Raw genomic sequence first — 57,671 nt, forward strand, 5'->3', positions numbered from 1 at the left:
GCAGCTTCAGACCGAAGCGGGCCACCACATTGCCCTGTTTCTCATGAAGTCCCTTCACCGCACCGGCAATGATACCGATGGAGGAGAAGTTGGCGAACGATACGAGGAAGACCGACACGATGCCTGTCGTTCGGGCAGACAGTGCGGTTTGTTTGGTCAGATCCAGCATGGCGACGAATTCGTTCGACACCATTTTGGTTGCCATAATACTTCCCGCCTGAATCGCTTCTTTCCAGGGAACGCCCATAATAAACGCAAAGGGTGCAAACACATAACCAAGCAGTTCCTGGAACGAAATGCCGAGAACAGCACTAAATATGCCGTTAATGAGCGCAATCAGGGCAACGAAACCGATGAGCATTGCTGCAACAACGATCGCCACTTTGAAACCGTCCAGAATGTACTCACCCAGCATCTCGAAGAACGATTGTTTTTCCTCTTCCTGCACTTCCAATATATCTTCTTCCTCGGTTACCTTATACGGATTCACGATGGAAGCGATGATAAAACCGCCAAACAGGTTCAGCACAAGCGCTGTAACCACATATTTCGGATCAATCATGGACATATAGGCACCGACAATGGACATCGATACCGTGGACATGGCTGAGGCACATAGTGTGTACAGCCGATGCTTCGGCAGCAAACCGATTTGTTTTTTTACGGAGATGAACACTTCAGATTGCCCCAGAATGGCGGAAGCAACCGCGTTATATGATTCCAGTTTGCCCATTCCGTTGATTTTGCTTAATACCAGACCAATATATTTTATAACAAAAGGTAAGATTCGGATATACTGCAATATACCAATCAGGGCAGAGATGACGACAATCGGCATCAACACCGTCAGGAAAAACGGGCCACTCCCGCCTTCTGCTCCAACGTTTACTAAACCGCCGAAGACAAAGGTAATTCCTTCGTTTGCATAGTCCAAAAGGTTTTTAAATATCGTGGAAAATCCGCCAATCAGCCATGTTCCCACATTGGTGTTCAGCAAAGCATAAGCGAGGATGATCTGTAAAACAATCATGACGACCAGCGGCCGGTAGCGAATTTGCTTCTTGCCGTTACTTGCAATGTAAGCCAGTCCAAAAACAACAAGTAAACCAAGAATGGCAATCAGAAATTTCATTTGATCTCTCCTTTGAAGGTAGTTAAGCCAGATGTTGAATTCAGCTCAAAGGGCATATAGTAAAATCAAGCTTTCAGAAAAATTATGAAGCGCTTACAAACTGTTCATTTGATAGAGGTTGAGAACCTGTTCCCCATCATCGGTGTACATACCGGTTTCTGGAGAACAGATCAACGACCTGGTTATTAGTAAGAGGATGTAGATTGTCCGCCTTGCATGATTTTCACGCCGGAGCTTGCACCGATACGAGTTGCTCCTGCTTCAATCATTTTTTGCATATCTTCCAGGCTGCGTACACCGCCGGATGCTTTTACACCCATATCTGGTCCAACTGTGCGACGCATCAGGGCGATGTCTTCTGGCGTTGCCCCACCTGTAGAGAAACCTGTGGATGTTTTGACAAAATCGGCGCCTGCTCTAACTGCTGCTTGGCATGCACGTACTTTCTCTTCGTCTGTAAGCAGACACGTTTCAATGATGACTTTTACCAATGCTTTACCCGCAGCTGCTTCAACAACTGCACGAATATCCTGCTCCACATATTCATCTTTTCCATCTTTTAGAGCACTGATGTTGATAACCATGTCTACTTCTGTTGCACCTTTAGCGATTGCATCAGTCGTTTCGAACGCTTTGGTCTCGGAAGTGGAAGCTCCCAGAGGGAATCCGATTACTGTACAGATATCCACGCCACTGCCTTGAAGCTGCTCTGCAGCATAAGAAACCCATCCCGGATTCACGCATACGGAAGCAAATTGGTACTGTTTCGCTTCTTCCGTCAATTGGTTGATTTCGCTTTGCGTTGCGTCCGCACGAAGCAAGGTATGATCGATCATTTTGGCTAATTGAGCTGTAGTCAATTGAATCTCTCCCTTATCTGAACTGTTTATTTATAGCCTTACACTAACATGAACATATGTAAAAATCAATATGAACCTTTGTTCACTCTCGTTCACCCGCTATTGTGAGCGAAACAATGCTTATAGCTTCTGCCCTAAAAAAGCAAAACATCCACCATTCTTCCGTGGCAGATGTTGTCATCCTCAGATTTAGAATCGAAGCAGAGCCTGCGCCGTGTACTGGTCTGTTACCAGAATGTTAGCATAGTGCCCTTTGAGCGCAGCGTGGATGGCTTCAATTTTGCGTTGACCACCGGCAACAAGGATCGATTTCTCTTTGTTCCGTAATTCGGCCAGGTCAATCCCTACAGTTCTGCTGTTGATCTCTTCACTAATCAATTGACCCTCAGCATCAAAGAAACGTGAACAGATATCACCCGCACCCGAATTCATCAGCAATTGCTGTTCCTCTTCGTTGAAATAACCCAACTTGAACAGGAGGGCGTCCTCCTTCACCGTACCCACAGTGAAGATGGCGATGTTGGCCTGCCTGCCGAGCTCTACGATGCGTCCGATGTGTCGGTCAGCTTCCACCATTTTCTTGACTTCAATATTGTCAAAAATAACAGGCAGGGGCAAGTACCGCGGAACGGTATGGAACGCTTCCGCGAACAAATGCACGATCTCCGCTGCATACGTGTTGACGTGGGAATGACTTACGCCTCCCTTTAACTGAACGACTTCAACACCTTTAACCTGTTTGGCCCGAAGCTGTTTGGCCACTGCGTACATCGTTGTTCCCCATGTCACGCCAATAATATCTGCATCCTGTACGGTGTCCTGCAGATAGTCCGCAGCTCTTTTGCTGATATGCCTCTGTATCTCTACATCACTCTTCAATGGTGCAAAACAGACGAGTGCTGTATCCAGATTATATTTGGCTTTGAGTTCTCCGGCAATGATATCAATGTCCTCCAGCGGGTCCATAATTTCAATACGGACATAACCTCGGTCCTTGGCATACTGGAGCAACCTGGATACGGTTGGACGAGACACCCCCAGCCTAACGGCAATATCCTGCTGGCTGTAATCCGACTGATAATACAATTTGGCTGCTTCAATGCTTAATCGTTGTTTCTCCAGATCCATTCCCATTTGCAATCATCTCACTCATCCATGGTATCGTTTGCAATTCTTGTTCCATACTGATTCATATTTTAATTCACTGCTAGTCCAGTTTATTATACATCATGAAGTACCAGGTCACTATTCCTTCTGTAGCTAATGACATATGAGAAGATTTGTGAAATCCAAGCATAAAAAGAACTCTTGGGTGAATACTACAGCGGTCACTTTATCGTTTGAGGAATTATGAATTCACCAAAATACATGACTGAGAGGAAGTATTCTATGCCAACCCTACTGTATATTACTGCCCATCCACATGATCATGAGACCTCCTTCAGTATGGCCACTGGTCAAGCTTTTATAGATGCATACCGGGAAAGCAATCCATCGGATGAGGTTGTCCATCTCGATCTGTATCGCTCCAACATCCCGCATATTGATGCCGATGTGTTCAGTGGTTGGGGTAAACTCCAATCCGGCAGTGAACTCACTGCGGAAGAGCAATCCAAGGTAAGTCGTCTGAATGAGCTATCGGATCAGTTTGCATCAGCTGACAAGTATGTTTTTGTGACTCCGATGTGGAACTTCTCATTTCCTCCAATCATGAAGGCGTACATTGACTCCATATGTGTGGCTGGCAAAACGTTCCGCTATACAGAGCAAGGTCCGATCGGACTTTTGACGAATAAAAAGGCACTGCATATTCAGGCCCGTGGTGGCATTTATTCCGAAGGTCCTGCAGCTCAAACGGAATCCGGGCATCGATATCTGAGCATCATCATGTCATTCCTGGGTGTACCCAAGCTGGATGGGATCTTCATTGAAGGTCACAACCAATTCAGAGAACGGGCGGATCAGATAAAACAGGATGCAATTGAACAGGCTCGAACTGCAGCGAAGCAGTTTTAATCATGAAATAAAAAAAGTAAAGCCCGTTATGCTCCCCTATAAGTATAAGGGTGACATAGCGGGCTTTTATATAATAGAGAATGATATCTGATTATTGTTGACCGGCACTGGCACGGCTTATGGTTTCAAGTTTGCGGGTAATGGCATTACGGTCCACTTTCAACCCCCAGATCATTTCAACGATTTGCTCTTTCTCTTCAGTGGAATCCGCATGTTTGAGCTGCATTAAGAGATCATGCATCTGTTCATTAATCCCTTCAAACTGGGTCCAGAGATCCTGGCGTACTTCTTGAGAATCCAAGTGACGATTAGCGTCCACTTCTTCTTTAAGTGCTTGCAGAATGGAGTTCTTCCACTCATCGTCACCTAACTGTGTCGCTATGTTCAGGAGATCCAGATAATCGTCAACAAGAAGTGAGTTCAATTCAGCATGTGTTTTCATCGTTTATTGCATCCCCTTTTCGTCTATTTACCAAGTATTATACTCGGTTTTTCAGGATTTGCAATAGGTGTCGGAATAAGGTTCAGCTTTTTGCTGTTGATGTCGAATTATGACGAAATAGTTCGAATACACTCTATATGGATACTCTTGGTATTACGACTTGAGCTGTTGCAACAACTGGATACGATACGCTTCACTCTCCAGAGATTGGATCTCCTTATATTGTTCAGCCGTAAGAACCCTTGGTTCTCCAGCTGCCTTGGCAATCATGTACACTTTCGCACTTTCCTCCACCACTTGAGTTCGATAATAGGCTTCTCGCAAATTTTTTCCTGTCGTGACCAGTCCATGATTGACAAGAATGAGGGCCGAATGGGAGTCCACCTTAGCAGCGACTGCATCGGCCAGCAGTTTGGTCGTGGGTAGAACGTAAGGAATGAAACCGACGTCCCCTACAAGTGCAGACTGGTCCGGAAAAAGGTGAGGCAGTTCATCGTACACGAGGCTCAGAGCGATCGTATATGCAGGATGCGTATGAACAATCGCTTGAATATCGGGATTCACGCGATAGCTGTACAGATGCATTAACACTTCTGAGGAAGGACGTGTTGATCCCGCCCGGGTCTCACCTGTCCCGATATCAACCGCAATCCACTCCTCCGGTTCAATATCCTCAAGTGCATAACCACTCGGAGAGAGCAGCATCGTCCCTTCCGAACGGGCACTCAGATTGCCTCCAGGCCCAACCACGAGACCCTGCGCTACCGATCTGCGGGCATATTTGGTCAGTTCTTCTCTTACCAGCTGTTCAGTCATGTGTTTCTCCACTCCCTTAACTTCTTTTTATTTCAATCCCTTCGTTAACCGCCCATTCAGTTTTTGATAGATTTCATAGGCTTCCTGCCATAGCAGGTTATCCTCTGGCTCATAGGTTTCCAGAGTGAAGGAAGCGGCGGCAATCTTCCGGATTTCAGACAAACTGCCTACTTCGCCATGGGCCAGGAATTGCACCATGCAATTCCCGGCGGCAGTTGCCTCCACTGGCCCTGCTACAACAGGAATACCGGTGGAATTCGCTGTAAACTGACACAGTAAACGATTCTGAACACCTCCGCCTACCATGTGAATAACGTTGGGTCGGCTCCCCGTGACAAGTTCAAGTTCATCCAGAGTCTGCCTGAATTCCAGAGCCAGGCTTTCCAAAATGCAGCGTACAATCGCTCCAATTGTTTCCGGAGTAACTTGCATGGTGGCATTGCACTGCTGGCGTATTCGTTCAGGCATGTCACCCGGTGTTAGATAAATCGCATCCCCCGGCAGGATAAAGCTTTGTAGCGCTGGAGCCGATGATGCGAGGTGAACCAGTTCCTGATGACTGAAAATATGATTTTCCCGTTCCCACTGCCTTTTGCACTCCTGCAGAAGCCATAGACCTGACCGATTCTTCAAAATTCTTGTCTTGCCACTGACCGTCCCTTCATTGGTGAATCCCAGTCCTCGGCTGCGTTCATCCAATACTGGTGAGTCGCGTTCCATGCCCATTAATGACCATGTTCCACAGCTAATAAAAGCAAAATTCGGATCTGACGCAGGAATGGCTGCAAGTGCTGAGGCTGTATCATGAGAGCCCACCGATATGACTTGCATGGGTTCGATTCTTAACTCTGCGCACAGATCATCTGTTAATCGTCCCAGCACAGTGCCTGGCCGAACAATGGGTGGGAAAAGTGTTTCAGGTAAACCGAGGCGGCCAAACAAGGATTCATTCCAGCGGTCCTCTCCGGCATGCAAAAGTCCGCTTGTGCTAGCAATGGTATATTCACAGGCATGCTGTCCCGAGAGATAAAAGTGAAACAGATCCGGCATGAATAACATCCGTATATCCGGACGTAATTCAGCATTTTCCCGTAAGCTTCCAACCAATTGGAACACCGTATTAATCTGCTGAGGCAGGACGCCGGACATGGTATACAGATCTTCTTCATTAACCATACGCAGCGTCTCTTTCATCCAATCGGCATTACGTGATTCCCGGTAATGACGTGGGTTCCCGCACAATCTTCCTGCTCCATCCACCAAGCCATAATCAACACCCCATGTGTCCACGGCAATGGAGCGCACCGGGTGAGTTAATCCCTGAGTGCCCTTTACAATGCCCTGTTTCAGTTCATGGAACAGTCTTAAGAAATCCCAGTACAATCCGTCCGCAAGCTGAACGGGATCGTTACTGAATCGATGTACTTCTTGTAACGCAAGCATCTCACCGTCAAAACTTCCCCTGACCACCCGGCCGCTTCCGGCACCATAGTCAGCAGCAAGCACATGGTTTGCCTTATTTCCCATCTCTCTTGCCTCCTCCTTTGGAAGAACGCCATATTCTGATTAGGCAGAATATGGCGTCTGACAGGATCGTCTAACGGTATAAAGGTCCAAACACGCTGCAAGCACGATAATCTGCACTTTCCGGTTCACTTGTTCCAAATAACCCCCATGCCCGTGGACGGAATATCTCGGACTCCGGTACATTATGCATACTCACCGGAATCCGCAAGATTGAAGCCAGGGTTAGGAGATCTGCTCCGATGTGCCCGTATGAGATCGAGCCGTGGTTGGCGCCCCATTGGTTCATGACTTCATAAACGGAGGTAAATGCGCCTGTTCCTGTTAAAATCGGAGCGAACCATGTAGATGGCCAAGTCGGATCCGTCCGCTGGTCCAGCGTATTATGCACTTCATCAGGCAGATCCACGGTGTAACCTTGCGCGAGCTGCAGTACAGGACCAAGACCCTTAACCAGATTGAGACGTGTCATCGTGATGGGCATCCCGCCTTTGGTCAGGAAGTCAGCGGAGTAACCGCCCCCCCTGAAATATTCGACTGAGGCAGGTCTCCATGATGTCGACTGCAGGCAGGTCTGAACTTCTTCATCTGTAATTTCCCAGAAAGGCTTCAGAGCAGGATTACCGTCTCTGGATTGCTGTCCAGTACCGTCAAGTGCCGCGGAACCTGAATTGATCAAGTGGAGAATTCCGTCTTTCGCTTTTCCCTCCAATTGATGTCCTGTTACACGTGCTACCGAGTCCGGACTCCAATACGTACGTACATCTGCAAAAATCTGGGCTGTATGAGTGAGCAGTGAGCCGAACAGCATGGACACACCATTCAGGCTGTCATTTTCTGTGGCCACCAGATAAGGGGAGCGTTTGCCATTCCAGTCAAAGGATGAATTCAGGATCGACTCCAGGAAATCGCCATTAGGCGAATGATCCGTCCACTGCCGCTGACCCTGGAAGCCGGATACAATCGCGTGATGACCCATCGATTCTTCTGTAAAACCGAGTTCTGCCAATCTCGGATTGCCTGCCATCAGATCACGTACAATCTGAGTCATTTTCACAACAGTTTCCCATTCATACTCTTTCCGCATGCGGTCTGTTTGCAGATGGGTCGGGTTGTTATCCGGTCCTTCAATGCAATTTTCTTTCACCCAAGCCAGTGCCAACTTATACTCTTCCGGATCATAGATTTCTTCCTCAATCCGCCGGGTCAACTCGCTCATGTCCACATATTCGTTTCTCATGCCGAGATATTCCTGGAAAAAGGAATCGTTCACGATGGATCCGGCAATCCCCATGGATACCGAGCCAATGGACAGATAGGCCCGCCCTTTCATCGTAGCGGCTGCAAGACCCGCCCGGCTGAAGCGAAGCAATTTCTCACGGACGTCATCTGGAATGGTCGTATCCCCGCCATCTTGAACATCCTCCCCATAGATTCCGAACGCCGGAATCCCCTTCTGAGCATGGGCAGAGAGTACGGCTGCCAGATAGACTGCGCCAGGCCGTTCCGTACCGTTAAAACCCCAGATGGCCGTAGGTATGGATGGAGACATATCCATCGTTTCCGTACCATAACACCAGCATGGAGTAACCGTAATGGTGACACCAACATTCGAACGATTGAACAGCTCTGCCGCCGCAGCTGCTTCGGCTACACCGCCAATACAGGATTCGGCAACGACGCATTCGACCGGGGAGCCGTCCGCATAACGAAGTTCTGCCGTAAGCAGCTCAGCTACAGATGTTGCCATCCGCATCGTTTGTTCCTCCAGGGATTCACGTACTCCCTTGCGTCTGCCGTCAATGGTGGGACGAATACCAATCTTGGGAAAAGCCTGTTTATAACGGTAATCCTGATGTGTCATACTAAAACGTCCTCCTTCAAGTGGTTTCTGGATAGGTACGAATTGATTTCACGTTTGTCTTTCAGGATGCAGTTAAAGCGGTCAGACCATGACGATATAATCCCGATACCCATTGGTGCGCCTGTCCTGGAGAAGAGAGCAACTTATTGAATGAATGCGTTTACAAATTAAAATTGAACAAGAGTTCACTTTATGTATGGATCACCATGATGCAGTCCTGTCTCTCTGCAGGAACGGATGTATAAAGCAAAAAAAGAATGAATACTGTGAAAGGATTTGCTGAAAAATGGTTCGTTTTTCACTTTGGGTTATCGGTAACCCTAACATAGCACGCGCCCATATTGCTGTCAATCGGCATTATCCTATAGAATGGTAAGACTATGTTATGAGAGGTTAGATTCTATTGATCACGATTTATGATATTGCCAAGAAAGCCAATGTTTCTGCCATGACGGTCTCTAAAGTGATTAATCAAACAGGTCGCATCAGCACGGCCACCAGGGAACGCGTACAGCAGGTTATTGATGAACTCGGGTATATCCCCAATTCGAATGCACGCAGCCTTGTACTTCAGCGAACACAGATGTTATCTCTGCTGATTACCGATATCACCAATCCATTTTATACGACACTCGCACGCGGAGCCGAGGATGCAGCTAACGCTCGTGGATATCGTCTGTTGTTCGGGAATAGTGATGAAGATTACAACAAGGAGAAGAACTATGTGGAGACGATTCTGTCAACGCGTGTAGACGGAGTCCTGTTTGCCCCGGCGGGCGACCGCTCCCTGGATCATCTGCAGCAGTTACATGAGAGGAACATCCCGTTTGTGATCTTGGATAGGACAGTACCAGGGATCACATCGGATGTCATTGCGGGGGACAGCCGGCAAGGTGCACTTCTATTGATCCGATATCTGACGGAACTGGGTCACCGCCGCATTGCACTCGTTAACGGCTCTTCCGAGGTTTCTACGGCAAGATTACGTGAAGAGGGCTATGCTGAGGGGTTACGTGAAGCAGGAGTTAAGGTTGATCCGAAGCTTGTTCTTCGGACGGGCTATCGTGATTTCAGTGATGAGGCTGGAATGGAACAGTTACTTATGCAGCCGGATAAGCCAACGGCTATTTTTGCAGCGAATAATATGCTCGCGATTGGGGTCATTCGTCTGCTGCGTAAAAGAGGGCTGCGTGTACCGGAAGATATCTCCGTCGTTTGTTTTGACGATCTGGATCTGGCTTCCGCTTTTGATCCTTTCCTCACTGTAGCAGCGCAGCCTGCCTATGATTTTGGAGCCAAAGGCATGCATATGCTAATCGACAGAATTGAAGGAACCGCACCGACTGATCCGCAAACGGTCATTCTCCCATCCGAACTGCGTATCCGTGCTTCAGCTTCCGTACCATTAGGGCAATCGAAACCATTGGGATCATGATAGGCTTCGTATGTCTGGACTTAAAGTAGTATAAAAAATACAGGACGCCAAGGAGTTACTCACTCCCAGCGTCCTGTTTTACCTTTATGCTTATTTACCAAATTTAACCTTCGGATTGCAGCGCCAGTGCCACTTCACGTACGAGACCCGGAAACCAGTCCATCAGTGCTTCAAAGGTATATCCCGCCTGCTCTGCCTTGGTTGTATCCATCGTCCATGATTCCGAGATACCGAAGGGCGACATATCCTCCTGAACGGTTTCGCGTAACACTTGGGACTGCATGCCTGTGACTGTCTCAATCAGATTCATCATGGCAGACAGCGTAATCGAGCCTTTCGAAGCGGCGTTTACAGGTCCGGTAATCGACGAATGCCCCAACCAAGCGAGAAATCTGGCTGCTTCCGTGGAATTGATAAATCCAATCTCGGCGTCCGGATTCGGCATGCCAATTGGCTTTCCTTTTTGCACATGTTCAATATGAAAATGCAGTCTTCTCGTGTAGTCGTCTATTCCAAGTACAATTGGAATTCTCATCGCTACGACCGGGAAACTCGCTTCCTGAAAAAACACAGCCTCCGCTAGCCGCTTGCCCTCTCCATAGGAGAAGTCCTCGTGGCTACCGTATTGCACGGGATACGTGTACGGATCAAAATCCTCTTCCGTGAATCCCGGTTTGGGATCGCCGTAAACGGATAGCGTTGATGTAAGTACATATCTTTGGGTCCGTCCCGCAAAAGCCTCACACGCCGACTTCGCCGCATTCGGTGAATAACAGATGTTATCATACACCACATCCCACTGGTCAATCTGTGCCACTTCAGCTAGAGATTGCGGATCCTCCCGATCCATCTTGATCCGGTTCACTTCCGGCCCGAAGTCCACGTTCGTTTTGCCGCGCGTCGCAACGGTAATTTGCGATTTTCCTTCCCACAGCAAATGATCGACCAGACGTTTGCCGAAAAAGCGCGTCCCGCCAAGAATGAGTACCTTTTTCATCCGATAGACCTCCTACCCTCTTCTGGTGTTTCATATATTATAGCGAGGTTTGCAGTATTACAACAAATATACCCCGTAACACAACAGTTAACCTGTGTTTCAAGGACGGAAAGACCTCTTATCACATGACTTAGGATTCGGGTTTTGTAATTTTGAGCATCGTATGGGCTCCTTGCTGAAATTCATACGTCGTGCTGACTTCTGTAACACTGAATCCAAGGTTCTTCAGAAAGGACTGGATCTCGTCCATATGTTCATAACGTTTACCAGACAGATCGACTATAGGGAAAATCCGCAGCTCCTGTCTTGTTACACGCAGCAATTCAAGAATGGTTCGCTTATGGAAGCTGAAGTCCAATCGATCTGCATACGTAAACAGAAAATGCGCAGATAACGTCATATCGAATTGTTCGTCAGTGAAAGGCAGCACGGGAAGCTCTGCATAGACATACTGCAAGGGAAAGCTCCTCATATCTGCCGTACAATCCCGAAGTGCACTCATTCTTGCTTGCTTCAAGCCATCTATTGAACCGAAATAGTCCCATTTGTATCTGTCACGCACCTGTTCCAATTGCTCGATGGTATGTTCGACGTCTTGCTGCCCTTTCAGTTCCAATTTGTCGATTTCGTGTTCGTATGCAATATCTGCTGCCATGGAATTTACGCCATGCCTGCGGGCAAGGCTGCTAAATGAACAAGCCCCACCCGGACAATCTAGAATGGATCTGCCACGGAGATCTTCTGCTGTAAGGTTGAACATTGACATATATTCCTCATACGTTCGTCCAATGAAAATAATCTTCTCCAGTTCAAGACCTAGACTCTTGTTCTGTTGCTGCTCTTCTCTACTCATCTCGTCTCAGCTCACTTTCCTGTTATTCCATTAATCGTTCGGGAAAACCAGACCAATCTGCTTGCGGATTTGATCCATGACCTGCATCGTTTCATAGGAACGTTCATAGCTGTTCTGCTCGGATTCCTGTTTCCCCTGCTGAACGAGGTTAACGAATTCCTCCACCTCGTAATACATGGCTGGATAGGTCTGCTCGGCTGTCAACAGTTCAACCGTACCGTCATTGTATCGTATTTCCGCATGTTCGGGGGATCCGATTTTATCAATGATAATGCTGCCGCGCTCTCCCATAATTTCACTTGGCACATGAGAGTTGGAGATCTTGGAGTAAGTCACCACGGCTTCCATCCCATCGTAGCCAAGAAGTACACTGCCCTGTCCGTCGACACCTGAATCCAGCATGATGGCCTGAGCTTGAACCTGATTTGGTGCACCAAACAAGGTGATTAGCGGGTACAGACAGTACACCCCAAGATCCATTAATGCTCCGTTTGCAAATTCTGGCTTGAATGCATTGAGCACAACTCCCTCTTTGTACTTGTCGTAACGGGATGAATACTGACAGTACCCCGCGATATATTTGCGCACAGGTCCAATTTTGTGCAGGTGGGCCTGTACCATTTTGAAGGTGGGAGCCAGCGTTGACTTCATCGCTTCCATTAGCAAAACGTTGTTATCGCGAGCTGTGTTAATCACATGAGAAACCTCTGCAGCATTGGCTGCAAGTGGCTTCTCGCATAATACATGCTTGCCATTTCTCAGAAACAGCGCCGTCTGATCAGCATGATATGTATTGGGTGTAGCAATGTAGACCGCATCAATCGTGTCACTCGCTGCCATGTCCTCCAGGTCAGTGAATCGATGCTTGGCATTATATTGATCTGCAAATGCATTCGCCTTGTCCTCTGTCCGTGAGTAGACAGCTGTCAATTCAAATCCCTTCACATGTGATGCAGCTTCAAGAAGCCGTTCTGTAATCCAGTTAGTACCTACAACTCCGAAACGAACCATTATTACCTACCTCTTTCGTGAATGAATTTCGCATGTACATCATCCTGCTCATTGTAGCATATTTCATTCCCTTGAACGGAAAGGATAGTTGTCTGCTTGCCATTGAGATCTTGCTATTTCATGCGAGAATTGGTTGAACATCTTTTATACAAGGGTATAATGTGTCGTGAGGTGATCCCTATGAAGCTTCCGGATAAACAAGAGTTCCCTTCTTTTTCATTAGATGAAACGCAATGGACTGCCATTATCAGCAATGATGCCTCCTATGACGGGAAATTTTATTATGGTGTCAGGACGACAGGTATTTTTTGCCGACCTTCATGCAAATCCAAAGATCCGAAATACGAAAATGTACTGGGTTTCCATCATCCTGAAGATGCACTGGTACAAGGATTCAGACCATGCAAACGCTGCAAACCTACAGGACAGCGTGTTCCTGATCAGGAATGGGTTTCCGTTGTAACGAACTACATTAACCATCATTATTCAGAATCTCTTACTCTGGATATTCTTGCCCAGATCAGCCATGGTAGCCCGTATCATCTGCATCGTGTGTTCAAGCGGATTACGGGCATAACTCCGGTGCAATATATTCAGAACACACGGATGACCGAAGCGAAAAAATTGCTTGTGAGCACTACACTCTCGATTTCGGATATCGGTCGCCAAGTAGGCATCACTAATCCGGCCTATTTCAGTGCCGTGTTTCGCAAGCTTACAGGGCAGAGACCTGCTCATTACCGGGAACAGGAGCAACACCAATGAAGAAGACCCAATATTTATATAAAACACCAAAGACTCTGTTGAACAAAGGGACCGGTTTCCTTAACGGATATACTCACACGCTAAATCCCTATACAGGCTGTGCCTTTGGATGCTCTTACTGTTACGTCAGGCAAATGCCCGTTTCTTTATTCCGCAAGCAGGATTGGGGAAGCTGGGTTGATGTGAAGCAGGAAGCCGCCAGCGTACTTGCCAAAGAGTTGAAACGTGCACGCTCCAAAGGTAAAGTGACGATATTTATGTCATCCAGTACCGATCCATATCAGCCTGTCGAATATAAGGAGCAAATTACCCGTTCACTGCTCGAAGTGATGATACAGTATCCTCCGGATTTCATTCTGGTTCAAACCCGCAGTCCTCTCGTTACACGGGATATGGACCTGCTGCAGCAATTAGGTGACCGTGTGCGTGTCAGCATGACGATTGAGACGGATCGGGATGATATTCGCAAACACTTTAGTCCGGCTGCACCACCCATTCCCGGTAGATTACATGCATTGGAAAAACTAAGGGATGCAGGTATAGCTACTCAGGTTGCGATTGCCCCTGTACTTCCGAGCAGCGATAACTTTCCTTCCCTCCTTCGGCCTCTGGTTCAACGTATATGTATCGATGATTACTTCATGGGCGATGGCAGTCAAGGGAAACGCACGCGCAGATTGGGCATGGAGTCGCTCTATCAGGAGTTAGGCGTAGAAGACTGGTATCAACCTGAGGCCTATCAGATCGTCGAGGAACGGATGAGAGAGCATTTTGCGGAACATGAGATCTGGATCAGTCAGACGGGATTTGAGCCTTAAATGTGGTTTATACGATCAATTTGTAAGATCAAAACAAACGAAGAGCCCTGCTTCCTTGAGCGGAAGACAGGGCTGCTTGTATTTGTATTAGCATGCTGCATATAAAAATTATTGATCAAGGCTATATAGTGCCAAACCTTCTGGCAGAGCGGAAGGACGCTGACAGGTGCTTCTCATTTTATAGAAAGTCTGCTCATCGGAAGAGTCATGGAATGCCCACATCGCTTCAAGAACATGGTAGGCAAGCTCTCCGCTCGCTCGGTGAGCGCGGCCGCTGTTAGCAGCATACGCCATATCAGCTACACCAATCCCGCGTGTATTTTCCTGATAGCCCGGAAGAAGAGGAACCTCCGTCCACTCCTGTTCACCCAGCAAACGGTAACGTACAGGGCCGCCAAATGTGTTAGGATCGGGTACCTGCAGCGTGCCGTGCGTGCCATAGATCTCAATCGGTGGCAGTGCGCTTCCCCCAAAAACATCAAAGCTCGTAATCAGCGTGCCAATGGCACCCTGCTCGAACTGCAATAATCCTGCCACATGCGTTGGAATATCAACGGGGATGGTTTGACCTCTCTTTTTCTCACTTGTGATTGTACGCTCTTCCATCGCTTTGCCTGTCATGCCAGCAATGGAGCTGATCGGACCCAGCAGCTGCACTAATGCTGTCAGATAGTAAGGACCCATATCGAACATCGGTCCGCCGCCTGAAGCGTAGTAGAATTCCGGATCAGGATGCCAATGTTCATGTCCTCGGCTCATCATGAAAGCCGTAGCAGCTACAGGTTTGCCAATAACGCCATCTTCAACCAGTTTGAGTGAGGTCTGAATGCCTGATCCGAAGAAAGTTTCAGGTGCGCAGCCTACCAGCAATCCTTTGCGCTTGGCTGTTTCCAGAACAGCCTGCCCTTCCTCGCGTGTAACGGCGAGTGGTTTTTCGACGTAGACGTGTTTCCCCGCTTCAAGAGAGCGTAAACATACATCTGCGTGGACAGCAGGAATCGTTAAATTGATGATCAGTTCAATCTCCGGATTGGCCAACATCTCATCAACCGTGTATACATTCGGAACGTTATAGGCTGCTGCCTGCTCTTCAGCCCTCTTGCGGTCAATATCCGCCACGGCAACCAGATCTAAGATTTCGAATCGGTGACAGTTTTCCATATAAATACTGCTGATTTTACCACAGCCAATAATGCCTACTTTCATTGTTTTCATGCAGGTGGGCTCCCTTCAAACGGATCGGAATTGTAGAATGCTGGTCAAAATGTGCTCATGTACGTATGTCCCTTGGTTTATCACAAAAAGTAACGGAAATTAAGTTTGGTTATCGGCCATGCCTGTGTACACTTCAGCTTTTTGGCCTGTTGTATTATTGGCAACCGCTTTGCCTGCTGCAGCCCATTTGAAGCCACTGCGCATCATTTCGGTGACTTGCTGCATCTCTACAATATCCGCATGATGACCAAGCGAGTTGTAGTACACACGGCCAGCACCCCAACGCTTCGTCCATACAACCGGCATATCCACTGGCCCATTCGCTGAATGGGGACCTTCCACGACCGGGAAACGAGTTGTTGCCAGTACTTCAACCGCAGGGTCAACGTGCAGGTAGTATTGCTCGCTTTTCACCTGAAAATCTTCAATGTGGTCCAGCAGCGGACTTGAACCGCGTTTGATGTTTACCGTATACTCGACGCCATCATTGCCCGGGTGTGCAACCCATTGACCGCCAGTCATGAACTGCCAATCGACATTGTTCCGGAACGCATCACACATCCCGCCGTGAATACCCGCGAGCCCAACGCCGCTCTGAACGGCAGCCGATACATTGTTGACCAGTTCCTGTTCAATCTGTCCCATCGTCCACAGAGGGACGATCAGATCGAGTCCCAGCAGTTTGTCGGCATCTGCATAGGCTTCCAATGTGTTCGAGACCTCGACCTCAAACTGTTCTTCCTTCAAAATGCGCTCAAAAATCGCTGCTACCTGCTCCGGTTCATGTCCATCCCAGCCGCCCCATACAATAAGTGCCTTACTCATCGCTTTATCACTCGCTTTCGGATAGTTTTTATAGATCCTGCCTGTGTATCGCTATCACGCTGATCATTTGACTTCTCTCATTTCAAATTCTCTAGCATGTATAAACAGCTAAACTTTGCTTACATCTCATCAAGGGAAACCCAGCGCCGTTCTGTTACAGAACGTTCTACGGCTTCGAGCACAGCCTGGCAGGCAACACCATCATGGAAACTTGGTGAAGGCTGACGCCCTTCCGAGATGGCTGTAACCAGCTCCAGCATCTCGTGTGTAAAGGTATGCTCAAATCCGATGGTATGTCCTGCTGGCCACCAGGCCTCGGCATACTTATGCGCCGGATCTGTAGCCAGAACACGCCGGAATCCCTGAACGTCATCTTCATCTTTCGTAAAATACACTTCCAGTTCATTCATTCGTTCAAAGTCAAACCGGACACTGCCCAGGCTGCCGTTGATCTCGAATGAATTTGTGCTGCGGTGACCTGCTGCAAAGCGTGTAGCCTCGAAGCTGCCAAGCGCTCCGCCAGCAAACCTGGCCAGGAACAATGTCGCATCATCCACTGTCACTTCGCCCTTCGGTGCGTCCGCATTCGAGCTGCCTTTGGCACTAAGTCCAGTCATTTCGGAAGCAAGCGGCCGTTCCTTAATGAACGTCTCACTCATTCCGATGACTTCTTGGAACTCCCCAACAAGAAAGCGTGCGAGATCAATTAAGTGTGCACCCAGATCGCCGTGCGATCCCGAGCCAGCCACTTCCTTTTGCAAGCGCCAGACAAGCGGGAATGATGGATCCATGATCCAGTCCTGCAGGAAAAATGCGCGGAAGTGATAGATCTTACCCAGGCGTCCGCTCTGAACCAATTCCTTGGCAAGCTGCACAGCCGGGGAGAAGCGATAGTTGAATCCAACCATGTGGGCAACACCAGCATCTTCTGCTGCTTGAAGCATCTCTCTCGAATCGGCAAGCGACAAGGCCAGCGGTTTCTCACAGAACAAGTGTTTACCCTGACGGGCTGCTTCCAGTGCAATCTCCTTATGTGCATCACTCGGAGCGTTAATATCAATCAGATCAATATCATCGCGCTGTACCAATTCACGCCAGTCGGTTACACTTTCGGACCAGCCGAACTGGTTCGCTGCTTCCTGGACACCTTTTTCATTCCGGCCGCAGATAACCGCCATTTCAGGCTGTAGCGGTGCTGACGGGAAAAACATGGGCAAACTGCGATAAGCATTGCTATGGGCCTTCCCCATAAACTTGTATCCTACCATTCCGACACGTAGACGTTGTGACATGTTCTTTTCCTCCTTTGGAATCTAAAATCATGCTCTATGCTACTTACGAATCGATGAAGCCCTGACGATTAACTCTGCAGGCAATAACTCTCTGTGCCACTCCGATGAAAAATCTGAATCCTTAGTTGAAGCGCTTCCATCCAGAGAACCATGTATGAGTTTGGATGCGGCCAGTTCACCCATTTCATAAAAAGGTACCCTGACGCTGGTTAGCGGAGGCACGGCCATCTCTGCAGCATCGGAGTCGTCATACCCGACAAAAGCCGGGAAATCCTCCACCCTAATCCCGCGCTCACGCAAACCGTGCATAACACCAATAGCCATACGGTCGTTGGCAGCAAATACGGCGTCGATCTCGTCAAGCCTTGCCGCAATCGTGGCTGCAGCCTCCACACCGCTTCTTCTGCTGTAATTCCCTTCAAGCAGCAGGCTGGGATCCAGCTCCATTCCGGCTTCCTGCAAACCAACGCGAACACCTTGCAGCCGCTCCTGACTGTTGGAATAACTGTCCGGACCGTTGAGAAATGCAATATTTCGGTAACCCTGATCGGTAAGGTGACGAATGGCGAGCCGACTGCCTTCCACATGATCAGCATCCACTTCCAGAAAGGCCTCTCCTGCAAAGTGTTGATTCATGACGCAAAAAGGATGACCTTCCTCTTGCAGCTGCTGCATCGCTGCCAGTTCCCCAAGGTCGTCTCTGGCCCCAAGAATAATGCAGGCGTCCACTTTTTGACGTCGGAACAGGTCGGCATAATTCATGACTTCACCTGGTGATCTGAACATGACCAGCAGATCCATACCGCTGTCTCTGGCCTTATTACCAATACCACTTAGCATTTCCGAGAAAAAATAAGCAGAAAACAAATGCGCCTTCGGAACATAAGGCAAAACAACCCCGAGGTTGCCGCTTTTGCTTCTGGCGAAGCTGCGTGCAAGGGCACTCGGCACATACCCCAGCTTCTGGGAAGCTTCCAACACTTTGCGCCTTGTCTCCTCTTTGATCGGACCAACCCCGTTAAGAACCCGAGAGACCGTAGCTTCGGAGACTCCTGCCAAGTCAGCGACCTCTTTGCGGGATGCCACGAATTTCACCCCCTTACGTCCTTTAAATACGATACTATTTGTAGAAGATTATTTTTATGTACGCGCGTACATTTTCTCATGTGTTGTAACCGTTGTCAATGCTTTTAACATAAAACAGGAAGAGGATCTCTATTAGCAGATTCCCTTCCTGTTTGATAAATCTACGAGCACAAATCTTGTCCTAGGAATGATGGATGATTCTAATAGATAACCTATGGTTTGGCAGTGACTTTTAGACCTTTAAAGCGCCGTTTTGTCTAAGTCAACACACTCTGATTCACCGATGATTGGCTAAACTCTGCCTGTTCTACTATTTTAGCCGGGCTTTGGATACGGTCTGAGGGTTCCGGCGTAGCTTGCAGTTTCCGTACCTTGTGAAGCACTTCCTTGTTGGGCAGGAAATGCACGGAGCGAATGTAACGGATCGTTTTGGTTTTGGCACGCATGACAATGGAATCTGTCTCGGCACGGTCATCTGCAAGATAACGCACACCGCCCAATATCTCTCCTGGCGTTACACCGGTTGCAGCGAAAATGACATCTTCGGTACCGATCATGTCCTGCATCGTTAAGACTTTGTAAGGATTATCAATGCCCATCTGCAGGCATCGCTGGAACTCGTCTGCATTGGCAGGCATTAAGCGGCCTTGTATTTCGCCTCCCAGGCAAGAGAGTGCTGCTGCAGCCAGCACGCCTTCAGGAGCTCCGCCAGAACCAACGTATAAGTCAATGCCCGCCTCAGGGAATGCAGGCGCCATGGCACCCGCTACATCGCCGTCACTGAGGAACTTGATCCGTACGCCAACCTTGCGCAGCGTTTTAATCGTGCTCTCATGCCGTGTACGGTCTAGGATCATGACAGTCAGATCCGAAATGTTTTTGTTCAGTGCGGCAGCTGCTTTCTCTAGCGTAACCTCAACCGGGTCTTCGATGCTGACCTTGCCGACCAGTGCCGGACCTACAGCCAGTTTCTCCATATACATATCCGGTGCATGGAGCAGGTTTCCTTTTCCCGCCACTGCAATAACCGATAAAGCGTTGTTCAGTCCCTTGGCCACAATTTCTGTACCTTCAAGAGGATCTACAGCAACGTCTACTTCAGGTCCTTCAGCGTTACCCACTTCCTCGCCGATGTACAACATGGGTGCTTCGTCCATTTCTCCTTCACCGATTACCACCGTGCCGCGAATGGACACGGAATCGAACATGGCGCGCATGGCCAAAGTAGCCGCTTCATCTGCACTGTTCTTGTCACCTCGTCCCATCCAGGGGGCTGAAGCTAACGCAGCCAATTCTGTTACTCGGACAATTTCCAACGCCAGTTCGCGTTCCATTTTTCCCACTTCCTTTCCAGTTTTCAACAGCATACATGGAAAGTACTCCCAAATCCATCGCAAATCCATATGAAAATGATCTATAATCAGCTAAGGATCATTTTTTGGAATTAACCCCTTTCTCTTTTAAGGAGCTAATTCTTATCATTTTCCAACGATATTGAGTTGGTTCTTTGAAAGATAACCTGCAGGGTAATTCCAACTTTGATTTCAGCAGCGTGCCTTTTAGCTATTAAGAACACGAGAATGATGAATATTAAAAGAAACATTTGTTTACGCATTCAAAACTTCTTCAAACAACATACAATCGATAAATTCGTGATGTTTTTTTAGAGTGGTCTTATTTTTTTATCAAGATTCGAAAACGATTATAATTCTACCCTATCCAGTAAGTAAAGAAGCGGAAAATCCATGAGAGTAGGTTATATTTATTTCATAATTTTGAGTTGAAATTTAAATATGTTGGTAGATGTTGGTTCAACTATTTTATTCTTCAATATAGATGAGGCTTATGGAGGTTATCGAAAATAATAAGTTTACATAATATTTATTACGTTTATCCATAAAATAAAGACCGGACGTGATGGAATTGAGAACTCCCTTCACGCCCGGTTTTTTATTCGTTTGATATTAAAATATAATGAGCTGATCACTCACCTGTACCTCATGGCTAAGTAGCCTTCGTTTCCTCACAACCCTCACTTGCCTTACATACTGCTCTTATAATTCCTCCATATCCGGTGCAGCGGCACAGATTACCGCATAATCCCGTTTCGATCTGTTCCTGTGTAGGCTGGGGATGATGATCGAGCAGTGCCTTCGTGGCAATGACCATACCTGGTGTACAATAACCGCATTGAAACCCGCCCTCTTCTACAAAGGCCTGCTGTATCGGATGCAGACTCCCTTCCCGCTCACCGTGTAGCCCTTCAATGGTCGTAATTTCACTTCCTTCACATTGATAAGCCATAATCAGGCAGGAGTTGACCGGTTCTCCATCCATAAGCACCATGCATGCACCGCAGCGTCCAACTTCACAGGACACCTTGGTTCCGGTCAGGTTCAAATGAGTCCGAAGCACATCCACCAGCCGGGTCGTTTGAGCAATGTTAAGTACCTTCTCTTCCCCATTCACTACTGCTGACCAGATGTTACTAAGCGGCTTGCTCATGAGGGACTCACCCCTTCCTGTAAAGGTACATGTAGGGATTGAACCAGTTGTTCACGCGGAACGGGCAATCGGTTCACCCACACCCCGGTAGCCTGATGAATTGCTGCAGTGATTGCTGGAGCGAGTGCCACAGAACCAATCTCGCCAATCCCTCTCGGTCCAAAAGGATCCCCTTCGGGAAGGTCTTCAATAGCCTCAACCTCGAGATTGGTATGGATATCCCGAATCGTTGGAATCAAATACGTATCCAGATTGGTAGTAAGATATCGACTATCCTGCATGACAGCATCCTCCGTTAACGTAAACCCGAGTGCCATCACACTTCCACCTTCGATCTGTCCAATGAAGCCCATCGGATTAATGACGGGTCCCGCGGCTACCACATGACGTGTATCGAGCAATTTGGCTTCTCCGGTTAACGTGTTCACTTCTACCTCTGCGGCAACCGCCGCATACGTATATAGATAGTGTCCGCCCACGACATGGTCAGGCGTGGTTGGATAATCGAAATGAGTATCAAATACCCATTCTTCCGCTGTGCCCTGGCCCGCCAAATCTGAGTAGGCAGTAACAAACCCCAATGATTTCGTCTCTACATCAGTACTAGGCAGTTGGCCTTTACGCCATACACCGCCAGGTCCTGTCACCAGTTCATCAGTCGGAATACCCGACAAGGCCGAAGCTGCCGATAGGATTCTGGAACGGAAAGGGGTCTGCAATCGCTGCAAAGCCATCCAGGCCATCGTTGTGGAACGCGAAGCGGTGCTTGAGCCACTGTGAGGAACCCGATCCGTATCGCCAATGATGATATTTAAATCCGAAGTACTGCATTGAAACAGATCGCAGAGCATGATCTCCAATGTAGCGATCAATCCCTGACCAAATTCTTCGTAACTGAAAGCCACTTCTATTTTCCCTTCCGAATTAAGGGATAAGCGGCCTCCTGCCGGGTCGGGAATCCCGTAACCCAATCCGGCACCATGCATGGCAATAGCAGCACCTACGCCTCGCTTAATCCATGGAGGCAGAGAAGGATCTGCCTGGGGATGCTGATGCCTTTGCCATAATTCAGAACGATCCATGGCTTCCCATACTTGCGACAGTCCGTCTGTAGTCAGAATTCTCTGATTTAACGGACCAGGGTCAGCCTTTTCCCTCATGTTCCGTCTGCGAAACTCCCATGGGTCCATATTCATGATCTCAGCGAGTCGATCCATTTGGCCTTCCACTGCAAAGATAGCCTGATTCCCACCAAATCCGCGAAATTCACCTGATAACCCATTGTTGGTATACACGGACAAGCCTTCTACATCCACATTGGGGATGGAGTAAGGACCTAGACAATGCTCCGTGCAGAAGTTCAGCACAGGCGCTCCAAGCGTGGCGTACGCTCCTGTATCTGCCGTAATGCGAACCCGGTGAGCTTGAATGATGCCTTCGCGGCTGATTCCTGTCTGCATCTCAATTTTCATCGGATGCCGCTTCAGACCTGCACGAACGGATTCTTTGCGGGAATTGTGCATTTTCACGGGACGTCCGCAGGTCAATGCAAGAAGAGCACCATAAGGCTGCACGTTTAGTTCGTCCTTCCCTCCAAAAGAACCGCCAATGGGAGACGACACGACACGGATGTCATCCTCGGGACAACCGATAATCCGTGCCAGCTGCATCCGGTCCTTGTACCCGTGCTGCGTGGCAGCGTAGACATTAAGCCTTCCATCGTCATCCGGTACAAACAGACCGCCTTCTGTCTCCATATAAGCGTGCATTTGACGAGGTGTATAGTACGTTTCCGTGACAATATGTTCACATGCCGCAAAAGCCTGCTCCACATTCCCGCGTTTAATTTCGGTGCGATGCAGTACATTGCCCGGTCCATGTGGATGCAGTTCCGGTGCGTCCGGAGCGAGAGCTGCATCCGTGCTGTCCAGCGGGGTAAGCTCCTCATACTCCACTTGAATTGCACTGAGTGCCAGCGCTGCACGTTCCGGGGAATCCGCAGCTACTGCCGCAAGGGCATCCCCGACATAACGTACAACATCCTCGCAAAATACAGGCTGGTCAGGCGTTGCAATTCCAAAACGATTCAGGCCGGGTACGTCTTTGGAGGTAAGGACAGCATACACTCCCTCCATGGCCTCTGCTTCTGTAGTATCTATAGATAGAATGCGAGCATAAGGATAGGTGCTGCGCAGAACTCTTCCATGAAGCATTCCGGGTAGAGTCATATCCGTCAGATACTGGAGTTGTCCTGTTACCTTCGGAATTCCGTCCGGTCTCAAGTGCCACCGTTTTCCGCTATGTTTCCGATTCAGCAGCATGGTCTCTCTCCCCTTTTCTTGATCAAGATTTGAATCAACGGTATAGTGCTTCCCACAGTCCAGCCCCCAGCAAATTACCAGCAGTCTGCTTGCGGTACTCTTCAGTTGCAAAGACATCGCCATAGGTCACAAATTCCTCAGAGGCAGTCCTTCCTAGCGGCTCTGCTTGCATAAGCGAAGCTTCTTCGCGAAGCAGCAGCTGTTCCGACGCAGGTAACCGCATGGCCACACCTGACCCTCCGCCTGCTGCTATCGCAACCTTATTCCAACGACCATCTGGATCAATCTCTCCACGAAAAGCAATGGTTACCAGAGATGCGCTAAACGTCTCTCGCCTGCCCAGCTTGCGGTAAAATGCAATCTCTCTCGCGTCAGTTGCTTGGTTCTTGAGATTGGAGACAGGCAGCTTATCCAGCGGGATCTGGATCGAGATTAACACGTCACTTGGATTGCGACTGCCGTCACGTCCCCCTTTCAACCAGGAGTCTAGTGTACGGATTTCCAACCCTGCGTCCGTCATCCACTGCAGTTCTGCGTTGTATGCGAGCAATGCGGGTAACGTATCTCCGACTCCTGATACAATGTTGCCGCCAATTGTCGCTACATTGCGAATGGATGGCGCAGCTATCGTTTTCACAGCCTCTTGTAATAACGATAGATGATGAAGTAATTCGTCAGTAATACATCTATTCAATCGGGTCAGGGCCCCGATCACAATTCGATCTCCATCTATATATACGTCACTTGTTCCTGGAATACGTGCCAGACTGATCATATGCTCCGGTGAAGGTACAAGACCGCCTTCCCACTGGGTCCGCAGCAATGTTGCGCCTGCAGCGTAGCAGAAGCTTCCGTTCAACCTGTTCCTCAACATCCGGAGTTCTTCCAGATCTTCCGGCTGCCATACCGATGGCATCGCTCCTGACCCATATGCTGGTATTACCATCGTTCCATCCCCTCTCTCTTATAAGCACGATATAGGACGCTGGATTCAATCCGTATAGGCGCTGACTGTTAAAGATAATTCATCCTACAGGATCCAGATAATTCTTCAAATCATATGAGACTAAAGGGTTAGCGTCAATTAGCTTCACATCGATTTGGATAAATGTATAAATACGATCCGCGTTTTGTGCTTCATGCATGATAGGAGTAACCATACCTAACACTGCTCTTCGCTTGGAATGATATAAACGACACAAAAAGGCCAACCAAACGAACTGGATGACCTGTTTATGTTAAGAGAGCAGAGATAAGTAGATAACCTACGACTACGTTGTATTCAATTGAGGGGGCATGTTATTGGGTCGAAGTTACTTCATTTGAGCTGATTTATTTACATAATCCATAATGCGTTTCAGTTCAGCCTCCGTATCAGCATCCCAGAAACAAAAGTCAGGCAAGTTTACCTCAGTTCCAGAGAAGGTGTCATTACGCATAATCTTCCGCGCACCCTCATCTCCGACAAGAGCAAGGAGGTGATCAAACATATGAGAGCGAAAGGCAACAGGAGGCTTCCGCCCCTGGCCGTCCGCAGCAGCTGCATAATCAGACTGTTTGTTCAATGCAAGTGCTGCCGAAACCTGGTTAATATCCTGCGCCCTTATTAAAGGCTGGTCCGCCAAAAGAATCATTACACCTTCTGCCCCGTATTCCTTGGCTTCCTTGAGACCACATTGAAGCGATGCGGCCATACCAGAAGAGTATTCTGTACTGAGAGCAATTTGGAGCTTAGTCTCGCTCCTATAGTTAGCTGAGGATACTGATGCGTGGAGTACATTTTCGGGGAGCCATTCCAAGGAATCCTCCGGTTTCACCACACAGATGACCTGTTCCAATTCAGAATCGAGTGCCGCTTGAAGTGACCAGGCCGACAAAGCTCTCCCATCCGGCATAGTCACTGCTAATTTATCTCGGCCAAGACGGGTACTCTTACCTGCGGCGAGCAGAATGCCCGTCAATCGCATGCGTACTCCCCCTTTGAGCAGAGCAGTTTTCAGTTCCAGCAGCGCGCTTGCACGCAATCAGTTCAGCAGCAACGCTAATGGCGATTTCTTCTGGTCCATCTGCCCCGATACTGAGACCTACGGGAGAATGGAGATTCGGTAGCGGTGGTAAATCATTCAATAGTCGTGCTGTCCGTGTTTTGGAACCCATAATACCGAGATAAGCATACTCACTTCCCGACAGCAGCTCCAAGAATTCACGTTCACGCGGGAACTGATGACTCATCAGTATGAGGAAATCTCCACGTCGTATATTCAGCACAGGCATGATTTCAGCGGGAAAACCAGGAACGAGATCTGCATCCGGAAACCGGTCGGACGTACACAGACCCTCTCTCCAATCCGCAATGATGACATGAAATCCAGATACCCTCGCAAGCCTGGCAACAGGTATGGCATCATTTCCCGCCCCGATTATAATAAGTCGCGGTTTAGGAGTATATATGGTCGTTATTCGTAAAGGCAGATTCCAGTTCTCTGACTCAGTTGATTTTACGTCCTTATCGATTTCTGTCCTGTATGAATCGAAAGACATACGAGTTACGTCTATGGAAGGAACAAGGTTCCTATCGATTGAATCAACTCGATGCCATTCATATTGAACAAGGGAATAGTTATGCTGAAAGTAACGGGTAAACTCCGCCGCTGAACCAGATTTGAAACAAGCGTGCATCTCAGTTAATGCACTTCGCAGTTCGCCGCAGACAGGTTCCAGCAGGACGACGACCAATCCTCCGCAGCCAATCGTTTCTCCCCAAGAGAGATCATCTTCAGGGCGCATGTCGTATTCGGCAAATGCCATGTGTCCCGTGTCCAGTACTTGTTTTACACGTGCTTGCAGATCACTCTCGAGACATCCCGGGCTGATGCTGCCATACATTCTGCCATCTTCGGTCAAGAGCATAGAGACTCCCTGCTTACGGTAAGCATGACCTTCCACCTTGACCGCCGTTGCAAGTACACAGCGGGGCTCACCTGCTGCAATTGCACACAGATCATGCATTTCCATATTCGTCTCCACCTTTCCGAAAAGTCTTCTGCGAGCAGCAGTTATACAACATTTCCCTCTGAAAATAACCTAACTCAAATTCTCTTCATCAAACGTGCAATGCTCTTATCCGATTCGCGAAGCACGATGCCACGGTCAATGGTCTGAATCTTGCGGTTTTTGAGCACAATGCTTCCATCAATAATAACCGTGTCCACACAGCTCCGAGTCGCGGAGTACACCACGCGGGAATAAACATCTGTCTCATACGAAGGATAGGTATGGAAATCATCCAGATCCAACAACACCATGTCTGCCTTTTTGCCCACTTCCAGACTTCCAATTTCCTTCGACAGCCCAAGCACTTCGGCACCACCCATCGTTGCCATGCGCAGAACCGTGCGTGCATCCATGATCGTAGGCCCATGAGGAACCTTTTGAATTAATGCTGTCAGACGCATTTCCTGAAACATATCCAGGTTGTTGTTGCATGGTGCGCCGTCCGCACCGATTCCCACCGCAATCTGGCGGTTAAGCAGGTCAGGAATTTCCGCTATACCCGATGACAATTTCATATTTGAGCCGGGGCAGTGGGTAACTTTTACCCCTCGCTTGCGAATGATTTCCTTCTCTTCTTCACTAAGCCAGACACAATGTGCAAGGACGAGACGTGGGGTTGCCAGACCGATATGATCCAGATAGACAATGTTACGCATTCCGCGTTCATGTTCGACCAGTTCAATCTCGCCACGATTCTCCGATGCATGCGTATGCACCTTCACATGATACTTGTTCGATAGATCACGTACTTCAACAAGCAGCTCCTCTGTACAGGAAACGACGAATCGCGGACAAAACGCATATTGAATGCGTCCGCCCCCGAAACCATTCCATTTCTCAAGCAAATCAACACTTTGCTGCAGCGAGGTTGCCGTATTTTCACGCAGCGGTTCAGGCACTTCGTCGCCGTGGTCCATCATGACCTTGCCAGATATCACCCGAATGCCGCTCTGTGCCATTGCCTGAAAAGCCGAATCCGTGTGATGCACCGTCTCCATATCCAAAATGGTCGTGGTTCCACTCGAAATCAGTTCGCCCAGCCCAAGCATCGCCGAATAATAGACAGATTCCTCATCATGCGCTGCCTCCAGTGGCCAGATTCGTTGACGAAGCCAATCCATGAGCTCCAGGTCGTCCGCACGCCCGCGAAAGAGTGTCTGGCACAAATGAATATGTGTCTGAATAAAGCCTGGCAGCAGAACTTTGCCACGGGCATCAATAACCTGATCAGCCTGAACGTCGATATGCTCGGCAATCTCTTTGATTTTGTTATCCTCGATCAGCAGATCCCCTGTAAATATATCTTCTTCCGCATTCATCGTGACAAGCTGTGCACCCTTCAGCAGGATCGTTCCCATGATAATCTCCCCTATCGTATCTATGTCTTTTTTTACGCTATTTTCATGAGAAACCAAAACCAATCCAAGCAGCAACCAAGCGTGGTTACCATCCGATGGCCATGCCATCTCCTCTGGGATCGGCAGCTCCGCTAATCATGCCATCCTCACGGATGACAATCCCTTGCGACTGACCCATAATGTCATCCCATGGAGCTCTGATCTCTACGTTATGTCCCCAGTGAGCCAGCGTCTCGCATACGTCATCATGATAGCGATTCTCTACCCGCATCGTGTCGCCTTCTTCACCCCACGTCCGTCCGTAGACCCAGCGTGGCAGACCAATTGCTTCCTGAATGGTCAGACCATAGTCCAGAACGCCAGTAAGTACGGATAACTGCGTCTGAGGCTGCCCTTCTCCGCCTTGTGTACCCAGAAGCATATAAGGCTTCCCATTGCGGGTAACAAGACCAGGCATGAGCGTATGAAAAGAGCGTTTATTGGGTTCAAGCACATTCGCATCTGTCGAATCAAGAGAGAAAAAGGACCCTCTATTTTGCATAATTACGCCAGTATCTCCCGGAACGTAGGCTGCGCCAAAATCAAAGTACAGACTTTGAATAAACGAGACGGCGTTGCCTTCCTGATCGACTACAGCAGCGTAGGCAGTATCCTGCCCGATCGTTTTGGACAAGAAGGGCTGTGCTACTGGAGGTGCAGATTGGATCTCATTCCATAACTCATCCCCGTAAGTCTTCGATAACAATTGATTCAAGGGGATTTCGCGAAAGTCAGGATCAGTGAGGTACCGGTCACGATCACGAAATGCCTTTTTCACCACTTCGGCCATCAGATGGTAGAACTCCGGCGAAGTCCGACCTACGGAAGAGAGATCTATGTGTTCGAGCATATTTAACATCATCAATATCGAGAATCCCTGCGAGTTGGGCGGCATTTGATGCACTTGATAACCCCGGTATTCCGTGCTGACAGGCTTTACCCATTCTCCCTTGTGTGCTGCAAAGTCCTGAGGTGCCAGCATGCCGCCATCTTCTCGAATCGCTGAAGTCAGACGATCTGCAAGCTCTCCTGTATAAAAAGAATCCCGTCCTCCCGCCTGAATCAGGCGAATGGAAGCAGCCAGTTCGGTCTGGACGAGCAGCTCACCTTCCTGAAGCAATGTGCCGTAAGGGGCAAATACCGCTCGCAGCGGCGAATGCCCCATAATGAAATCTTCATCCCGTTCCAGCCACAGACGCAGATTGCGCGATACCGGACACCCCTTCTCCGCGTACTGCACGGCTGGTTCAAGCAGTTGCTCCCATGGTAATCTCCCGTAGCGAGACCACACTTCCCACCATGCATCCACCATTCCAGGAACCGTTATCGCGCTGAGCACGCCGCGTTGGGGAATGGCATTCATGCCCATTGCTTTGAACGTATCGGCATGAATACCTGCTGCCGAGCGGCCGCTTCCGTTATAAGCGGTAATCTCACCGCTTGCTCCATCGTGAATGAGGAAAAAGGCATCTCCCCCAAGTCCAGTCATGTGCGGATAAACTACGCCCAGTGCTGCGCTCACCGCAACAGCCGCATCATAAGCGTTACCACCCTTCTGGAGAATTGAGCTTCCAACCGCACTCGCCAGATAATGTGGTGAGGTGACCATCACCTCTCTGGACACGGGCATCTGATTTAACATAAGGCTTCCTCCTTTCCAGCGTACACGTCGAGTGCTGCCTGCACTGCCTCACCCGCAGGTAGCCCGTGGCGATGACGGAGCAGAACCGCCTCCAGTGCACCAAGCACATGCAGTACGTTTTTGCGCTGACAGCTGAAGCCCATCGTTCCAATTCGCCAGATTTTCCCCTTAAGAGGACCAAATGAACTCGCAATTTCGATGCCGAAATCATGTAGAAGCATGCTTCGTACCGATTCGCCATCGATCCCTTCCGGAATATGGATACACGTCACTACCGGAAGTTTGCTGGACATGTCTCCATAAATTTGAAGCCCCATCCCCTGAATTCCGGCGACGAGCGCGTTTTCGTTAATCCGATGCCGCTCGAAACGGGCTTCCAGTCCTTCCTGAAGCAAAATTCGCAAACCTTCATGTAAACCGTAGAGCATGGATGTAGCTTCTGTATGATGGTTCAACCGGGCAGAACTCCAATAATCCTGCAGCTGACTCAAGTCAAAATAGTTGCTTGCAATAGTTCGTCCCTCTGCCCTCGCGCTTGTCGCGTCACGGAGTCCGCGTTCGACCGTTTTGCGACTCATCAATTTTTTCTCTACGCGGCTGTTATATGTCAATGGGGCCATGCCGGAAGGAACGGATAAACACTTCTGCGTTCCGCCCATTACCGCATCCAGATACCAGGTATCGGTCATAACGGGCGTACCCCCTATGGTGGCAACCGCATCAACGACGAGAAGAAGATCCAATTCACGGCATACTTTGCCGATCTCGGCGAGGGGCTGCATCTGGCCGGTGGATGTCTCTCCATGAACCATGGCCACAATATCCGGCTTATGAGTGTGAATGGCCTTGATCACTTCTTCTGGATCAAAGACCGATCCCCAAGCCGTTTCAATACATACAACTTCCGCACCGCAGCGCTCCGATATTTCTACAAGCAAATGTCCAAACCGTCCGTATATAGGGACCAATACCTTATCCCCCGGCTGGATCAAACTAACCAACACGGCTTCAATGCCGGAACGTGAGGTGCCATCTACCGGATAACACCACTCATTGTTCGTCATGTATAATTCACGCAGCATGACCATCGTTTCATTCATCAGGGACGTAAACTCCGGATCAAACTGTCCGAGGATCGGGAAGGACAAAGCCCTTAGAACTCGGGGGTCGACTTCTACTGGTCCCGGGGTCATGATGGTTCGCAAGGACGGAGATAATTCTCTATAGCTGGACATGGTCAATCAACTCCCGTAACCGTATTTATAAAGTAGCTGAACAAGAACCCGAAATCCTCGCATCAGGTCCTCCTCAGCTGTGAATTCAAGGGGACTGTGACTGATCCCGCCCTGACTTGGTACAAAGATCATCGCTGTCGGGCAGGCTGGCTGAAAAATCTGTGAATCATGGCCAGCTCCGCTGGGCATATGCATATAGGACAGGTGCTCCTGTTTGCAAATATTCTGAATATCCGCTGTGATCTGTTCGTTCATTGGAATCGGGGCTACCGACAAGTGTTCTTCCCAGTTCAATTCAAGCTGCAGTTTAGATGCAATCTGAAGAAATGCCTGAAGCATGTCATGCCAGCACCGATCAATACTCTCCTGCCGGATATGTCGGATATCAAGCGAGAATTCGGCATGTGCCGCGACCACGTTACCTACACCAGGCACAGCAGTGATTCGGCCAACAGTTGCCACAAGGGGTTCACCTGCTGCCATAGCAATCGTCCTAACCGCCGTAATCATCTCGGCTGCACCTGCCAGTGCATCCTTCCGCCATGACATAGGTGTTGTACCCGCATGATTCGCTTCGCCACTAATCGAAATACTCAATCGCTTCTGACCAACGATATCGGATACAATTCCAATCGAATGACCAAGTCGTTCAAGCACCTGTCCTTGTTCGATGTGAAGTTCGATAAAGGCACCATACTTTTGAGCAGCCGGTCTGTAGCCACTGTCTGACCCGAATCCGGCTTCGCGAATCGCTTGTGAAAAAGCTATTCCATCCTTATCCGTCAAATGTTGAATGTCTTCAAGAGAGGTGATCCCCGTAATGCTTCGTGATCCCCAATAGGCAAATGGAAATCGGCTTCCTTCCTCTTCGCATAGCGAAACTACTTGAAGCGTACGCTTCGGCGCCCCGAAATGTCGTCGTAAGTACTCCAGAGCGAGTACTCCTGCTGCTACACCGTAGGCACCGTCATACCTTCCACCATAAACGACAGAATCAATGTGTGAGCCGGTCACAATGGGGAGCTGCTCAGCTCCTGCTGCAGAATCTGCAGCTCGTAACGTGCCATATAGATTGCCGGACTGGTCGAATTCGGGAAGCAGTCCCATTTGCTCCATCCGTGCAGCCAGGGCATGCTGTGCTTCGCACCAGGCTTTGTCATACAACAGGCGAGTTACGCCGCCTTTGGCATCAGCTCCGAATGTGGACAGCCAATCCAGCATGCCTTGAAGCTTCACTTCTTCCAGCTGCGGCAAGGGAAGAATCGGCTCTTCCGTCTCGGAACCCATGAACGTTTCAAACTCTGTCATGATACTCCTCCGTTCCGCGCGTGCCATTTTTCCCATACGAGCCAGCAGCAATAAACTGACCTGCAGGATTAGATGATAGCCCTCCCTTTTCGCTATATACTTTGATCCCTCGGCAGTACACTTCAGCTACGCCACATGCAAATGTACGTCCGATATATGGACTCTGTTTATGGGTATATAGCAAATCGTCCACGTTTAATGTGGTACTGGTATTCCAATCAATAAGCACGAGGTCCGCGTCTTTACCGATCGCAATTTCTCCTTTACTCTCAAGCCCAAGCCTTCTGGCCGGCTGCAAAGCAAGAACCCTTCCGAGTAAAGGCAAACTTAAACGGCGGCGAAGATGACCTTCATCCAGCATGATCAGCAGCGTGCTCTGCGCACCGGAAATACCGCCCCATATTTCAAAAAAATTGTCTGACTGTTTCATGGATGGCGGGCACGGTGAATGATCGGATGCGATGACGTCAATAAGCCCGGATGCCAGCGCATCCCATAATGTCTCTTGTTCGGCGCTGCTGCGGAGAGGTGGAGCACACTTCGCCACAGCGCCCAACCGAACTACATCCTGTTCTGTGAGCGTCAGGTAATGAGGGCAAGTTTCAGAGGTGACGTCCTGACCGCGCCCCTTGGCTTCCGCAATTCGTTCTAACGCTTCTCTCGTACTGATGTGCACGAAATGCAGCGGACACCCGGTTTGTTCTCCATATTGAAGCGCCCTGGTGACGGCTAAGACTTCTGCTTCTGCAGGACGGGATTTCACATAATCCATTGGCCCTGTCTTTCCTTCGGCAATGCTTCTCGCCCCAAGCTGTGCAACCATCTCTTCATCTTCGGCATGAAGGGCAAGTACACGATTGAGCCTCGCTATCTCGTGCATGCCGTCCAAAAGCGTTTGCTCATCGGCTCTCGCAAAGATGTCCTCTCCTTCTCCGCCCGGCTCCGACATAAATGCCTTGAATCCGGCTGCGCCGGACTCAGCTAAGTTCATTAGCTGCTGCCGATTACCAGGAACTAACCCTCCCCAGAATGCATAATCGACATAGGAGCGATCCTGGGCAGCTTGCTTTTTCATATTCCAAGCTTCCGGACTTGTCGTTGGTGGGACTCCATTAAGCGGCATATCAACATAAGTGGTAATTCCTCCTGCAGCAAGCGCAGCCGATCCCGAACTGAATCCTTCCCAACTGGCCAGCCCCGGTTCATTAAAATGAACATGGATATCCACTACGCCAGGCATAACGGTGAAACCAGCTGCTTCGACTACCTCAGTTCCTTCCTCAACCTTCAGTTGAGCGGATAAAGCTGTGATTTTCCCATCTTGGATACCAATGTCCAGCTGCTGTACACGATCTTTTAACACGACCCGGGCTCCCCGGATGATCGAATCAAAATTTGCCATTTGGATGCCCTCCCTGTGTCAGAACCAGTGTTCAAAATTGTTCAGCTTCCGCGGTATGTACTGTAACCTCCTGGAGCGATTAGTAAAGGAATATGATAATGACTTTCAGTATCGGATACGGCAAAACGGATGGGTACAACCGTCCATAATGCTTGCACCGATTGTTCAGGTGAACGAGTTGCATAGTACTTTTCGACGTCAAAATGAAGCTCATAAATGCCTTGCTCCAGACGGCCCCCGTCCAGTAAGGGTGCATCCAGACGGCCATCACCGTTGGTCACCGATTCGGCAACTTTTAACCTGGACTCCGACTCTCCATCCTTTTGTACAAGATGCAGTACAATCCGAACTCCCTCGGCTGGTACTCCTTTGGATGTATCCAGTACGTGTGTTGTTATGCGTCCTCCAGCCTCTGTCATTACGATCTACCTACTCTCTTCGAATCATTGTACTCTGCTTCAAGGTCTTCCCTGGTCATTGAAAAACCTTGAAACCCGTATGGTGGTCTGGGCTCGGTATACACCTTGCCTTCTCCTTCGGCCACTTCTTCCAGTACCGTATCCCATGTCCGATTGTTGGATTCAAACGATACTTCAGTTAATTGCCCGAATCGCTTCAATATACGGAGTCCGATCTGATATAACAAATGTTGAATGGATGCAGATCGGCATTCGTGGAACACCGCAGCAGCAATATCACTTACTTGTTCAGCAGCCACATAACGTCCGCGCGTATCATCCATTCCATCTCTTGGGTCGTGGTACCGCCAGTTGATATCCAGAAAAATGAACAAGGGACGATCTCTTGTCTCAGGCAGCGAGGTATATTCATCCTTGATAAATCCCGCAAATTCACTACCCTTAACCTTGATCAGTCGCAGATCAGCTAGACCACTGAAATGGTTACTCCATTCAATTTGATTACCGTTTCGTTCTGCCTCTATTGCTGCCGTACCCCGATCATTTTGCGAATACCGGAATACCATCGTGCTTGATCGATAACTTCCATCGGCTCCAATGGGTACATCTTCAAAAGGGATCTGATCCGCGGTCATCTGAACTTTCATCATTTGAGGGTATTTCTCAAGAAAGAGCTGACTCACATACGCAAGAAATCCCTCAACGGTAGCACCGGTATAACTCGCAGCGTGCTTGAGAATAAAATTCTTCATGGAATCCGTGGCCACGATGCTGGAATTATCCCCTTCCGTAAACGAAGGCAAGAATGCATCCCCTTGCACAGCTATCTTAATGTTCATGCCGAAGAGAACGTTGCTTCTTCCGGTAAAAGGGGATTCCGGTATTGATCCGATCCCGGTTAGAGGTTTAGCATAGGAGCGATACAACCACACGTCACCTTTGCCGTAATACATGGTTCGTTTCGGCACCACAGCAGGCTTCGGTTCAATTTCATGTTCATGCCCAATTTGAACCAGCCACTTCTCCAGCCGGATAAATGCAATTTTGAATACTTCATTTAAAGCCGTTTGAAATTCTTCATCCCTATTTCGCGAGCGACGCTGACGCATCGATTCGAGAATGGACTGAGCGGTATGACCTTTTACCGCCAATATGAATGGAAAGCCGAATCGGCTTGTATATTCCTTGTTTAATTGATTCAATTCGTCATACATTTCAGGGGAGAGAGAATCCAGTCCAGCACCAGCTTGTTCCTTCACGGAATTGCTGCTCATGCTGATTCTTGCGCCGAGATCGGGATGGTTGCGCAGCAGCTGCAGGATGACATCGTCGTCAGACGTTTCAACAACATGTTTCATGATATTCATCATGTGTTCTAATGAATTAAAAGGTCGCAAAGTCCAGGAACGTTCAGCCACCCATGGTGATTCCTCAAATAAGCCACCAAAGGTATGCACGAACTGTGTGACAGACCAGCTGTTAACGAGTTTCATAAAATCGCTCATGTCAGAACCTCCGGTCTTCTGTGAATTATTGTTCTTCATTTTAAGGTCAAGGGCAGGATGCAGCAATAATATCTACGCAATTTTGTAATATAACATAACATCATATTCACGAACTGTTATCTGTGCACAGGAATTAAGGGTCTTCATGTCACATAATCTAAAAAACCGTACGCCAGATAAGGGGCGTACGGTTTTTGATCTAAATTATGATGATAGTTATGAAGCACAAAAGTCGGCAACTCTGGATTTGTTCGAGTTGTGTATTTCTATCTGCGATCTGTTCACTCTCTGTCTAATGCATCCTTATGGTCTTTCGGTTCTTTTATCCCGGCCAAATTTACGGAACGTAAATACCAGTTTTAACTTTAGCAAGTCATTCGTTTTTTTAAAGTCCATCTGCAGCAGACTTCCGATTTTCTCCATGCGGTACGTAATGGTGTTGCGGTGAACAAACAGCTGCTTCGCAGCTTCGTTGATCAGTCCATCGTTCTCAATGAAAGATTCGAGTGTGTTCATCAATATGTGATTAGGGTCCCCATCTCTAGCCAGCAGAGGTTCCAATACTTTATTACAGTAATTCTCCATGATGTTATCCGGGACATGTTGGAACACATAGGCAAACTCCAACATCTCGAACTGGAGTGCGCGATCCTTCATTCCGAAGCGGCGTGCCAGCTGCCGGGTATCCAGGCATTCCTGATAAGCTTCACGTAATGATTTGGGCTCATGTTTCATTTTGCTAATCCAGAATCTCGGCACAGATGCTCCTTTTGCCTCCTGTGCAGATAATACATCCGCGAAGCGACTGAGTAGAAAACTCGAAAGTTCCTCCCCATAGTCGCGCCCTGTCGGGCATGTATATATCGACAGAATGCCATCTTCCATCTGAAAATGCTGCGACGCCGTAAATTGCATCAATGGATTATATTGCAGTTCACGATGAATTTGCTTCAGCAGCTTCCCCTCGGCGAAAACCGAAGGTTCCAGCGTAATGAGCACGCATTGATAAGTACCCTGGAACAGATGAACGCCTTTGTTCTCACTGAGTCTGGTCAGCTCCTCCACCGTCATTTTATTTTCGAGGTATTGGGTTAACAATGTACGCATCTCATCCTGCACAGTCGGATTAATGTGTTCACGATAGGTCATATCCATATAAAATGCCAGTACGTCAGCAGCCTGCTGAAATAATTCTTCCTCTGCCCGCAGGGAGAGGGCTGAATCTGTAAACACGAGCAGAAACCCATACTCTTCATCATTTTGTTTGATGGGAACCCGATGACAACTGCCCTGATTCCATTTCACGCGATGCATAACGGATTTCCATGGCCACCCCTGTACCAGTGCATCTCCGGCAATCGTCTCACTCCCATAGAGTACATGTCCCCTGGAGCCTATAACTGCAAGCGGGTAGTTTAATACGGTCGCAAGCTCGGCAAACACATTTCGATGCTGCTGCTGCTGTTGTAATGCAAAATGCATCAGCTTCTTCTGTTTCTGTACAACCTCATGCAGCAGCCGGTGACTTCGCTCGTGTTCCGCCTTGAACAGAGCATTCATTTGGTCCGAAAACGTAAACTGGAATGGCAATTCCAGCAGCGGCAAACGTAAACGGTCCGCCTCTTCTATGATCCCTTGGGGAATGGACTGCCAGAAACGTCCGAGTTTAATGCCGAGTCCTGCACATCCGCGGTCATTTAGTCTGCGCATTAATCGAAGGGCATCTGTTTCATTGTCTTTCATGATAAAAGCGGTTGTGAATAACAACTCTCCGGATTTAATCCAATCCGCGATATCTGGGGCGTCCATGACGTTAACGGATTTCATCATCCGTGAAGTCCCCTCCCCGCCGGCAACGAGTCTGGCCTCAGACAACGGATATACTTGCAAAGCCTCTTTAACCGTAAGCTGCATAGACACGACCTCCCACATATATAACTTATTAAGTTATATTTTCCTCTTATAATGGAAATGAAAAGCTCTTCTCCAGGGTTAACAACCCATTTAGTTCATCGGAATCAAACTATTTGTTAAGTATTATAACATCAAATTTGATTTCAGAGCTTACATGACAAAAATAAAACCAATGACATCATTGCAGCGTGAGCTTGGCAATTTATCATTGGTTTTATAATGTGTATGAAATGATTGATTTGCGGTAAATAAGTTCTTAAATCTCTAGCGTTTCCGGACTAAGCCACAATTTCATTCGGGAGATTACCTCTTTGATATTCAGCGGCTTGCTAATATAGTCCGAGGCACCTGCTGCAATGCATTTATCACGATCTTCTTTCATGGCTTTAGCCGTTAATGCAATGATCGGCAGCTGGGTAAGCTTCAATCGCTCCCGAATCTGACGTGTCGTATCGTAACCGTCCAGTTCCGGCATCATGATATCCATCAAAATAATATCGGGATTGGCTTCCCCGCGTTCCAGCATCTCCAGACATTCATACCCGTTCTGCGCGGTAATGATATGCATGCCATACTGTTCAAGTGCATTCGCAAGAGCATATACGTTACGAATATCGTCATCTACGACAAAAACTTGGCGCCCCCTTAATAACGATTCTTCCAGAGGTGTCAGCAGAATCTCATCCTTTGATGTATTAGATAGAGATCCCACAATGGGAATCGTTGTAGCTGCTTCGTTCAAGAATAGTCGTGAGTTATTCTTTGTCTCAGGCTCCTCTGGTCTCAATGGCAAGAAAAGAGTAAATACACTGCCCTGTCCTTCACGACTGGTCGCCGATATGGAACCCCCGAGCAAAGTCGCAAGAGATTGGGAAATGGACAAGCCGAGTCCGGTTCCACCGTATTTCCTTGCAGTCGCGCCGTCCGCTTGTTTGAATGCATCAAAGATCTGCAGCAGCTTATCGTCTGCAATGCCGATCCCCGTATCACTGACCGAAAATGCAATAACATCCGCCTCTGAACCACCTGGTTCAGGGCTTGCCAGATTCATTCGGGAGATCGTCAGAGCAACTTCGCCTTCGTCTGTAAACTTAAAAGCGTTAGAGAGCAGGTTTCTTAGAATCTGATGCAAACGCATCTCATCCGTGACTATCGTTTCCGGTAAATGGCTTTGCATCTGAATCCGGAAGTCGATTCCTTTCTGCTCAGCGGTTTTTAAGAAATACTGATTCATCGTCTCCGGCAGGACGCCGAGATAAACTTCGCCAAGATCAATGTCCATCTCCCCTGCCTCCACTTTGGACAGATCCAAAATGTCATTGATCAGATTAAGCAAATCTTTGCCTGAAGTATGAATTACCGATGCGTATTTTTGTTCTTCGCTACTCAAGTTCTCATGTTTGTTTTCAGCCAAAATCTCGGACAGGATGAGCATACTATTCAGGGGAGTACGTAATTCATGTGACATATTAGCCAAAAATTCAGATTTATATCCCGAACTTGTTCGCAGCTGGTCTGCTACACTCGCAAGCTCGCTCGCTGATGTTTCTGCTGCATGTTTTTGCAATTCCAGACGCTCGTTCAGCATATGCAGCTCTTCGGTTTGCATCTGCAGTTCTTCTGTTTGTGACAGCATTTCCTCGGTTTGCAGCTGAAGTTTCTCCGATTGAGCTTGGAGCTCCTCGTTCAGTACCTGGGATTCATCATATAACTGCTGCAGTTCCATGCGTGTCGCTGTGGAGTGTAGAGATACACTGAATATTTCAACTAATTCATGAAGCTGTTCGAGTTCGTTCTCCTGCAATGGCTTTAATGAAGCCAACTCTATGACCGCGATCGTTCGTCCTTCGAAGATCACTGGCACGACTGTAAGAGATGTTGCAGAAGCATGGCCTAGTCCCGAAGAGATTCGAATATAGTTCTGTGGCAAGTCATTCATACGCAGTATCCGTTTCTCCACCGCACTTTGACCCACGAGCCCTTCGCCCGGTGCAAGTGAAACTTTGCCGATGGAGTGCTCTTTGTCTCCATCTGCTGCATAAGCAGCTACGCGCAAGAGCCGATTATCCTTCCAGTAGTACAGTACACTGTAGGGAACCTCCAGCAGAATGGCAAGCTCGTTCAGGAAAAGACGTGACAAACCCTCCAGATTAGTCGGGTTCTGCAGGAGTGTAGCGATACTCGTAAGCTGATCCTTCACGCGATTCTGCTCCTGCACTTTATCGAGCAGCTTGTTAGTCTCCCGTCCAAGGTCACCCACTTCATCCTCGGTTCGCACATGAATCCGTTCTGCCAAGTTGCCGCCTTGGGAAATATTACGAATAGTTTGTCTTACGTCACGCAGCGTTTTGACAATATTACCAGAAACCATGATCGCTGCTCCGATTGAAAATGCAGCAATAGCAGCCCATAGGGTATACATGATCGTAAGCAGGGTGGAACTGCGTTCGGCAAGACTGGTAACTCGTGCTTCCGTCAAAGCACTTTCTGTATTGCGAAAGCCTGCAAGTTGTGAACGAAGCAAATCGATTTCGTTTTTACCCGGATCGGATTGGAAAAACGTAATCACTTGCTCCTGATCACCCTGATTTTTCAATGCAATGGAAGGTTCTGCTGCAACCTCAATCCAGCGTAGAATATGCGTTTTGATCGTTTGCAATCTCTGCTGCTGGGATGGGTTATCACTAATGAGTCCGTATAACTGGTCATAGTTCGAATTCCACTCCGAGAGTGCTTGATTGTAGGGCTCCAGGTAGCTGTCTTTACCTGTTAGCATGAATCCTCGCTGTCCAGTCTCCATATCGAGTACATCCTTCTCAATGGCATTGGTCAGGTTATGTACTTCGAGGTCATGATGGCTTATAAAATCGTTTTCTTTTTGCAATTCGTTAATTTGAGCCGATAGAACCAGCAAGGCAGCTCCAAATAACAATACAACCACTAGATAGCCCAACAAAATTTTGGAGCGTATCGTAAACCTTCTCTTCTTCGACAACGCGGAAACCTCCAATGAAATCAATCAATTCACGCACAACAATTTAGATCTGCATATGTAGTTTATATGGATACATGAAGTCTGACAAGCATTATATCCAATCTAGGCTTATATCGTCATTGACATAGTACAAGGTTATCATTCTGGGGTTAAACGCATTTCGGTCATGTGGGTGCAGTCTGACTATTCTGGGGTTGTAAGCTCTGACAAATTCAGACATAGTCAAGAAGGTTTGGATATATTCTTAACAAGAAAAAACGACCTGCATATGCGGGTCGTTTCTTCCTCTAGTGTTTTTGCACTATAAAAAAACTTAAGCTTTCGGAGCAATCATTTTCGCTGGGTCCACATACTGATCGAACTGCTCTTCGGTAAGCAACCCGGTCTGCAGAGCAGCCACTTTCAGAGACAAGCCTTCTTTATGAGCCAGCTTCGCAATCTTGGCTGCGTTCTCATATCCAATATGCGGATTAAGAGCAGTAACCAACATAAGCGAGTTGTTCAGGTTATGTTCGATTTGACCCAGATTAGGTTCAATACCCACTGCACATTTATCGTTAAAAGCAATAATGGAGTCCGCAAGCAGTTGTACGGATTGCAGGAAGTTATAAATAATGACCGGTTTGAACACATTCAGCTCAAAGTTACCCTGACTTGCCGCGAATCCGATGGCAGCATCGTTCCCCATCACTTGCGTTACAACCATCGTCAATGCTTCGCTCTGGGTTGGATTCACTTTGCCTGGCATGATGGAACTGCCAGGTTCATTCTCCGGAATGCGGATCTCTCCGAGTCCACTGCGCGGACCACTTGCCAGCCAGCGCACGTCATTGGCAATCTTCATCAGATCAGCTGCAAGCGCTTTAACAGCGCCGTGGGCGTAAACGACTTCATCATGACTTGTAAGTGCGTGGAATTTGTTTGGTGCCGATACAAAATCCTTACCTGTATGTTTGCCGATCTCCTTGGCGGTAAAATCGCCAAAGTCAGGATGAGCATTGATGCCTGTTCCCACTGCGGTACCACCAATGGCCAGTTCCTTCATATATTGAACACTATCACGAATCATGCGTTCACTCTTGTCCAGCATCGCTTCCCAGCCGCTGATCTCCTGTCCGAGTGTGATAGGAGTAGCATCCTGCAGATGGGTACGTCCGATCTTGATAATATCCTTGAAAGCTTCGGATTTGTCTGCAAAGGTAGATTTGAGTACAGCAATGGCTGGCAAGAGCTGGTCTTCGACAGCAAGTACACCTGCAACATGCAGAGCTGTCGGGAACGTATCGTTGGAGCTCTGGGACATGTTCACATCGTCATTCGGATGCAAACGCTCTTCCTTGCCCTTCTGTTCAAGAAGCTGGTTACCCAGATTGGCGATGACTTCGTTCACATTCATGTTGGACTGCGTGCCGCTACCAGTCTGCCATACAACAAGCGGGAAATGATCGTCAATCCGACCGGCAATGATCTCGTCCGCTGCATAGGCAATCGCATCCGATTTGGCGGCAGACAGCTTGCCGAGCTTATGGTTGCTCGCTGCAGCACTTTTTTTCAAAATGGCAAGTGCACGAATAACTTCCATCGGCATATGCTCACGACCAATCGGGAAGTTTTCCTTACTGCGCTGTGTCTGAGCCCCCCATAGTCTGTCCGCTGGTACCTTCATCTCTCCGAGCGTATCTCTTTCAATGCGGTATTCCACTTGATTTTCCTCCTCCAAAAAGATGAATTCTATTTCTCGTAAATTTAATCATCTCGTCATATTATACATGATTGTCGTTCAGATTTTCACCTTTTCGACAAAATTGTAAGCGTACGTCAAAACACGCAATCGTTTATTGACTCATGAAATTACGAATAGATTGGATACAAACGACTGGCTTGTTCGAAGATCTCACCAGGTTCAAGTCCGACTAATCCGATTTCTTCGGCAGGTAGTCCTTGTACATTCGGTGCATTAACCAGGTTCATCTGGGGTTCAGGACAGAAGAATCCACCTTCCGTGTTGTTGTTCCAGATCATCCAGTGTTTGTACGATGCTCCAACATCATAAACAAATTTGTCCCCTGTACGTTGGTTCGTGAGCTCCATATAATTTCGACCATTCTGGGGTTCCGCTGTATAGTGATTATCCATGGATTCGAAAAATGGGCTAACCCCTTCTGTCTTCAACTTCTCCTCATTCGGTGAAAGCGGTTGAAATTGCCCGGTAGGCAAAGAACGTTCATTCAGCTCACGGCGCTGACCGATGGTGATTTTGGCGGTATAGTCCGACACATCACTGTCGGGTACAAAGGCGACATTAATGGCTGTATGGAACGCGAACAAATTGGGCATGCGCTCTTTGCCGTTATTACGAACCTTCAGCTGCTGCTGGAGCCCTGTGCTGTCAAGAGAGTAACGAAGCGTTACCGTGAACGTGAACGGCAAATATTGATGGAAAAGGTGTCCTTCTTTTATCTCTTGGCTCAGCAGGATATAACTCTCCAGTTCAGTCGTTCCATATCCTTCTACCTTCCAATCTGCCTCGTGTAAAAATCCGTGCAAATGATTGCCCGTAGCAGGTTCATTTACAGGTAATTGATAGATTTCGCCATTCCAAGGAAAGCGGCCATCTTCATAGCGATTCGGCGGAGAAAGAACGGGAATGCCGTACACGGCCGGAGCAGCCTTGAATGCATCCATATTATTCAAATCAGGTTCACGAAGATAGCGATGACCGCGTTCTGTATCACGAAACGCAACCAGGTTCGCACCCACGCTTGGAATTACGGCCGCCTCAAATTGATTGAATCGAAGCCATACCGCCGGAATTCCGCCAAATTGCTCCTCATACGCTGAATTCTGTGTCATTGTTATATGTACCTCCTGCATACTAGGGTTATATTATACGGCTCGAATATATCATGACTGGGCACAAAATACCAATCTGTGATATAGAACATTTTCATCATCAGGCGACAAAAAAGACAGCTGCACTGTTCGCGGCTGTCCTCCAAATGTTCATTTCATATCGTTTAATCGACATATTTGCCGTGCTCCGGCACAGCATCCTGTTCAAAATCCAGATCAAGCTGCTCAAGCGAACCACGCAAGAAATCACCTGTCAGCGAATGTCCATGCCCCGTGACCACGACGCGTGGCTCCAAGTTCCTGATCACATGAACGGATCGATGAGCCTCGTCCCAGTCCGTCGTAAAGTATGCAGGTGGACCATGCATCTGTTCATCCTGCAGCAGTACACTCCATAGCGATTCCTGTTTTACCGAAATAATGGCGTCTCCCGCAATCAGGAAACGGTCCTCCTCGCGAAAGAGCGACACATGACCAGGTGTATGTCCTGGAGTATGGATCCAACGCCATCCTGGCATACCAGGTACCGAATGGTCCTCCGGCAGGCTGAAGATGCGATCATCCAGGTTAATTGCTTCGTTCGGATAGGCAAATGACAATCTTGCCATCAGTCCCCCACCTACGGAAGGGTCGGCTGGTGGATAATCTTTAAGGCCCGTTAAATAAGGTAATTCCATTGAATGGGCAAAGACGGGAACACCCCAGAACTGTTCAAGCTCTATTACAGTACCTACATGGTCGAAGTGACCATGTGTCAATATGATGGCGGACGGTGGTCCCTGAAACCGTTCTGCTGCGATCCGCACAATATGATCCGTAAATCCCGCCATCCCGGTATCCACTAGAATCCAGTTCCTGCTTCCCGGTTCACCGATGAATACTACATTAACAAATAATGTACGCAGACTGAGGATATCATGCGCGACTTCTTCAAGCCCCGTCATTCCTGCTGTGATCAGATTGTCAGATGTCATCCACGGTTACCTCCCATTCAGGCGATTGTCCCTCTGTTTGCCATCCATAGACTGCCCCTTTTTTGGATATCTATTCCCCTCATCTAATTAAAAATAGACGATGCATACCCGTTCGGGCACACACCGTCTAGTATAGTCTGTTCATTCACATAATAGAACAACTTCCTATGCTCTGATTATGCAGGAAAGGCATCCAATGCCGCGTCAAGCAGCTTGTCGTATACATCGTCGTCGTTTTCGAGCAGCTCGTCCATCCGCAGAAGTTCTTCTTCATCACCAGATTGCTCCGTGAAATGGAGACTATAATCCCAATCTTTGCCGTTCTTGCTCATGAACGTTACCTCATAAATGGACTTTTCCCCTTCTGCACGAAAAACGGTTGTTCCAATATAGGATTTCTCGTCTTCCCGACGCATCTCGGCACGAATAATTTCGATATTCACCAACATACACTCCTTTAATCTCTCATCTGTAACAGGTCTACAACAATTATGGTAAACCTAGTTTGGTAATTATTATTGGTTAATTGTACAATATATATCGTAGCAACGTATACCTTATTCAAATGAAGGTCCTCGGGGGTATCCATACATACATGATTTGAGGGCTTCATGTTCCAGTGAACGAGCTACGGAAACCTTATATTACAGGAGGAGAATATAGCATGAATAATAATTTTGAGCTTCATTTACAGCAGTACGCGGAACTAGCTGTCAAAGTGGGAGTAAACGTCCATCCTGGACAAACACTCGTTGTAAATGCACCAATCACTGCAGCACATTTTGTACGCAAGATCGTGAAGGCTGCCTATGAAACAGGTGCCAAGCTGGTCAAAGTAAACTGGAGTGATGAAACCGTAACACGTCTTCATTATGATCTCGCACCGGATGAGGCATTCTCTATCGAACCGAAATGGTTTGCGGGTGAAATGACAGAACTCGTAGAAGAAGGGGCTGCCATCCTGCATGTCATCGCGGAAAACCCTGACCTCTTGAATGGTGTGGCTCAAGAACGTATTGTTACCAGTCAAAAAGTGCGCGGAAAAGCACTGGAGAAATATCGTGCCTATCAGATGGCTGATAAATTCAGCTGGTCCATCGTTGCAGTCCCTTCCCCGGAATGGGCTGCCAAAGTATTCCCGGATCTGCCTGCGGAGCAGCAAGTGGATAAGCTATGGGATGTTATTTTCAAAACCGTTCGTATTGGCGAGCAGGATGCCGTTTCCGAATGGAAAACACATCTGCAAAACCTCGATTCCCGTGCTGATCTGCTCAATACGAAAAAATATAAAAAACTTCACTATACTGCCCCTGGTACAGATCTGACCATCGAACTTCCAGAAGGACACATCTGGGTATCCGGTGGTAGTGTAAATGAACAGGGTCATGTCTTCATCGCCAACATGCCAACGGAGGAAGTATTTACGGCTCCGCTGAAAACGGGTGTCAATGGCACCGTTCGCAGCACCAAGCCACTGAGCTATGGTGGGAATCTGATCGATGGCTTCTCTCTTACTTTCGAGAATGGCCGTATTGTTGATTTTACTGCAGAACAAGGACATGATGCCCTGCAAAACCTCATCGAAATGGATGAAGGTGCGCACTATCTGGGTGAGGTCGCTCTTGTTCCCCATAAATCACCGATTTCCGATACGAACATCCTGTTCTATAACACCCTGTTCGATGAAAATGCATCCAACCACTTGGCCATCGGTAATGCCTATGCATTCTGCTTGGAAGGCGGCAAAACGATGTCGAAGCAAGAACTGATCGATAATGGTTTGAACTCCAGCCTTACCCATGTGGATTTCATGGTTGGATCGGCTGACATGAACATTCACGGTGTTACTTCCGAAGGAAAAGAAGAACCGATCTTCCTGCAAGGTAACTGGGCATTCTAATTTTTACGCTACATGAAGAGAGGAGAGTACTCCTCTCTTTTCCTGCGTAAGAAGGTAAAATTATAGATAGTGAGGTCACTACCATGTTAACTTTTGAACAAAAATTGGATCGTTATGCCGAGCTGGCAGTCAAGGTGGGGGCCAACGTACAACCCGGTCAAATTCTTGGTCATCAGCGCCATGATCGATACCGCTGAATATGTACGCCTGCTCGTTCGTAAAGCATACGAAGCCGGGGCCAAGCAAGTCATCGTAAAATATGGAGATGAAACCGTCAATCGCCTAAGATTCGAGATGGCTCCGCTGGAATCATTCCAAGAGCCGCCCAAGTGGCATGCTGCGGAACTTGAAGAGCTTGCAGCGAACAACGCTGCCTTTCTGACCGTACTCTCTTCAAGTCCAGATCTGCTCAAAGGGATTGATCCTGAACGAATTTCGACCCATCAGCGTACATATGGACAAGCCATGGCCAAATACCGACAGTATCAGCAGGCTGACAAAATGAGCTGGACAGGTGTTGCCTGCCCTTCACCGGACTGGGCTGCAAAAGTGTTCCCCGACCTGCCAGCCGCTGAGCAGATGAAGCAGCTTTGGGAAGCTATTTTTGCCGCTGTCAGAGCAGATTTGGATCATCCAGTTGAAGCTTGGGAACAGCATATCGATCGATTGGAACATAAAGCAGTTGCCCTAAACAGCAAAAAGTATAAAGCACTCCATTTTGTCTCCCCTGGAACGGATCTGACGGTTGAACTACCTGAAGGTCATATCTGGGCACAAGCGGGCAGTGTAAATGAACAAGGGACTCGATTCGTAGCTAATATTCCGACAGAGGAAGTATTCACTGCTCCTAGCAAATATGGTGTCAACGGTACAGTGTCCAGCACCAAACCGCTGAGTTATGGCGGAAGTATTATCGATCGCTTCTCTCTCACATTTGAGAGTGGCCGAATCGTTGATTTTCATGCGGAAGAAGGTCAAGATACGCTGGAAAGATTAATCAACATGGATGAAGGATCTCACTATCTTGGCGAGGTTGCACTTGTCCCCTTCCATTCTCCGATCTCCGAGAGCGGCATTCTATATTACACGACGCTGTATGATGAGAACGCCTCATGTCACCTCGCGATCGGCAGTTCCTATGCCTTCAATATGGAAGGCGGAAAAACCATGTCCTCCGAAGAACTTGCTTCTCGTGGCATGAATTCCAGCATCACGCATGTAGACTTCATGATGGGTTCTCCGGAAACCAACATTTATGGCATTACCGCAAGCGGAGAACGGGAAGCGGTTTTCCTGAATGGAGATTGGGCATTTTAAGCTTTTCCAATGAATAATCACGTTGTATCGATATCTTAAGGCTGTCTTGCAGACCAGAATGACTGGTTTGGCAGGCAGCCTATTTTGGTTTCGGCAAGTACCTTTCTAAGGTTGTCTTAGCAACCTCCCATTGTATCGTTTCCATATAATGTTGTAAAATGAAATGATACCAATGTTTGTGGATTGTTCACCAGAAAGGAGAACATCATGGCCAATCGGCTCCAATTACTCTTGGCCTCAGATTTCCATAATTTGAGCCCTTCACTTCAGGAAGAAGTGTATTACGAATACTATAATATGGTTCATGGACTCATCGTTTATATCATCAAGGAACGTGCTGCAGCAGAAGACATTATTCAGGAAGCATTCATTAAAATTATTAAAAACAAACCCTCTTTCGAGAACGAAGTTAAACTGAAAGCCTGGCTTAAGGTCGTCACCCGGAATACCGCCATTAATTATCTTAGAAAAAATAAAAATAACCGTAACCAACTGGATACGGATAGTGTTTTTATAGATATGGAGACGATCAATCAGACAGCAGCTTCCGTAGAGAGTACCGTGGAGACGCAAATGATGCAGGAATCTATTGAGTTCTATCTGGAGCAACTTAAACCCGAATACCGGGTATTAATAGAGCTGCGCTGGAAAGAAGGTCTGTCCTATCGGGAAATGGCTGAGCTGCTGGACACTTCGGAAGAAATTGTGAAACAACGTTTGTTCAGGGCCCGAGGTAGTATCAAGAAGCAATTACATAAGGAATGGGGTGGGACCATTGAGCAAAGGCAAGTCAGATAGACATATTGAGCATTATCATACAGAGCAAGAAGAAGAGTATTTTGATGCCGCCTTTGATCTGGCCTTTGATGAGGCTTTCAATCAGGCTCTCTCTGCTCCCCCTGCCCCTGACTCCCAGCAGATGCATCAATCCTGGCTCCGTGTTCAAAAGGAAATTACCCGGATTGCTGTCAGAAAGAAAAGAATGCGTACCTTGAAATTGTCCGTTGTGGTAGCTGCCTCCCTAACGATCGGTGGCGTCATTTTCAGTCTGCCATCCGGAACGCAGGCCGTTTCCCCTTTTGTTCAGTCAATCAAGGATTGGGGCAATGGTATGAAATCCATCATTATTGAAGATCGCACCGCACAGCTTGGCGCAGATCCTTCTACTGCCAAAACACTCCCACCGCCTGAACCCGGACTTAACGAAGCTCCTACAATTGCTACTGGCGAGGAGGCCGAGGAGTTGCCAAAACAAACCGTGGAGAAAGACATTTTATTTGATGATATCGTCGTAACGGAAGAAATAGCCCGCTCGGGATTCAATGGTGACTTTTTGTTGTCAAGAGCAATACCCGAGCGTTTTAAAGAGATAAAATTTGAACTTACCGTGAATCCTGAAATTCCGGTCGATTCAGATGAGTATTATAAATCCGATCGTATGAGAGTCCGCTACACGGGTGATAGCGTGAATGGTGAAGAACAAATTATTCAATTTGATTATTACTATGTTAAGCCAGGGCAGGTCATCCAAGGGACCATGCTTCGTGAAACCAGTGTAGTCAAATTAGCTGACGGTAGTGATGCTTTTGTATCCGTCGGCCCGCCATATAATACTTTTCAGTGGATGATGGGTTCGGTCAACATGAGCTTGTTTGGAACGGTCACGAAGGAAGAAATGATTGCCATTGCCAATGACCTGCAGGAACAAAAATTCCCTGGCAGCACGAGACAATGAATCAAAATAATACATTATTCGAAATATCGGTTGTATTTTCAGAATTGGTTCCGTCATTCGCCGTATGTGTGCTAACGACCCGGTAGTAATAACCTGTGATCACCGTCCAGCTCGACTGTGCCGTCAGGGATTGTGTTTGTGTTTTACTTTTGGTGCCAGACCGATACGTCACCCAATTTGAGCCCGTCCAGCGTTCCAGCCGGTAATCCACCTGAAGTGATTTCATTTCCTTGTAAGTTGTTGTTGATGTAGTAACGTTCGCTGTCAGCCCTCCTCCCGGAGAAACGTTCCCTGCTGCCTGATATATATACTTGAGAGCTGCCAGTGAGTGAACAGTTTGCTCCTCCGGCGGTGGTGGTGCAGTGAGTGCACCAGATACAATGTCAGGACTAGCTGCGGCAGTGCTGCCAACAGGAATGGATAGAATTGCAGGCACCGATAATGCAGCAGCAAGGGTAATTTTCAGAATGGACGACAGACTCATTTTCAACATATGTATTCCTCCTCCAATGTCATATTTGATTTTGTGTAAGGTATAAACGGACTGAGTGGGTCACAGGTTTCAAAAATAAAAAAGACGCTCCGACGTTCGTGTCGGCAGCGTCTTTTCTTACTGTGAATTCTGCAGCGAGAGTGAAACCTAAATATTTTCCATTTCGTATAGGCTTTAAAGAGTCACATCTGCTCTATTCATAACTCAATGATACTCGTGGCAATATTCGAGCAAAATTCGCTGTCATGTTCCACAAAAAGAAGTGTTGGCGAGTGCTCAAGCAGCAGTTCTTCAATTTGCATGCGGGAAATGACATCAACAAAATTAAGTGGTTCATCCCAAACGTGCAAATGTGCTTCCTCACTAAGGCTTTTGGCAATCAGTACTTTCTTTTTTTGTCCAGCACTAAACGTTGAAATATCCTTATCCAGCTGCAGCCTGGAGAAATCCAGTTTGCGTAATATTGATTTGAAGAGACTTTCATCAATGCCCTGTGTCATCGCATACTCGGATAAGCTTCCCGCGAGACCCGAGGTATCCTGTGATACATACGATATTTTGACCTGAGGATCCTTGCGAAGTTGACCTGTGTAGGCAATATCCTCGCCGCAAATCAATTTAAGAATGCTTGATTTACCCGAACCATTCTTACCGTAAAGAGCGATTCGGTCTCCTTTTTCAACCGTTAAATAAATATCCTTACAAACAATATTGGAGCCATATGCAATCGACACATTTTCCAATTGGACAATTTCATTTTTGTGAAAGTCCAATTGATGAATCTGCAGCCGTTCAGCACTTTCGATATTTTTGAGAAGTTTGGATTTTTCTTGAATGGCAGATTGCTGCCGTTGTTCGATGTTTTTGGACCGTTTCATCATTTTGGCAGCCTTGTGTCCAATGTAGCCTTTATCCACTTTCGAACCGGAGTTCCTAGTCCCGTTTTTGGACTTTTCGACTTCATGTGACCAACCGCCAGTTCGTTTGGCGGAGTCGGATAAGCGTTTAATGTCTTTCTGTAACTTTTCGTTGCTTGCAAGCTCATATTGATCCTGTCTCTTCTTATTCTCCCACCAGGCGGAAAAATTGCCTTTTTGAATCTCGATGTTCGTTTTATTGATCGAAAGGATATGGTCTACACTGTGATCCAGGAAGGATCTATCGTGTGATACGAGAATAAAGCCACTTTTTCTGCTTAGATAACTGCTGACGAGCTTTCTGGCATGCATGTCGAGATGATTGGTTGGCTCATCAATAAGCAAAAATTGATTTTCCTTCATGAACAAGGCAGCCAACATGACTTTCGTTTGTTCTCCATTGGATAGGGAATCGAATGGTCGGTACAAAACATCTTCGGAAACCTTCAGAAGGTTAAGCTCCCGTACCAGTTCCCAATGCTGATAGTCTGGATAAACATCACTTATCACATCAAGTGTCATCGAGTCTTTATTCTCAACAGGAAAAGGAAAGTACTCAAAATCAACATGGGCTGAGATGGTGCCACTATATTCATATTTACCAAGCAAAAGGTTAAGGAAGGTCGTTTTCCCTCTCCCGTTTCTTCCGGTAAAGCCTAATTTCCAGTCGGAGTCCAATTGAAAACTCACATTTTCGAAAATATTATCGTAACTGCCGTCATAGGCAAAGGTCAGGTTTGATACGTTTATCATTGACATAAGGGATCATCCTTTTCATTTATATTCCGATGCTAAATAAATGAGGTTATGATCATGACATGATTCCCTTATTGTATCCACTCTCGGATGAATCCAAGCAAAAAAGAAACTCAAAGCCAGGTAAAACTATGCGTGGATAGATAAAGCTCCGAATTCCGATTCATGATTTGGTGAACCATGCCAATGTTCATATCCAGTGACAGGTTCACATAAACATCTACAACCTCTAATTCAGTCATAACTCTATCCCCCTTTAAAATCGTATGGTTTCAACTTTCAGATACAGAAAACTTAACATGGATGGGATTCGTGGGTCAAGGATGATGGTGCGGCGCTCCCAGAAGGATCCTTGCGCAGCAAAGGGAGCCAGTTCTTATCCGGGTCTGGACAAGCACTTGCTCCCTTTAGGATGGATTGCTATTCGATAACACGGCAATCCGCCATGACTTCCGGTTTATAACTCATACTATCTGCCTCTGTAATTTTGCGAATGACTCTGCAGGGGGCACCTGCTGCGAAGGAGTCTGCTGGAATGTCCTGGGTCACTACACTTCCGGCACCTATTACACAACGGTCTCCGATGGTAACTCCTCCGCATACCGTTACATTAGCAGATAGCCATACATCGTTTCCGATCGTTACGGGTTTGGCGTAACACAAAGACTTCGGATCACCGTTCTGATCAAGCATTTGCCGGCGTTCAGATGCGATAAACGGGTGAATGGGAGTAACAATCGTTACATTAGGTCCAAAACTGGTATGGTCTCCAATGGTAACCTTGGCATCGTCCTGAACCGTTAGATTGTAGTTGGCAAAGAAATGATTGCCGATCTCTGTGTGAACACCATAATGAAAGAATACAGGCCCTTGAATGAAGCAGGATTCGCCTTTGTGACCAAGGATCTGCGTCAGAATCGCTTCACGTTCCTCTGCCTGATCCTCGAACATCTGGCTGTATTGCTGGCTTAAGTTGTGCGAACGAAGTTTGATGGCCTTTAGTTCCGGATGGCTGGGACTGAACAAAATCCCGTTTAAAATCCGTTCTTCCTCAGTCATGTTATCAACTCCCTTTTCAATTCACGTTTTTTTGAAGGTCCATACAGTCTTGTATAGTCAGGAGAACACCGTTTTCTTCGTTGGATTTTGTAATAAAACGCGCTGCTTTTTTGGTATTCTCACAAGCATTGCTGACCGCAAAGCTGTATTTGGCAATACCCATAAGCTCTACATCATTCTCTCCGTCCCCAAAGGACATCGTTTGTTCATAAGTGACGCCGAGCAGCTCCTGTAATTTTTTAACCGTCTCTCCTTTATGCGTATGCAGTGCTGTAATATCAAGCCACTTGGGTTCTGAATCCACAATATAGATTTGGCCGCCAAGTGTCTTTTCTACATGTTTCCTTAAGGCACTACTCCGTTCTCTGGTATCGTATACTGTTATTTTAATTAAGCGGCTGTCGATCTCGTGGAAAGAGTCAATCTTCTTAACCTGTTCATAAGAGCTTTTAACCACGTTGTACATCTCTTCTGGGATGGAAGAAAGAACATATGCTGCATCGCTTGCACATACAATGAGGGTCATGTCTGGAGCAAAACGTTGTATGGATTCAATGCTTTGTAAAGCAAGTTCTCGCTGAATGCTGAATTCTTTTACGACTTCCCCATCTTTCTTGATTCTGGCTGCACTATCTCCAAGGACCCATATCCCCTTGCCATGTTCTCCAAACAACTTCTCCACCCGTTCACACTGTTTTCCTGTGCATGCCGCAAAGGTCATTCCCAGCTTCTGCATTTCTGCATGCACTTTGCTGAATAGTTCAATATCGAATAATCCCTTGCTGTTGAGGAACGTTCCATCTAAGTCAGTTACAACAAGTTTAATCATGTAGCAATCCCCTCTTTGTTTAAAAATAATCCAACCACTTTTCACGCCTGCTTTATAATGTATATTTATAAAGAGGACAGAAAAATAGGATAATCATGTTCTCACGGTAATCGGTATGCAATTAAACTTCATAACAAGCGTAATCCATGTAACTGGTTTCATGTCAACGCTCTTTATTTAGGATTGTACTCCTTTACTCAAACCAATCATCGACGGAGCGCATCGGTTTCACTTCCATAGACTGTTTCGACAATGCTAAACACGCATAAGCTGCGACCCAGATGATAACAGCTAAAATAACATATGCCATCTTCTCACCTCCCCACATTCTGAGATTTTAGAAGTATGCGATTCACGGTTTCCGCGCTAAATAACATCAATAGGAGTAGAACAAACACTACAACCGGAAATGAATCCGTACTGGTCTTCGCTGCAAGAAATCCAAAGAGCGGAGGAAGCAGAGTCGTACCGCTATAAGCGACAGCCATCTGGTATCCCATTAACTTAACGGAGTTTTCTCTCCCGAAGCGAGCCGGCGTTTCATGCAAAAGTCCAGGATAAATTGGCGCTAGACCAAGCCCGATTAAAATAAAGCCTGCTACCGAAAACGATGAAGGAAGCGGAAGAAGTAAAAGGAGTCCTCCGAGGATCGTTGTCCATTGTCCATAGCGTATCAATAATCGGTTATGGACTCTTAACGAGATAAAACCTGTAATGAACCTGCCAAACGTAATACCTCCGTAATAAAGGGAAATCCAGCCCGCTGCCATCTCTGCTGAGATGCTTTTCGTTCCAACCAAGTAACTGGCTCCCCATAATCCGACTGTGGTTTCAACCCCGCAATATAATAGAAAAGCGAGCAACGAGGGCTTAACGCCTCTTAATTTCAAGACGTTCCCCGGAATACGTATTTCCGATTTTGTATCGTTATCGGTCATAGTTGTTGGTGCCGTCTCACGCAATGCAGCCACTCTTTTCCATAACGGCAGCGTGATAAGAAGTACGATAACCAGTACAAACTGGATGACACCAACGGCAGCATAACCGCCTCTCCAAAAGTTCTGATCCGCTATATAACCAGCCATGATAATTGGACCCATGGTAGCGCCAACGCCCCAGAAGCAATGCAGCCAGTTCATATGATGCGCTTGGTAATTTGCGGCGACGTAATGATTCAACGCTGCATCCACGGCTCCTGCGCCCAGGCCGAGTGGAACGGCCAAGATCATAAACCACAACATTGAAGGTGCCATGGAAAATCCAATCAACGAAATTGCGGTTAGCAAACAGCTGAACAACGTAATGTTACCTGTACCCATTTTCTGAATCATTTTCCCACTTGCCAGACTGGAAACAATAGTGCCTGCGGCAATTATCATGGAAATGAAACCTGCTGAGCCTACGGAGGAACCTATTTCCGGCCATATGACCGGCCATGCAGATCCAAGTAGTGAATCCGGAAGTCCCAGGCTTATAAAAGCCAGATAAATTACGATGAGAAACCAGGTTGCCATCTTTGTAACTCCTCTCTTGATGTGGTTGATCATCCGGATTAATAAATATACTTTATAAAGTGTTTATGTTAAATATGCGGGACATCGCTATCCCTTGTCAAGACTCATTCTATGACCAATTTTACGAAGCTATAACTATAACCACTCCACTATGCTTTATTTTTTGCATAAAAAAAGACAAAAAAAGCCGCTAGAATAGCGACTTAAGATGATAGCATTTGAGGGTAGCTCTCCCCTGTAGCAACCTTCACACCAAATGACAAGCTACATAATGATTCCTGCCCACATTTTGATATTCCGGCACTTGCTGCTTGCAGATGTCTGATACCCACGGGCAGCGTGTATGGAATTTGCATCCGGCTGGTGGATGGACGGGACTGGGAATATCGCCTTTCAAGACGATTCGCTCGCGTTTTAACTTCGGAATCGGCACAGGCACGGCGGATAACAATGCCTTGGTGTAGGGATGAAGCGGGTTTCTAAAGAGCTCATCCCTTGGTCCTGTCTCAACCATGGATCCCAGATACATGACCCCAATCCGATCGCAGAGATGTTCCACTACACTAAGGTCATGGGAGATAAACAAATATGCAAGCCCTCTTTCCTGCTGAAGCCGTTTAAACAGATTAATGATCTGTGCTTGAATGGATACATCCAGTGCGGAGACCGGTTCATCCGCAATAATTAATTTGGGATTCAGGACCAAGGCCCGTGCTATGCCGATTCGTTGGCGCTGCCCACCTGAGAACTCATGCGGAAAGCGATCAATATGGTAGGATGACAAGCCACACGCCCCTAGTACCTCCTTCACGAGATCACGCACTTCCCCTTCTGCAGCAAGTCCATGATCCAGCAGTGCTTCTCCTACGGCATCACCAATACGTATGCGTGGATTAAGGGAGCTATAGGGATCCTGAAAAATAAGTTGGAGCTGGGGGCGAATCCTCCGTACCTCCTGCATAGACAAACTGTGAATGTCCACACCTTGAAAACGAATCTGTCCATCTGTTTTTTCCGTTAAACGAACAATGGACTTTCCCACCGTGCTTTTACCGCTCCCTGACTCACCCACAAGACCAAAAGTCTCGCCTTCATGAATGGTAATACTGATATCATCCACTGCTTTCACATGTCCCACAGTGCGATTCATTAACCCTTTGCGTACTGGAAAGTACGTCTTGAGATGTTCAATTTCGAGCAAAGGTTCAGCCATGGTTTACTGCCTCCTCATACAACCAGCAGGCTGCTTTTTGTCCTTGCCCGAGATCCTGCAGAGCGGGCATACGTGAAGTGCATACTGGCATGCAATGCTCACACCGATCTGCGAAATGACAGGCATCTCTCAGTGATAATGGATCAGGCACATGCCCAGGGATTGAATACAATTCCTCCTGCCTCTGATTGATCACTGGTTTGGAACGCAGCAGTCCTTGAGTATAAGGATGTTTGGGGGATTCAAACAATTGCACAACCTCCCCTTCTTCCACAACTTTGCCCGCATACATGACCACTACGTAATCGGCCATCTCGGCAACAACTCCCAAGTCATGCGTAATCATCAAAATGGAGGTTCCAGACTGCGACTTGACTTGCTGAAGCATATCGAGAATCTGAGCCTGAATGGTTACATCCAGTGCAGTGGTCGGTTCATCTGCGATTAATAGCTTGGGTTCACAGGAAATAGCGATGGCGATCATGACGCGCTGCAGCATCCCCCCGCTCAGTTCATGCGGATAACTGTTCACAATTTGTTCCGGGCGGGAAATCCCCACTTCCGCTATGAGTTCAATGGCTCTCGCACGAGCCTGTTTTTTACTCATTTTTAGATGCACAATTAACGGCTCCATAAGCTGCTCCCCAATCTTTAAGACGGGATTCAGTGAAGACATGGGTTCCTGGAAGATCATGGAGATCTCGTTTCCTCGGATGGTCCGCAAGAAGGTTTTGCTCTCGCGAAGCAGGTCTTTCCCGGCAAAACGAATGGCTCCCCCTACCACCTTACCTGCTGGTTCTTCGATTAAACCCATGATAGACATGGCAGTTACACTTTTGCCACATCCTGATTCGCCAACGATGCAGACCGTCTCTCCTTCACGTACTTGGAGACTCACACCATCTACGGCTTTGACATTGCCTTCTTCTGTATAAAAATGAGTTTCGAGTTGTTCAATTTCAATCATATTTTGCATGGTGGAGTATTCACCTTCTCTTCTGTTTGGGATCTAAAACATCTCGCAGACCATCACCAAAAATGTTAATGGCGATTACGGTAACAAAAATGGACAACCCCGGAGGAATCCACAACCACGGATGTTGTTGAAAATCAATCATGTTGTTGGCGGCATCAATCATATTGCCCCAGGTTGGTGTTGGCGGCATGACGCCCAGTCCAAAAAAGCTGAGCACCGACTCACTGAGAATGGAACCTCCGATATTCAGCGTGGCCATAACGATTAATAGCGGTACGATATTCGGTAGGAGATGATGAAACAACTTGCGCCGGTCCCGCAATCCGAGCACAATTGCCGCCTGCATGAATTCCCTCTCACGCAGACTCAACATCTGACCACGCACCATTCGTGCCATGCCCGGCCAGTTTACAAAACTAAGCATCAGCATGACGATATACATCCTTGAATCCGGTGGAACCTTCCAGTCCGACAATAGTGCTCCGAA

At 47.6% G+C, this 57,671-nt stretch carries 49 protein-coding genes and 1 pseudogene (2 of these 50 running past the window's edge); 8 read left to right on the forward strand and 42 right to left on the reverse strand.

Annotated elements, in window-relative coordinates; genetic code table 11:
• The 3 genes from ABIC22_RS24415 to ABIC22_RS24425 all read right to left on the reverse strand — a co-directional run.
• Nucleotides 1-1,132 carry the 5' portion of a NupC/NupG family nucleoside CNT transporter gene (locus ABIC22_RS24415; RefSeq protein ID WP_154894304.1) on the reverse strand. Its footprint begins 59 nt before the window's first position, so 1,132 of the gene's 1,191 nt are visible here — the first part of the coding sequence; it begins with the start codon at nt 1,130-1,132; its stop codon lies beyond the left edge, outside the window.
• A gap of 185 nt (nt 1,133-1,317) precedes the next feature.
• Nucleotides 1,318-1,968 carry a deoxyribose-phosphate aldolase gene (deoC, locus tag ABIC22_RS24420; protein ID WP_354486084.1) on the reverse strand — a complete coding sequence of 217 codons (651 nt, stop codon included), beginning with the start codon at nt 1,966-1,968 and terminating at the stop codon, nt 1,318-1,320.
• A 213-nt stretch (nt 1,969-2,181) separates the two neighbouring features.
• Nucleotides 2,182-3,120 (reverse strand): DNA-binding transcriptional repressor DeoR, encoded by a 939-nt coding sequence (locus tag ABIC22_RS24425; RefSeq protein ID WP_127540230.1) that lies wholly within the window; start codon nt 3,118-3,120, stop codon nt 2,182-2,184.
• A 261-nt stretch (nt 3,121-3,381) separates the two neighbouring features.
• Here ABIC22_RS24425 and ABIC22_RS24430 point away from each other — a divergent pair, with 261 nt between their 5' ends.
• Complete coding sequence (locus ABIC22_RS24430) at nt 3,382-4,008, forward strand: FMN-dependent NADH-azoreductase (RefSeq protein WP_154894305.1); 627 nt, start codon at nt 3,382-3,384, stop codon at nt 4,006-4,008.
• Between the two features lie 91 nt (nt 4,009-4,099).
• Here ABIC22_RS24430 and ABIC22_RS24435 read toward each other — a convergent pair whose 3' ends face one another.
• From ABIC22_RS24435 to ABIC22_RS24450, 4 genes are all read right to left on the reverse strand, one after another.
• Nucleotides 4,100-4,450, reverse strand: coding sequence for a hypothetical protein (locus ABIC22_RS24435; RefSeq protein WP_354484444.1), 351 nt, complete (start codon nt 4,448-4,450; stop codon nt 4,100-4,102).
• 153 nt (nt 4,451-4,603) lie between these two features.
• On the reverse strand, nt 4,604-5,266 hold the full coding sequence (locus tag ABIC22_RS24440) for a class II aldolase/adducin family protein (RefSeq protein WP_127540124.1): 663 nt from the start codon (nt 5,264-5,266) through the stop codon (nt 4,604-4,606).
• A gap of 27 nt (nt 5,267-5,293) precedes the next feature.
• Nucleotides 5,294-6,793 carry a rhamnulokinase gene (locus tag ABIC22_RS24445; RefSeq protein WP_354484447.1) on the reverse strand — a complete coding sequence of 500 codons (1,500 nt, stop codon included), beginning with the start codon at nt 6,791-6,793 and terminating at the stop codon, nt 5,294-5,296.
• A 70-nt stretch (nt 6,794-6,863) separates the two neighbouring features.
• The gene (locus ABIC22_RS24450) at nt 6,864-8,654 is read right to left on the reverse strand and encodes an L-fucose isomerase (protein WP_354484449.1); all 1,791 of its coding nucleotides are present in this window, start codon (nt 8,652-8,654) and stop codon (nt 6,864-6,866) included.
• 403 nt (nt 8,655-9,057) lie between these two features.
• On the opposite strand from ABIC22_RS24450, the gene ABIC22_RS24455 reads away from it, so the two are divergent.
• Nucleotides 9,058-10,089: a LacI family DNA-binding transcriptional regulator gene (locus ABIC22_RS24455; protein ID WP_354484451.1), complete on the forward strand. Its 1,032-nt coding sequence runs from the start codon at nt 9,058-9,060 to the stop codon at nt 10,087-10,089.
• Between the two features lie 103 nt (nt 10,090-10,192).
• Here the strand turns inward: ABIC22_RS24455 and ABIC22_RS24460 are convergent, their stop codons facing one another.
• The 3 genes from ABIC22_RS24460 to ABIC22_RS24470 all read right to left on the reverse strand — a co-directional run bounded on the left by ABIC22_RS24460 (nt 10,193) and on the right by ABIC22_RS24470 (nt 12,950).
• Nucleotides 10,193-11,086, reverse strand: coding sequence for an NAD-dependent epimerase/dehydratase family protein (locus ABIC22_RS24460; RefSeq protein ID WP_127540132.1), 894 nt, complete (start codon nt 11,084-11,086; stop codon nt 10,193-10,195).
• Nucleotides 11,087-11,216: 130 nt separating this feature from the next.
• The gene (locus ABIC22_RS24465; protein ID WP_354484453.1) at nt 11,217-11,939 is read right to left on the reverse strand and encodes a class I SAM-dependent methyltransferase; all 723 of its coding nucleotides are present in this window, start codon (nt 11,937-11,939) and stop codon (nt 11,217-11,219) included.
• Between the two features lie 30 nt (nt 11,940-11,969).
• Complete coding sequence (locus tag ABIC22_RS24470; RefSeq protein WP_354484455.1) at nt 11,970-12,950, reverse strand: Gfo/Idh/MocA family protein; 981 nt, start codon at nt 12,948-12,950, stop codon at nt 11,970-11,972.
• 180 nt (nt 12,951-13,130) lie between these two features.
• Between ABIC22_RS24470 and ABIC22_RS24475 the strand changes: the two genes are divergently transcribed.
• Together ABIC22_RS24475 and ABIC22_RS24480 are read left to right on the forward strand one after the other, a co-directional pair.
• Nucleotides 13,131-13,715 carry a bifunctional transcriptional activator/DNA repair enzyme AdaA gene (locus ABIC22_RS24475; protein ID WP_354484457.1) on the forward strand — a complete coding sequence of 195 codons (585 nt, stop codon included), beginning with the start codon at nt 13,131-13,133 and terminating at the stop codon, nt 13,713-13,715.
• Nucleotides 13,712-14,533 carry an SPL family radical SAM protein gene (locus ABIC22_RS24480; protein WP_354484459.1) on the forward strand — a complete coding sequence of 274 codons (822 nt, stop codon included), beginning with the start codon at nt 13,712-13,714 and terminating at the stop codon, nt 14,531-14,533. Before ABIC22_RS24475 ends, ABIC22_RS24480 begins: the two co-directional genes overlap by 4 nt.
• 108 nt (nt 14,534-14,641) lie before the next feature.
• On the opposite strand, the gene ABIC22_RS24485 is transcribed toward ABIC22_RS24480, so the two are convergent.
• The 23 genes from ABIC22_RS24485 to ABIC22_RS24595 form a co-directional block, all read right to left on the reverse strand.
• Nucleotides 14,642-15,748, reverse strand: coding sequence for a Gfo/Idh/MocA family protein (locus tag ABIC22_RS24485; protein WP_154894315.1), 1,107 nt, complete (start codon nt 15,746-15,748; stop codon nt 14,642-14,644).
• A 99-nt stretch (nt 15,749-15,847) separates the two neighbouring features.
• Nucleotides 15,848-16,573 carry a ThuA domain-containing protein gene (locus ABIC22_RS24490; RefSeq protein WP_127540145.1) on the reverse strand — a complete coding sequence of 242 codons (726 nt, stop codon included), beginning with the start codon at nt 16,571-16,573 and terminating at the stop codon, nt 15,848-15,850.
• Nucleotides 16,574-16,692: 119 nt separating this feature from the next.
• Entirely contained in the window at nt 16,693-17,865 is a 1,173-nt protein-coding gene (locus ABIC22_RS24495) for a Gfo/Idh/MocA family protein (protein ID WP_354484461.1), read from the reverse strand.
• Between the two features lie 39 nt (nt 17,866-17,904).
• Nucleotides 17,905-18,951 carry a LacI family DNA-binding transcriptional regulator gene (locus ABIC22_RS24500; protein ID WP_483312565.1) on the reverse strand — a complete coding sequence of 349 codons (1,047 nt, stop codon included), beginning with the start codon at nt 18,949-18,951 and terminating at the stop codon, nt 17,905-17,907.
• A 257-nt stretch (nt 18,952-19,208) separates the two neighbouring features.
• Nucleotides 19,209-20,285, reverse strand: coding sequence for a class II fructose-bisphosphatase (gene glpX / locus ABIC22_RS24505; RefSeq protein ID WP_095287732.1), 1,077 nt, complete (start codon nt 20,283-20,285; stop codon nt 19,209-19,211).
• A 670-nt stretch (nt 20,286-20,955) separates the two neighbouring features.
• Nucleotides 20,956-21,456 (reverse strand): (2Fe-2S)-binding protein, encoded by a 501-nt coding sequence (locus ABIC22_RS24510; RefSeq protein WP_354484465.1) that lies wholly within the window; start codon nt 21,454-21,456, stop codon nt 20,956-20,958.
• Nucleotides 21,453-23,777, reverse strand: a complete 2,325-nt coding sequence (gene pucD, locus ABIC22_RS24515; RefSeq protein WP_354484467.1) for a xanthine dehydrogenase subunit D — start codon at nt 23,775-23,777, stop codon at nt 21,453-21,455. The genes ABIC22_RS24510 and pucD overlap by 4 nt, the downstream gene beginning before the upstream one ends.
• 34 nt (nt 23,778-23,811) lie before the next feature.
• Nucleotides 23,812-24,723: an FAD binding domain-containing protein gene (locus ABIC22_RS24520; RefSeq protein ID WP_354484469.1), complete on the reverse strand. Its 912-nt coding sequence runs from the start codon at nt 24,721-24,723 to the stop codon at nt 23,812-23,814.
• A 367-nt stretch (nt 24,724-25,090) separates the two neighbouring features.
• Nucleotides 25,091-25,744: a nucleotidyltransferase family protein gene (locus tag ABIC22_RS24525; RefSeq protein WP_354484471.1), complete on the reverse strand. Its 654-nt coding sequence runs from the start codon at nt 25,742-25,744 to the stop codon at nt 25,091-25,093.
• Complete coding sequence (locus ABIC22_RS24530) at nt 25,710-26,792, reverse strand: XdhC family protein (RefSeq protein WP_354484473.1); 1,083 nt, start codon at nt 26,790-26,792, stop codon at nt 25,710-25,712. The genes ABIC22_RS24525 and ABIC22_RS24530 overlap by 35 nt, the downstream gene beginning before the upstream one ends.
• A gap of 74 nt (nt 26,793-26,866) precedes the next feature.
• Nucleotides 26,867-28,189, reverse strand: a complete 1,323-nt coding sequence (locus ABIC22_RS24535) for a 5'-deoxyadenosine deaminase (RefSeq protein WP_127540161.1) — start codon at nt 28,187-28,189, stop codon at nt 26,867-26,869.
• An 85-nt stretch (nt 28,190-28,274) separates the two neighbouring features.
• Nucleotides 28,275-29,870, reverse strand: coding sequence for a gamma-glutamyltransferase (gene ggt / locus ABIC22_RS24540; RefSeq protein ID WP_354484475.1), 1,596 nt, complete (start codon nt 29,868-29,870; stop codon nt 28,275-28,277).
• Nucleotides 29,864-31,105 (reverse strand): pyridoxal-phosphate-dependent aminotransferase family protein, encoded by a 1,242-nt coding sequence (locus tag ABIC22_RS24545; RefSeq protein ID WP_354484477.1) that lies wholly within the window; start codon nt 31,103-31,105, stop codon nt 29,864-29,866. The genes ggt and ABIC22_RS24545 overlap by 7 nt, the downstream gene beginning before the upstream one ends.
• Nucleotides 31,106-31,111: 6 nt before the next feature.
• On the reverse strand, nt 31,112-32,413 hold the full coding sequence (locus tag ABIC22_RS24550; protein ID WP_354484479.1) for a Zn-dependent hydrolase: 1,302 nt from the start codon (nt 32,411-32,413) through the stop codon (nt 31,112-31,114).
• Nucleotides 32,400-33,815 carry an allantoinase AllB gene (gene allB / locus ABIC22_RS24555; protein WP_354484481.1) on the reverse strand — a complete coding sequence of 472 codons (1,416 nt, stop codon included), beginning with the start codon at nt 33,813-33,815 and terminating at the stop codon, nt 32,400-32,402. Before allB ends, ABIC22_RS24550 begins: the two co-directional genes overlap by 14 nt.
• Before the next feature lie 41 nt (nt 33,816-33,856).
• Complete coding sequence (uraH, locus tag ABIC22_RS24560; protein ID WP_354484483.1) at nt 33,857-34,234, reverse strand: hydroxyisourate hydrolase; 378 nt, start codon at nt 34,232-34,234, stop codon at nt 33,857-33,859.
• The gene (gene pucL, locus ABIC22_RS24565; protein WP_127540172.1) at nt 34,234-35,739 is read right to left on the reverse strand and encodes a factor-independent urate hydroxylase; all 1,506 of its coding nucleotides are present in this window, start codon (nt 35,737-35,739) and stop codon (nt 34,234-34,236) included. Before pucL ends, uraH begins: the two co-directional genes overlap by 1 nt.
• Nucleotides 35,740-36,042: 303 nt before the next feature.
• Nucleotides 36,043-37,653 carry a PucR family transcriptional regulator gene (locus tag ABIC22_RS24570; RefSeq protein ID WP_154894329.1) on the reverse strand — a complete coding sequence of 537 codons (1,611 nt, stop codon included), beginning with the start codon at nt 37,651-37,653 and terminating at the stop codon, nt 36,043-36,045.
• A gap of 256 nt (nt 37,654-37,909) precedes the next feature.
• A complete protein-coding gene (locus ABIC22_RS24575; protein WP_354484485.1) occupies nt 37,910-40,648 on the reverse strand; it encodes a CHASE3 domain-containing protein in 2,739 nt (912 codons plus the stop codon).
• Nucleotides 40,649-40,961: 313 nt separating this feature from the next.
• Nucleotides 40,962-42,350: a class II fumarate hydratase gene (fumC, locus tag ABIC22_RS24580; RefSeq protein ID WP_354484487.1), complete on the reverse strand. Its 1,389-nt coding sequence runs from the start codon at nt 42,348-42,350 to the stop codon at nt 40,962-40,964.
• Between the two features lie 149 nt (nt 42,351-42,499).
• On the reverse strand, nt 42,500-43,501 hold the full coding sequence (locus ABIC22_RS24585) for an aldose 1-epimerase (protein ID WP_354484489.1): 1,002 nt from the start codon (nt 43,499-43,501) through the stop codon (nt 42,500-42,502).
• Between the two features lie 164 nt (nt 43,502-43,665).
• On the reverse strand, nt 43,666-44,475 hold the full coding sequence (locus tag ABIC22_RS24590) for an MBL fold metallo-hydrolase (RefSeq protein WP_354484491.1): 810 nt from the start codon (nt 44,473-44,475) through the stop codon (nt 43,666-43,668).
• A 176-nt stretch (nt 44,476-44,651) separates the two neighbouring features.
• The gene (locus tag ABIC22_RS24595; RefSeq protein ID WP_221192408.1) at nt 44,652-44,924 is read right to left on the reverse strand and encodes a hypothetical protein; all 273 of its coding nucleotides are present in this window, start codon (nt 44,922-44,924) and stop codon (nt 44,652-44,654) included.
• A gap of 215 nt (nt 44,925-45,139) precedes the next feature.
• Here ABIC22_RS24595 and ABIC22_RS24600 point away from each other — a divergent pair, with 215 nt between their 5' ends.
• From ABIC22_RS24600 to ABIC22_RS24615, 4 genes and pseudogenes are all read left to right on the forward strand, one after another.
• Nucleotides 45,140-46,375, forward strand: a complete 1,236-nt coding sequence (locus ABIC22_RS24600) for an aminopeptidase (protein WP_127540184.1) — start codon at nt 45,140-45,142, stop codon at nt 46,373-46,375.
• An 83-nt stretch (nt 46,376-46,458) separates the two neighbouring features.
• Nucleotides 46,459-47,692 (forward strand): annotated as a pseudogene (locus ABIC22_RS24605) (aminopeptidase).
• 207 nt (nt 47,693-47,899) lie between these two features.
• Nucleotides 47,900-48,490 carry an RNA polymerase sigma factor gene (locus ABIC22_RS24610; protein WP_095287110.1) on the forward strand — a complete coding sequence of 197 codons (591 nt, stop codon included), beginning with the start codon at nt 47,900-47,902 and terminating at the stop codon, nt 48,488-48,490.
• On the forward strand, nt 48,468-49,427 hold the full coding sequence (locus ABIC22_RS24615) for a hypothetical protein (RefSeq protein ID WP_354484494.1): 960 nt from the start codon (nt 48,468-48,470) through the stop codon (nt 49,425-49,427). Before ABIC22_RS24610 ends, ABIC22_RS24615 begins: the two co-directional genes overlap by 23 nt.
• 1 nt (nt 49,428) lies before the next feature.
• On the opposite strand, the gene ABIC22_RS24620 is transcribed toward ABIC22_RS24615, so the two are convergent.
• The 9 genes from ABIC22_RS24620 to opp4C form a co-directional block, all read right to left on the reverse strand.
• Nucleotides 49,429-49,920 (reverse strand): hypothetical protein, encoded by a 492-nt coding sequence (locus ABIC22_RS24620; RefSeq protein WP_127540190.1) that lies wholly within the window; start codon nt 49,918-49,920, stop codon nt 49,429-49,431.
• 197 nt (nt 49,921-50,117) lie between these two features.
• Nucleotides 50,118-51,596 (reverse strand): Lsa family ABC-F type ribosomal protection protein, encoded by a 1,479-nt coding sequence (locus ABIC22_RS24625; RefSeq protein WP_354484496.1) that lies wholly within the window; start codon nt 51,594-51,596, stop codon nt 50,118-50,120.
• 110 nt (nt 51,597-51,706) lie between these two features.
• On the reverse strand, nt 51,707-51,835 hold the full coding sequence (locus ABIC22_RS24630) for a hypothetical protein (protein WP_354484498.1): 129 nt from the start codon (nt 51,833-51,835) through the stop codon (nt 51,707-51,709).
• Nucleotides 51,836-52,013: 178 nt separating this feature from the next.
• Nucleotides 52,014-52,652 carry a sugar O-acetyltransferase gene (locus ABIC22_RS24635; protein ID WP_354484500.1) on the reverse strand — a complete coding sequence of 213 codons (639 nt, stop codon included), beginning with the start codon at nt 52,650-52,652 and terminating at the stop codon, nt 52,014-52,016.
• A gap of 16 nt (nt 52,653-52,668) precedes the next feature.
• Nucleotides 52,669-53,481, reverse strand: a complete 813-nt coding sequence (locus ABIC22_RS24640; protein ID WP_354484502.1) for an HAD-IIB family hydrolase — start codon at nt 53,479-53,481, stop codon at nt 52,669-52,671.
• A gap of 314 nt (nt 53,482-53,795) precedes the next feature.
• On the reverse strand, nt 53,796-54,995 hold the full coding sequence (locus ABIC22_RS24645) for an MFS transporter (protein ID WP_354484504.1): 1,200 nt from the start codon (nt 54,993-54,995) through the stop codon (nt 53,796-53,798).
• 247 nt (nt 54,996-55,242) lie between these two features.
• Nucleotides 55,243-56,208, reverse strand: coding sequence for an ABC transporter ATP-binding protein (locus ABIC22_RS24650; RefSeq protein WP_354484506.1), 966 nt, complete (start codon nt 56,206-56,208; stop codon nt 55,243-55,245).
• Nucleotides 56,201-57,184, reverse strand: coding sequence for an ABC transporter ATP-binding protein (locus tag ABIC22_RS24655; RefSeq protein WP_354484508.1), 984 nt, complete (start codon nt 57,182-57,184; stop codon nt 56,201-56,203). The genes ABIC22_RS24650 and ABIC22_RS24655 overlap by 8 nt, the downstream gene beginning before the upstream one ends.
• A 10-nt stretch (nt 57,185-57,194) precedes the next feature.
• Nucleotides 57,195-57,671, reverse strand: the 3' portion of a protein-coding gene (opp4C, locus tag ABIC22_RS24660; protein WP_354484510.1) for an oligopeptide ABC transporter permease. The gene runs 462 nt beyond the window's last position; 477 of the gene's 939 nt are visible here — the last part of the coding sequence; its start codon lies beyond the right edge, outside the window; its stop codon occupies nt 57,195-57,197.

The sequence above is a fragment of the Paenibacillus sp. PvP094 genome (assembly GCF_040546835.1).
Classification (GTDB): Bacteria; Bacillota; Bacilli; order Paenibacillales; family Paenibacillaceae; genus Paenibacillus; species Paenibacillus illinoisensis.

Bases quoted from the DNA above. Each gene is read 5' to 3' on its own strand.
- ABIC22_RS24630 (WP_354484498.1), bottom strand. From the start codon at position 51,835: ATGACTGAATTAGAGGTTGTAGATGTTTATGTGAACCTGTCACTGGAT.
- ABIC22_RS24625 (WP_354484496.1), bottom strand. From the start codon at position 51,596: ATGTCAATGATAAACGTATCAAACCTGACCTTTGCCTATGACGGCAGT.
- deoC (WP_354486084.1), bottom strand. From the start codon at position 1,968: ATGATCGATCATACCTTGCTTCGTGCGGACGCAACGCAAAGCGAAATC.
- allB (WP_354484481.1), bottom strand. From the start codon at position 33,815: ATGGCAAATTTTGATTCGATCATCCGGGGAGCCCGGGTCGTGTTAAAA.
- ABIC22_RS24445 (WP_354484447.1), bottom strand. From the start codon at position 6,793: ATGGGAAATAAGGCAAACCATGTGCTTGCTGCTGACTATGGTGCCGGA.
- ABIC22_RS24570 (WP_154894329.1), bottom strand. From the start codon at position 37,653: ATGCAGCTTACGGTTAAAGAGGCTTTGCAAGTATATCCGTTGTCTGAG.
- ABIC22_RS24645 (WP_354484504.1), bottom strand. From the start codon at position 54,995: ATGGCAACCTGGTTTCTCATCGTAATTTATCTGGCTTTTATAAGCCTG.
- ABIC22_RS24425 (WP_127540230.1), bottom strand. From the start codon at position 3,120: ATGGATCTGGAGAAACAACGATTAAGCATTGAAGCAGCCAAATTGTAT.
- glpX (WP_095287732.1), bottom strand. From the start codon at position 20,285: ATGGAACGCGAACTGGCGTTGGAAATTGTCCGAGTAACAGAATTGGCT.
- ABIC22_RS24510 (WP_354484465.1), bottom strand. From the start codon at position 21,456: ATGAGCAAGCCGCTTAGTAACATCTGGTCAGCAGTAGTGAATGGGGAA.
- ABIC22_RS24480 (WP_354484459.1), top strand. From the start codon at position 13,712: ATGAAGAAGACCCAATATTTATATAAAACACCAAAGACTCTGTTGAAC.
- ABIC22_RS24460 (WP_127540132.1), bottom strand. From the start codon at position 11,086: ATGAAAAAGGTACTCATTCTTGGCGGGACGCGCTTTTTCGGCAAACGT.
- ABIC22_RS24520 (WP_354484469.1), bottom strand. From the start codon at position 24,723: ATGGTAATACCAGCATATGGGTCAGGAGCGATGCCATCGGTATGGCAG.
- ABIC22_RS24465 (WP_354484453.1), bottom strand. From the start codon at position 11,939: ATGAGTAGAGAAGAGCAGCAACAGAACAAGAGTCTAGGTCTTGAACTG.
- ABIC22_RS24635 (WP_354484500.1), bottom strand. From the start codon at position 52,652: ATGACTGAGGAAGAACGGATTTTAAACGGGATTTTGTTCAGTCCCAGC.
- ABIC22_RS24640 (WP_354484502.1), bottom strand. From the start codon at position 53,481: ATGATTAAACTTGTTGTAACTGACTTAGATGGAACGTTCCTCAACAGC.
- ABIC22_RS24485 (WP_154894315.1), bottom strand. From the start codon at position 15,748: ATGAAAACAATGAAAGTAGGCATTATTGGCTGTGGTAAAATCAGCAGT.
- ABIC22_RS24655 (WP_354484508.1), bottom strand. From the start codon at position 57,184: ATGCAAAATATGATTGAAATTGAACAACTCGAAACTCATTTTTATACA.
- ABIC22_RS24595 (WP_221192408.1), bottom strand. From the start codon at position 44,924: ATGTTGGTGAATATCGAAATTATTCGTGCCGAGATGCGTCGGGAAGAC.
- ABIC22_RS24470 (WP_354484455.1), bottom strand. From the start codon at position 12,950: ATGGTTCGTTTCGGAGTTGTAGGTACTAACTGGATTACAGAACGGCTT.
- ABIC22_RS24525 (WP_354484471.1), bottom strand. From the start codon at position 25,744: ATGCGATTGACGGGCATTCTGCTCGCCGCAGGTAAGAGTACCCGTCTT.
- ABIC22_RS24650 (WP_354484506.1), bottom strand. From the start codon at position 56,208: ATGGCTGAACCTTTGCTCGAAATTGAACATCTCAAGACGTACTTTCCA.
- ABIC22_RS24545 (WP_354484477.1), bottom strand. From the start codon at position 31,105: ATGTCCAGCTATAGAGAATTATCTCCGTCCTTGCGAACCATCATGACC.
- ABIC22_RS24585 (WP_354484489.1), bottom strand. From the start codon at position 43,501: ATGACACAGAATTCAGCGTATGAGGAGCAATTTGGCGGAATTCCGGCG.
- ABIC22_RS24495 (WP_354484461.1), bottom strand. From the start codon at position 17,865: ATGTCACAACGTCTACGTGTCGGAATGGTAGGATACAAGTTTATGGGG.
- ABIC22_RS24435 (WP_354484444.1), bottom strand. From the start codon at position 4,450: ATGAAAACACATGCTGAATTGAACTCACTTCTTGTTGACGATTATCTG.
- ABIC22_RS24490 (WP_127540145.1), bottom strand. From the start codon at position 16,573: ATGAGTAAGGCACTTATTGTATGGGGCGGCTGGGATGGACATGAACCG.
- ABIC22_RS24430 (WP_154894305.1), top strand. From the start codon at position 3,382: ATGCCAACCCTACTGTATATTACTGCCCATCCACATGATCATGAGACC.
- pucL (WP_127540172.1), bottom strand. From the start codon at position 35,739: ATGAGCGATTTTATGAAACTCGTTAACAGCTGGTCTGTCACACAGTTC.
- ABIC22_RS24450 (WP_354484449.1), bottom strand. From the start codon at position 8,654: ATGACACATCAGGATTACCGTTATAAACAGGCTTTTCCCAAGATTGGT.
- ABIC22_RS24440 (WP_127540124.1), bottom strand. From the start codon at position 5,266: ATGACTGAACAGCTGGTAAGAGAAGAACTGACCAAATATGCCCGCAGA.
- ABIC22_RS24610 (WP_095287110.1), top strand. From the start codon at position 47,900: ATGGCCAATCGGCTCCAATTACTCTTGGCCTCAGATTTCCATAATTTG.
- ABIC22_RS24590 (WP_354484491.1), bottom strand. From the start codon at position 44,475: ATGACATCTGACAATCTGATCACAGCAGGAATGACGGGGCTTGAAGAA.
- ABIC22_RS24620 (WP_127540190.1), bottom strand. From the start codon at position 49,920: ATGTTGAAAATGAGTCTGTCGTCCATTCTGAAAATTACCCTTGCTGCT.
- ABIC22_RS24535 (WP_127540161.1), bottom strand. From the start codon at position 28,189: ATGGGAACGATCCTGCTGAAGGGTGCACAGCTTGTCACGATGAATGCG.
- ABIC22_RS24475 (WP_354484457.1), top strand. From the start codon at position 13,131: ATGAAGCTTCCGGATAAACAAGAGTTCCCTTCTTTTTCATTAGATGAA.
- ggt (WP_354484475.1), bottom strand. From the start codon at position 29,870: ATGTTAAATCAGATGCCCGTGTCCAGAGAGGTGATGGTCACCTCACCA.
- ABIC22_RS24530 (WP_354484473.1), bottom strand. From the start codon at position 26,792: ATGGAAATGCATGATCTGTGTGCAATTGCAGCAGGTGAGCCCCGCTGT.
- uraH (WP_354484483.1), bottom strand. From the start codon at position 34,234: ATGACAGAGGCTGGAGGACGCATAACAACACACGTACTGGATACATCC.
- ABIC22_RS24550 (WP_354484479.1), bottom strand. From the start codon at position 32,413: ATGACAGAGTTTGAAACGTTCATGGGTTCCGAGACGGAAGAGCCGATT.
- ABIC22_RS24600 (WP_127540184.1), top strand. From the start codon at position 45,140: ATGAATAATAATTTTGAGCTTCATTTACAGCAGTACGCGGAACTAGCT.
- pucD (WP_354484467.1), bottom strand. From the start codon at position 23,777: ATGCTGCTGAATCGGAAACATAGCGGAAAACGGTGGCACTTGAGACCG.